The organism is Spirochaetota bacterium (genome assembly GCA_038043445.1).
Lineage (GTDB): Bacteria > Spirochaetota > Brachyspiria > Brachyspirales > JACRPF01 > JBBTBY01.
The window spans coordinates 1-57,671 of the sequence record JBBTBY010000027.1 but is presented as its reverse complement, the minus strand read 5'-3'; the positions used below and the strand labels follow the sequence as shown (position 1 = coordinate 57,671).

Genomic DNA, 57,671 nt, shown 5'->3' with positions numbered 1-57,671 from the left:
TTGCCGGTTATCGGAAGCCTCGTTTTATCGACAGCACCCGGCCATCCCGGCCCGCGATATTTCGTAAGCCCCGGCATATAGATCGCGAACACCGCCGGCGCAGCCGCTTGGCAGCAATACGATACACAGAAAAGCACGATGGCGCTTACCACATGACGTATCATGATCTGTCTCCTGACTTCCCTCAGTATACCAAAGAACTGCGGCGAACGCCATGGACTTTTTGCAAAAGCATATGGATGTTGCGCAACGGATCACGCCGTCATACGATTCACACGATGGTCGAAACCAGCGCCTTTTTCCGCAATGCAACCGTATCGATATCCAATCCGAAACCGGGTCGTGATGCTTTTATCGCCATCGTACCGCCCTGTTTTTCCGTCGCCTGAGACCGCACGCAGTCGAGGAACACTTCCGACTCGCCCTCTTTTTCCAGCGCCTCCACCCATTCGGCATCGAGACCGACGGCGACCTGCTGCCAGCTCGAAAGCGCGGGGCCGATGAGACTGTCATCGCCTATCATGAGTTTCGCGCCGAAGGACCTCACTTTCTTCGCAAGCGCGACCGCGGCGATAACCGACCCCATGCAGCCGGGATGGATATTGTATATCCTTCCCATGCCGGGGATCACCGTGTGTATCGCTTTCACCGCCGGACGCATGATGTGATCGGGAATGAGATCGAGCGCGCCGACTTTCTTCTGCAGCGCGACCCATTGCTCATGATCCATATCCGCGGGGTCTTCACAGGCGTTAAGACCGACCGCGTGCAATGCCATGAGCGACGGGGCGATATCGTCGACAGGATCAGTCGATTTTTTCATTCGATACCCGCAGTTCACATCGCCGACGATATAGGTATCGCGTCCCATCTCTTTTCTGACGGCCGTTATCACCGCTTTATCAAGCTCGGGCTTCCCGAAAAGTTTCACCTTTATATGTGAGCTGTATCCCATCGCCTTCACGGCGGCTGCCGCCGCGCCGGCCTTCGCCGCATCGTCCTCAAGAACACAGTAGAGACCGGGAACCGGTTTCTCACCGGGCATATCGAGAAGTTCGGCCGCCGAAACACCGAGCTTTTTCCCCGCAAGATCGATGAGCGCCATCTCCGCCATCTCAACGCGCAGATTGCCCCACGGGGAAAGTTTTTCGGCAACGAGCGAGAGCGCAGCGGAGAGCGGCATGCCCTTCAACTCGGCGAAACACTCGCCCCACTTTTTCACATCGACGTTCTTATCGTTGGAGGTTATCCTGTTCTCACCCCACCCGGAGACCGATCCGGACGCGATGCGAATGAATCCTATCTGGCGGCTGTACCAATTGCCCCAGCTGTAATGGCGAACCACATCCACGTCGAAGCGCATGAGCTCTATCTCATCGATGACGATGGAATCTAATTTTGACCTGTACTTCTCAAGCATAGGAACTCCTCATCGAATGATAGCATGAAATAAAGATTACCGCACGCATAACCCCAGCCCAACAGATCACGTAAGAAAATAAAACCACCGAGGTCACGGAGAAAAGTCAGAGAATACAAAATCAGATTTTCTCTGTGCTCTCCGTGCCCTGCGTGGTTTCTCTTTGTCCTTATGCGAGGGTTTGGGCCAGCTCAGGCAGCGCGTTGTTTCCCGTAGGTGAAGAGCACGCCGGTGAACTCGTCCTTCCTGTTGAGAAGTCCGTCGTACACAGCGGGAGCATCGTCTATCGTCAAGCGGTGCGTAATGAGCGGGCCGGTCTTCAGCAGTCCGTTCGCAAGCAGCGTGATAAGATACGGCTCGACAGCACGCTTCTCATCGGGCGTAAGCGATCCCTCATGCGCGCCGACAAGTTTCATTCCCTTGCAGTGTACATCGTCATAGAGATCGACTTCCATCGGTGTGCGGGGGCTGCCGAGGAGCACTGCTGCGCCGTTCTTATTTACGGTCTTTAAGCATTCGCGTATCACCGGGTTCGCGCCTATCGCTTCGACGGCGATATCCACACCGGCGACACCGATGGATGACAGCGCTTCGACGAATGACCGCCCTGCGGGATTGACCGTCTCATGGAGGCCGCATGCATTCGCCTGCGACAGACGGCGGTCGACAATATCAACGCCGTAGACATGCGACGCGCCGGAAAGAAGATAGAGCTGCGCCGCAAGATTGCCGATGACGCCCATCCCGGCTACAAGCACTGACTTGCCGAACGAAGCGGACATCTGCCACGGTGCGGTAAGCGCTATCTCGGCCATGTGATAAAAAACGAACGGTTCATAATCGACACCGGCGGGTATCTTTATGTAGCGCGATGACGCCGCATTGATAACCTGATACGTGGCGTGCTTGCCCCAGAAATATATCGTATCGCCTGCCGAGAGTCCTTTGACGGCCGCTCCCGTCTCGCGGACTATGCCCACGCTGCTGTAGCCCGGGAAGAACGGATACTTCGCCCACGCATTCGTCGGGTCGCTGAAGCGCGGATGTATCTTCGTATACATGGCGAGTTCCGTCCCGGCGCTCACGAGCGAGGCGACGGTCTCCACAAGCACGTCGGTATCGGTGCGTATCTCCGCGTCGTAGCGGTCCACATCGCACACAAGCTTGTCGCGAAAAACTATCCTTTCTGCACGCATGATGTACTCCTTGATGGGAATACTATAAGCCCGCGCCGACGTATTGTCGTTCATATGAACAACGTGTTCCAATAATGTACATATCGCTTGCCAAGTGTCGCGTATATGCTACAATCGCGCTATGAAAGCACGAACGCTCCGATCAGGATCATTGATAGCCATTCGGCGCACTGATGTGACGCTCCCGGGATTCCTTCACTGCGGCATGCATCGATATTCCTCGGCACATATTCCCATACCGGAGCATGCTCACACCGGCGCCGTCGAACTATGCTATCTTTCTTCAGGGCATCAGATAATCGATAACGGGGATGAACGCTACGAAATGCGCGGCAACGATGTGCTCATCACAAAACCGGGCGTATTGCACGGATCGTCCGAAGAGCCGGCGGAAAAATGCGCGCTCTACCACGTCGCCGTGTCCGAAAAACCGCCGCTCCTCGGGTTCGACACCGCCGATGCGAAAGCAATACTCCGTGCGCTCTCTTCCGCGACGCGCATATTTTTCCCGGGGAATGCACGGATGAAGACGCTCTTCGACGATGCATTCTGCGCGTTCCGCGACAAGACGCCTTTCTACCGGAGCATCATCGCCATTCGCATCATGGACCTTCTGCTTGAGGTCGTATCGGCGATGCCGCAGCGCGAAAAAAAAGCCGTGCCGGAAGCGGTAGCGCGCGCCATGCGATTTGCCGACGAACATATCGGCGAGCCCATTGATACGCCGCAGATGGCAAGAGCTGCGGGTGTTTCGGTCCCGCAGATGAAGCGGCTCTTTGCTTCTGAGGTCGGCATTCCCCCGAAGGAATTCATACTGCGCCGGAAGATAGACCGCGCGAAGGAAATGCTCGCCGCGAAACGCATGCCGGTGACCGATATCGGCCTTGCGCTCGGGTTCTCATCAAGCCAGCATTTCGCGACGATATTCAAACGTTATGCGGGTGTGCGCCCGGTCGATTTCCGAAAGAAGAGAACCTAGCGATACCGGTCTTTATTCGCACGTCCGGTTATGCTGCAACGGTTTGCAGAAAAGAGCAAGAGATATTGACGCGGATTGCGCGGATGATCCGGCTAATTCATCCTTATATTCTCAAGTTATCACATAATATGCGGCCCCCTTCCACCAATATGAAATAAAGTCATGTCGCGGTGAAGAGAAGAAAGCATTGTCTCACAGAGTCCACGGAGCTCACGGAGGGAATCATATTCTTCGCGAGCTTCGCGGCTTCGCGTGAGACATTTCTTCTCTTAGTTCGGACCAATGAAAATACAATTGGGAAAAGGATGTCACGCGACGGTGCGAAGAATACTCGGAAGAATAATAGGAAAAGACAGGGAGCACCACGATGAGCTGGATTAACCGGATTTCATTATCAATGTCGTCCTGTTCATCCGGTGCGTCCTGATGACTTTTCTCTTCCGGCGCTATCGGACACGAATATCTGTCTCGAGGCGAATTAATAAAAAGTCGAGGTTATCATCGATGAAAGGTATCGATACTTCTTTACCACAGTGGAGCGCCTTGCGCTGAGCTGTAAGCGAGCCGAAGGCGAACAGTCGAAGCGAGTCGAGGGATTCGGACGAGATAGGGACGAGGAATGCCCGCTCGTATGCGGCCTTCGCCGAAGTTACCTTATGCTGCTATGAATTCAATGCCTCTCTGTGCCCGTGCCCCCCCCTCTTTCCCTGCCATCCTCGTTATAACACCTTGTGCTGTGCCTTCTCGATTTACATTATGTGCTGATGCTCCTGTCTCCGGTACGGCAGCGAGCTTGCGCAGTTCGAAGCAGTGACCATCGGAAAACCGGCGTGACCTTTTTTCTCGATGAGAATTCCTGGGCGCCAGTACTGATCATCGTCGAATTATCTTCTGGAAAGTATTATCCAGATCGGATGCAGACCCCTTCATTTCATGAGTAACGTGTGATGCAAAGGCATTATAATATGTGATCTTTTCGTCAAGGAAATCATTAATAACATCAATGCGTTTCTCCAACCCCAGTTCAACACCGCTTTTCTTCCGCGATAACAGCATCTCGATCTCATTGACGAGCACGGTGTCAAGCGATACAGCTTCGACAAGCTCCTGAAACAGCATAGGTGGATACGAACCGTACTTTTCTATCCACATGCACGCAAACAGTGGACGAAGTACATAGAAATATTTTTTCACACGCACCAGCTCGCCTTGAAGATATTCCCTGAAATTTCCTTCGGCCATATGCAGGTAATGGTGAATAGCGGTTTTTGGCGAAAAGAAGCGCTCGGAACATTGTCGGATCGCATCGTAAGCTGCAGCATCCTTTTTATATATGATAGGCGATATCAGCCACTCGAATAACACCGGATTTGATTTACTCATGAGGAACAATGCTTTCTTAATGTCCCATCCGGAAAAGTCATAGTCATCGCTGATCGGCATCTCAATAACATCACGTTTCGGGAGCACGTTTACATACCAATTTTCCGGATGAGCATAAATGAAGCGGACATCAAAGTCACTGTCTGTTGATTCAAACCCCCACGCACGTGAGCCTGACTCAACCGCAAGCAGTATAGCAACTGAAAACTCTTTTTCAATGGATTGCAGACGTTTTATGATTTCATTCCTATAGTGAATCATAGAATATATTCCCTGCACAAAATTGTATTCCATTTTAGACATATATCAAGGAATAGCAACAATGTCTGCTTTACATAAACAAATTTCCCACCTTGCCATTTTCTTCTCCGCGCGCTCCGCGTCGCCGCGAGATCATTTCCCTCTCTCCTCTCCCATCCCTCTTCCTCCGTGGTTTTCCCCTCTTTCTCTGCAATCCGCGTTAAAATTCCTTCCATATTTGTCCAAAATGTATCACAAAACGCCTCATATGCCTCCTCCGCGTGATGCCGAAAATCAAAAACCAGTATTGCCGGTACTGTACGCTTTCCGAAAAACTCCTGCATACTATACGCGCACAGGAATGTGCGAACGTATTTTCCTTCGGGGGATAGGAAACAAAAGGAAGGAGGCATGTATATGCCGCTCTCAACAACGGAGAAGATCGGTTTCTGCGAGGCAGTCACAGCGTTGCCGACACCCCGCACAGCGTTGCGCAAATCGGCATCCTGCCTCGCGCCAGCTGCGCCCTCCATGGCGCACGCGTTGCGCAAATCGGCATTGTCGCTTATCGCCGTGTTCCAATACGTCCGAAGCGCTTCGCTGTTACATGCCTTGCCTTGGATCCGCCGCCGTGCGCTACTGCATCACCGGCGGATAGGCATATATCGCATCGATCTCCACCTGCGTAAGCACGCGCTCAAAAATGGACAGCTCATCGATCCTTCCCTCATATTTCCTTCCGATCGTAAGTCCCGTCGCTGCAGGTACATACCCCGTCACATCGCCGCCTGCCGCCGGTCTCCCGTCGATGTATATACGCGCATGAACCCCGTCGAACGTTGCACATACGAACGCCCACCGGCGCGCGGGAACCTCGCAGCGTGCGGCGATAGCGGTCGGTCCGTTCCCCGCGCGGAAAACGATCTCGCCGTTCTCGCAGAAAAGCGAATACCCCGCGCTGCCGTCGCGCTGTTCGGCGATCACCCCCTTGGGCGTCGTATCGGGGCTTATCCATGCGGCAATGCTCAATGCACGAAGCGCCTTGTCCATCGAGGTTACGATCGCATTGGAAGTGTTCATCGGAACGAAACAAACGCCGTTATTCTCGCGGCCCGTCACCGGACGTATATCGGAAAAGTTATTCTTCTTCCCGTGAAAATTATTCCCCGAGCAATCATAGAGATACGGCCCCCATGTCTCATTACAGCGAAGGTTGATAAGCGGCTTCTTTGGAAAAGCGTCGCCCTCTGCGAGATTTCGCTCGCGCGTGCTCGACCCGGCGAAGTAATGCGGCGTTTCATACACGATGGTGTCGCTCACCGTCCATTTGCTTCTCGTATGCACGAACGTTCTCCCGCCGCGCTCTATTTTGAATTCGGACGTACCCTCAGCGAGCGGTGCAAGGAATGATGTCACCCCGGCGGGGGCATTGGTCGTGAACCGCTTGCCATCGATCTCGATCGCAAGCGTCGCCGGCGCGGTAAGCATGGCGAGCATCTCGATATTCTCCGACGGCGCATTCGATCCATGGAATTTGAATTTGCCTATCGTCTGGAGCGCTGCATCGTATTGCGCGCTGTTCCGATGAAGTCGATGCGTGTAATAGAAGGCATCGTTCGTAATCCGCGGCATACTCCCCGTCTTAAACCAGGCGCCGTAGAACGCACCGAGATCATACCATGCGTACTGCGTTCCGGTACACGGCCGCGTATGGCTTTCCTGCTGATCGTTCCAGCAGAATATCTGCACCCAGTCATTCGGACCGCCCTCTTTGATGGCAATATCCCATGTCTCTCGATAGAGCGCGCTGTTGTTCGCTTCCCAAGTGACAGCGGCATGCGCCCGCGGATCCTGTGCGCGGACGGTCTGTACCCATACAGGAATGTTCGCGTCATGGACCTGCTTCGGCACTTCGCGGTTACCGAGCGACTGTGTGAGGCTGCAGCATACCGCCGAATCCATGAGCCCTTCGCACAGATGCTTTACCGCATCGAGATACGTGCCGTCGCCGGTGAACGCCGCGTACTTCGAATCGCCCCAGAACCCGTGCGTACACGGCATGAACGATACCGGTGTGCCAGCGGCATCAAGCGCTTTGAGCACATCAGCCCAATACTCCGGCGTAAGCCGCTGCGCACCCCACGGCGCGAGCACTATCTTCCCGTTATGGCGCATCACATTCGGATGGTCCCTGAACGCACCGACCACTTTTACCATGGTCGCGATATCCTTGTTCTTGAACTCGCAGGCGCAGTCGGGCATGATGACGATCTTGAAATCGGGACTTACGTTCTTCGCCGCTTCGAATACCGCAAGGAGCATGTCCCAATAATTGCCCGATGTGCTCACGATATTGTAGATGAACCCATCGATACCGGCGGCCATGGCAAGCCGTATCTCATCCTCGTAATCGCTCACTTTCCAACTGCCTTCCTTCGGCAGGCGATAGTACGGCTTCTCGCGGAGATATCCGCCGTACGCGGCATGCGATTTCGGTCCTTCCTTCGCGAACGGATCGGCCCACGGCCGCACATAGTATTCGTGTTCCTCCGGTTTGTTATTTATCGAGACCGGGAACGGCGAATGGTACCCGGCAAATAATTTCCGCTTCGAAGCACGAAGCGTCTCTTTCGACGGCATGATGAACGGCCAGTACTTCGCCTGTGACGGATCATAATAATTCGGCATCCACTCCCTGACCGGTGCGGGCAGCGCACGTATTTCCGCAGGGGCCGCTTCGATAAGTACGGCGGAATCGTTTTTCTGCATACTGACGGTCACCTGTACCGTGTCAAATACGGATCCCGCGTCATTGTTCGTCTGAAAGAACGGTTCGTTATTCTTAAAGAACGCGATCGTATTCGATGTTCGCCGCAATTTCAACATAACGCCGGCATCGAATTTGAACGTACCGGTGAGATTCCTGAACGCGGGCGTCCATGACGAGATAAAGCCGAGATTCGGAGCGAGATTGAACCCTATGGACTGCTTTTTCGCGTTCACAAGAACAACGGTTATGCTCACCCATCCGGTCGCCTTCGCCTCGATGCGTCGTATCGGCAGGATGAATTCCTCGCCCTCTGCAAGTTTTCCTGCGGAGCAGACGACACCGCGATAACTTTCGCCCGGACCTGCCGCAACGGCGAAAGCGCCGTCATCGCCGAGAACGACACGCGGCGTATCGAACGCTTCGCTCGGGAGCGCAAGCGACGCAGTGTCTATCTTCTCGAACGCGATCGGCGCCCCTTTTTTATCGGCACTCTCCCATCGTACCGGACCGGGAGCGGCAAAAACCACACTCGCTGTGATGGCGGAACAGAAAAAAAACGTTCGTATGTTCATGGCAACCTCACTTCTCCACATGCACAACGGCATTTCCCGCCGCTATCGCTGCGATAGATCTTTCCGGCAATGCTCGGTCGAACAGCATGAACTCATCGATGCCGCCGTAATATCCTTTCGCGATCGTCATGCTCCCGCCGGTCCGCACTGCGACCGCGCCGCCCTTCGCCGAAGCTGTTTTGGCGCCGTTGATATAAATCGCTGCTGATGCTGCATCACACACCGCGGCGATATGCATCCACGCATTCGTATCAACGGCGACCTCTGCAGCAGCCGATAACGCCCCTGCGGTGAATCCGATCTTCCCGGGCGCGCTGAAACCGAACGCAAAACCCGCACTCCCATCACGGGCATCGATGATATAGCCGTTCGCTTCGTTTGCGGGTTTGACCCATGCGCAGACGGTCATCTGTGCCGGCGATAATACCGCGACCATCGGAATCGACAAGTGCTTTTCGCGGCGTCCCGGCGTGCCCGGTGCGAAAAAAAAGACCGCGTTCGCATCCTTGCCGTACGCATGCGGAAGCGTTGTGATCTCATTCTCATTCGTCGTCTCATACGCCGTCGCATGATGTCCGTATCCCGATGAATCGTACACCAGAGGGCCCCACACTTCATTGCAGGAAAGCTCGAGCACACATCCGTCCAATATGAACGCCGGATCCGCTGCATAATTACGCTCGCGCAGGCTCGATCCGCCGAAATACATGAAGTCACTGAAGACCATGGCGTCGCTCATCGTAAAACGCCCTCGAGTACGTACTATCTCTTTCCCCGCGCGGGTGATGAAAAACTCCGGACGCCCTTCAGTGAATGGCACGGTGAATACGCTCATCCCGGCCGGAGCATCACGGGTCTTGGAAACACCGGCGCATGATATCCCGATCGCTGCCGGAGCGGCAAGAAAGCCGACCACTTCGATCTCATCGACAGGCTGGCTTCCGCGGAATTTTATCGGCAGCCCCTTTGTCTGACGTGCTGTATCGGCCAGAGCCTTCGATGAATGCTGCCGATAACAGTAAAAAAGCGCGTCTCGGGAGACCGGCGGCGGTGTCCCGTTCCGGAAGTACGATGCGAAGTACGCGGAAAGATCGGCGAAGAGGTACTGCGCCCCCATGGTCGGCCGTATCGCCGACGATTCGTAATGATCGCTCCAGGTGACAATCTGTACCCAATCGGTGCCGTTCTCGATAGCGCGCATCCACGATTCGCGTAGCAGCGTCGTATTCCCCGCTTCGTTCACCGTGCCGCCGTGCGGACGGAAATCCTGCGGACGTACCGGCTGCATCCATATAGAAAAGCCCGCATCATGTACAAGTTTCGCGGCGCCTCCCGCCGCTTCCTTTGTGGCATTACCGATGGTATCGCAGATCGCTGACCATTCAGAAAATCCCGGCGCGACCGAAGCGTATGCTGCCGCGAGGCGAAAGTATCCCTGCACGCAGGGCACAAGGAATACCGGTGTCCCGTTCGCTTCAAGCGCGGCCAGAATATCCTTCCACTTCTCCGGCGTAAATCGTTCGCCAAAGTACGGCGCAAGGACTATCTTCCCGTCGTGTCGGAACACGTTCGCATCATCCCTGAACCGATCGACAAGATCGACGAACAGATTCACATCGCCGGACTTGAATCCTATGTTGCAATCCGGCATGAGCATGAGCTTGAAATCAGGCCCGATACGCCGTGCCGCATTCCACACGTGGCTATACGTTCCTTTCCACCAATTATCGTTCGTCGAAGAAGATGTAAAATTGATGATAAAGCCGTCGAGCCCCGCATTGATGGCGTCGCGCACGTCCGCGTCGGCGCATGCGCGTGCGAACTCCTCGTCGCTCATCGATGGGTTCGGCGGAAGCGAAAGCGGCCGGTCGCGGAGATACCCGCCCTGCGTCTTATGCTTATTATTCTCGCCGTTGCGGTCGAGCCAACCCGCCGAATAGTAATCATTCTCGATGGGGCGTGTGCTTCCTCCCATGTTCTTCGGGAAGATGTGATAGTGCGCAAATACCTTTTTCTGCGATGCTTTTATCGGTACCGGGTCGAACGGGAGATACCGTGTCACGCCGTCGGCGTAACAATTGAGCGTAAGCAGCAGCACACCTATTGGCATGAGTCGCATCATTATCTTCTCCTAGTCCTCAAAACGTATCGTAACGGGAACGTTCTGCGGTCCCTCATAGCTGTCCGCAAGCTCCGTCATCCTCGCCGAAAGACGTTCGGCGAATGCACGGGTATCGAAATAGATCTTCTTCACGGGCACGACGATAAGCCGGTCAAGCCCTCGGTTCGCATGCGCAACCATGATACGCTCTTTCATATCGATCTGCAGGGCGAATAATGCGAGCTGCGTTATCTCAGAATATATATCATTGTCGCACACAACGGCATCGAATTCGCGCCCGGCAAGGAAAGAGCGTATCTCTTCAAAACCGCTTTCATTCATCTTCGACCACGGCAGACGGATATGCCGTTCAGGGAGATACGGTACGCCGGCTTTGCTGCAGAGTGAAAGGAGTTCGGTGTCAGCTGGTAAAAATTTCCCGTCCCGGACTATCTCGGTCTCACCGCAGATGAACACCGGTGCGCGGCTTTGGCGTTCTCTGAGCAGAGCACATGCCTTGCGGTAAAGATCCTCGTAGTCGGTGTAGAAGAAATCATTGCACCCATTCACCGGGGGATAGCCGACGGAAAGCACGGGGATACGGCACTCTCGGAGCATATCGGAATACAACGCGGTCAGCGCAATGCCGCCCGTAAAAACCCCGGCATAGACTCCGCCGGCAAGGCGATTATACAGTGCGCGATTACTGTCGAGCCAGGCATCGTTCCGATACGGCACCTCGATTATCTCGATGGCATATCCTTTTTCCCTGAGAATATCTTCCGTCGAGTCAAAAAGCTGCCGATTGAAGAGCGCGCCGGGCTGCAGATGCCTCTGATACACGAGGATGAGGAATTTCCCCTTCGTCAGCCCCGAAGTGACGAAGGTGCCCCTCCCGACATCTCGGGAGAGATATCCCTCGTCCACAAGCTGCCGATATACCTTACCGACGGTATTGACATTCACACCGGTCATGCGGGCGATCTCGCGTTCCGACGGAAGGCGGTCGTTCTCTTTCAGAGCATTGGCATTCATATGCGCAAGTATCTGGCTGCGCATCTGCTGTGTCACTGAAATTCGGCTTTTTTTCGATATTTTTATAGTCATATTAAATGCACTATTGCATTTAATATAATACAGAACTACCAGCTTTGTCAAGCATCAGAATACCATCACAGATCACCCAACAGCGGGTTGCAACCCGCTGTTCTTCTATATTATTTTCGTTTCAGCGTAAGGAATACCGCGCTTTTCGGCGGCATGAGATATGACTTGAAATCGTTCACTGAGGTCTGCTTAACGGTAACAAAATTATTGGTAATAAACTCCGTATTATGTGAACGCATCGATGTCGCGGTGAACACCGTTTCCTTTACCAGATTGTATTGCCCGCTGAACGTAAGATCGATGGCACGCGACGCCGAGGGCTCGCGGTTGACGAGGAACATGCTGAGCCCGTCCTTCGTCGTCATTGCGGTGGCGACGAACCATGTCTTCTCGCCTGTCCCGGGCATGGGTATCTTGTCCCCGCTCGTTTCGGTCTTTACGACGACACTCCCGAGATTATCCCTGAACATGGAAAAGAGATCGGCTGCCGCCGTTGTGAAACGGTTCTGCGTCTCCTTGCCGATATCGATGAGCCCCCAGAGCCCGCCGCCGTGTGTGAAACAATGATACGTCGCCGCGGTGACCTCGGGGCGTTGAAGCATCCTGCTCAGGAAATGCGATACGGAGAGCATCGATGTGAGCGTATTCACGGCATACCACGTATCGTTCTTGCTGATGTCCTTCGGCCATGTCGCATGCTCGGAAATGAATATCGACACGCGTCCCGCGCCCTTACTTGCCGCAATGTCGTCGCGAAGCGTATCGAGGAATTCTTCGATATACGAGACCGGTAAGCCGCTGTAATACGGGTGGATGGAGATATACTCTATCTCATGGCCGAGTTCTTTCAATATCGCCTTATGCCAATCACGCCAATCTTCCTTGAAACGCTGCTGATATCCCCATGGCGCAGTGGCCGCGTGCATCGCTATCTTCGCCTTCGGGTCGACGCTGCGTATCGCATCGATATGCTTTTTGCCCCGCTCAATATATTCCGTTACGCTCATGCGCTTCGGGGGATTACTCCACTCGACTTCATTGCCTATCTCATAAAGCACTATCGGCACCGGCTTCGGCAGACCAAGCTCGATTCTTTTTTTTGCCCAGTTCTCGCTGTTGCGCGGCTTCTCTCCGCTGCCGGTCAGGAATTCAACGAGATCGGCGCTGTCCGGGGGATCATCCCAGGGATTGACTACCCAGGTGAACTGCGCCTTCGGATCGAAGCGCTGGCACAGATCGACCGCTTCAACAGGGCCATATGGTTTTTTTGAGCCCTTGTCCCAGCCATACCACTGCGCCACCTGCCTGTCTTCGAACGGGCCGAGACACTTTTTCCAACGCGTCGTCTCGAAATACCCGAACACCTGTATCCGGTTGAGCGGCATCGGTATGTTCTTCCCTTTCACCTGCTCCACAAATTCGCCGTGTATGGCATTATCCTTGAAGAACACACGTGTCGATGAGGGACCGTCGTGATTGTACCCGAACAGGTGCGGTGTAACGGGGCGGATGATGCTGTTCTCGTTCACAACGACAGCGGTCGAAAGCGTATTCGTGTCGACGAGCTCCGACTCCTTCGGGAGTATGATGCCGTCATATTCGGTACCGGCACCGATTCGCTTCTGTTCGATCGATACTTTCTCGGATGTCGGCTCGAGGGACAATTCACGTATCGTTATCGTTTTATCCACGTTCTCTCCCAGTCCGATGCCTATGATGATGCGTGTCGCCGTATCCTCCGCTATCGTGAATATCGCGGTAACGGTCTTTTCCTTGCCGCGGAGCGTTTCCCATATATCCCTGCCGGGAACATCGTTGGGGGAGGGAAGCGATGTACGCGCACCGATGAATATCCTCGCGCCGTCATCGCCGCCGACAATTACCGTGAATTTATACGATCCCTTCGAAAGCGGTACTTTCACCGATTGAAATCCTATTTCATTGAATTTCGCCGCTGCCTTCGTCACAGTTATCGCAATACCGCCGGCATCGCCTTTCCCGACCTTCATCATCCAGTGACCGACCGATGTCCAGTCCTGTATGGAACCGTTCTGCTCGATCATGAAAGCACCGTTGATGGCGGATGCCGCCTCAACCGAAGCGATCATCAGCATCGAAATGACCGCTGAAAGCTTTATCCGGGCATGCATATGATCACCTCGCGATCTATTTCGCCATACTACCATACTACCATACTACCATACTACCATACTACCAATACCGTTCCAATGCAATATCCCGGTAAGGGGAAAATGTATCCTGAAACGGTGATTCAGGCAGCTATTGCACCGGTATGAGCGCTCGATGTACTCATGCGGGCACGACGCCAACATCAGCGATTATGAAGTAATGATCGCTGGAGTATCTGCCGTCCCTGGAATCGGTAACGATCAAGGCACCCGAAATGTTCACCGCGCCCTTGACCAGTATCCAGTCCATCTTATCGATGTAGTCCTTGTCCGTTCTATCCCTATGCTCATACCCGCTGCCTTTGAACGCATGGAACGTATACCCGGGCATGGGGGTGCCGTGAACCGCCTCATACGTATCGACCCAGTCATTGCTGAAATATATTTTCATCGCCGCATTACTCGCATCGCAGTTCATATCGCCGGTAAGTATCTGCGGGAATTCCTGCGGGTATGCGTTCGCGTTCTCGCAAACGATGCGCGCCTGGTTCTCCCTGGCGATCTGCCCCTCATGGTCAAGATGCGTGTTCATGAATCGGAATTCGCGCCCGCTCGACCGTTCCTTTAGAAGCACCCAATTGGCGTGGCGGGGATTATATTCACTGTTATCCCATGACCTTGATGCCGGAATATGCGGCGTTTCCGATAAATAAAAAGCTGATGCGTTCAACAATTCGAATCCCGCCCGCTTGTAGAATATCACATTGAGCGGGTCTTTCCGTGCTGCACCGGGGAGCATGAATAAACCGTAATGATCGTATCCTTTCAGCTGCTTCCTCAGGAACGCGAACTGATCTTCCCATACTTCCTGGAAGCCAATGATATCGGGCCTTCTCGACAGGACGGTCTTCACCAGAAATCTCTTCCTGAACTGCCAGCCGTCATCCCCATCCTTTGCCGCGGAATACCGGATATTGCATGTCATTATTCGCATGACTGTATCATATCAACGCCGCCCGTGAAAGGCAATATCCCGGCAGTGGAAAAAGGTATCCTGAAACGGCTATTCAGCCGCGCCGCACGCTCGCGGGGCTTACGCCGAGCACCTGTTTGAAAAGCCTGCCGAACGAATGCACGCTCTCATATCCGAAACGATGCGCGATATCACCTACCGTACCGCCGCTCTGCAGCAGTTCCCGCGCTATCGCCTTCATACGCTCCTCGAGAATGTAGCGCCGCGGCGACACACGGAACGTGTTCGTGAACAATCGCGAGCAGTAATCGCGCGAAAGCGAAAGCCGCTCCGCGATATCGGTTATCGAGATGCGCTCATGGATGCGCTTCGTCACGAGACCGGCGATCGCCATACGCTGCCCTTCGGTGAATACGGCCCTGGTGCGATTGCGTTCCCCGATGAGACGCTCCATGGAGCTCAAGAGCAGGATGATGTACGCCTTAAGGCGAACACGCGATTCACCATCAGCCTTCACCCATCGATCACGCGCGGCCTGGGAGAGTATCATGAACGGCTCGCCGCCGTGTGCGAACCACGCAAAGGGCAGCTCTAAATGTACGAACTTTCCGCTCTTTGTCAGTGAAAAATCGAGTGCGCTCACCCGCGTACCGGCACGGAGCGTAATGTCATGCCGATATACCGCCGAGACCCAGAGAAAGGCACCCGCCCCCATGGTGCAGCGCTGGACATCGGTGCGTGCACTTATCTGCCCGCTGTGCACGGCATAGAGGCGATGAACCGGGAGCGCAACATCGTGTGAAACGATATCCTTTCGTACCGTGTAGTATCCATTGGCGCCTATCGTCGGTGTCGGGATGATGGCGTTCTCATGGACACCGGCACAGATGCGCTTAAGCGTATACTGCATACCACTCCTCATACAGTGTCATCGCCGCTGCGTACGCTCATCCTATCGCCGCGAGGAAAGCGGCCCATGCTGCCGGATCGATATCGATGGACAACTGCTTTTCGCGCGATGTTTCCCCGCGCACAATGACGACGGCGCGTTTGGGCACATCGAGCGTTTCCGAAAAATACTCGATGACCGCCTCATTCGCCTTGCCGTCGAGCGGCGGCCGGTTCACATAGAGCTTAAGACGCCCGCCCTCTTTCTTGATGTGCACCTTACGCGCATTGGGGACCACTTTCAGCGAAAGCGATATCATAATCCCTTTTTGCCGATGTCAGTACGATAGTGCATGCCATCGAAGCGGATATTGTTCCTGATGTAGGAATATGAGCTGTCTATGGCGCCCTTGAGCGTGGCACCGGTCGCGGTCACCGACAGTACGCGCCCGCCGTTCGTGAAATATTTCCCGTTCTCGTATTTCGTCCCGCAATGGTAGACGGCAATATCGCCGTCCGTTCTCTCGATATTCCCGTCAATGGGGATCCCTTTTTTGTAATCGCCCGGATAGCCGCCCGAAGCGATGACTATGGTCGCCGCCTGCTTCGCCGGTTTTTTCATTTTTATCTGCGAAAGCGTTCCATCGCATACGGCACATGCAAGCTCATAGAGATCGTTCTCAAGGAGCGGGAGCACCGCCTCGGTCTCCGGATCGCCCAGGCGGCAGTTGAATTCGACGACGCGCGCCTTTCTGTCCTTTATCATCAATCCCGCATAGAGCACGCCGGTATAGGTTATCCCTTCTTTTGCAAGCGCTTCGATGCTCTTCTCTATGATAGAATGTTTCACCTCATCAAGGAGCGCATCGTCAACGAGCTTTATCGGCGCATAGGCGCCCATGCCGCCCGTGTTCGGTCCCGCATCATTATCGAACACACGCTTATGGTCCTGCGACGGGGCAAGGAGAGCGATGTCTTTACCGTCGGTGAACGCGAGTATCGATGCCTCCTCGCCTTCCATGAACTCTTCGATGACTATCGTCTCGCCCGCAGCGCCGAATCGTTTCTCCTTGAAATACGTATCGAGTGCCGATATCCCATCCTCTCTGTTCATTGCGATGATAACGCCTTTCCCCGCGGCAAGACCGTCCGCCTTGAACACATACGGCGGCGTATTCGCTTTCACGAACGCGAGCGCGGACGCATGGTCGCGGAATTCGCTGTAGTATGCAGTGGGTATCGTATGCTTGATGAGCAATCGCTTGGTGAACACCTTGCTCCCTTCCACCTGCGCCGCTTTGCTGTCAGGCCCGAATATCCGAAGCTTCTGCGCGCGGAACGCATCGACGATGCCGTTGACAAGCGGGTCTTCGGGGCCGACGAACGCAAGGTCGACGGCGTTCTCCTTCGCGAAAGCGATGATCTCACGGAACGGCGCCGTTACCGGAAGTGCAATGTTCTTCGCGAGCAAGCGCGTACCGGCATTGACGGTGGCGCAGAATATCGTTCCCACCTCGGGCGACCTCGAAAGCGCGTGTACGATGGCATGCTCACGCCCGCCCGATCCGATGACCAATACATTCTTTTTAGCCATTGTCCGTCCTCGATCGCTGAATTGTTCCGATCATGAAAGCTCCGCCGTCGTCACCGTACATGAAGGATGGTGTTCTTCATCCTGTTCCCCTCATGCTCGATGAGCCTCCAGCTGCTGCTGTCATGCATCGGCACATATCGCCGCTCTTCTTTCCGATAATGCCAGTCCTTGTCCGTCTGATAGAATATCTGAACGTTCTTCCCCTCAAGTATGTTCAATATCTCATTGTCATGATAGTTCTCTTCATCGTAATCGGTATACGCGCGCTGACCCATTTCCGAATAGAGCAGATTGAGATCGATAAGTTCACGGTTGATGTCCGCATTGAGCGGCTTGACCTTCAGTCCGATCTTTTTCGCTTCTTTGATGGTTATGGGATAATTATGCGACGGATAGGCTGAATTCAAATGCCTGCTGATGCGGTCGGCACGGCGTATATCCTTCATATGGAACGAGAGTATCTCGCGTGAAAGCTGTATCGAGAGCGACTGCGAACGGTCCACCGCGCCGAAGACAAGGGGGTGTATGTACTGATAGAGCGCCTTATACGGGTTCTCGTCCTTGCTGGTACTTCGCTGCGCGTTCCAGAGCTTGAGCACGCGGATAAGCTCATCCTGAGACACGCTTATCTGCGCATTGTTCTTGTCCACCGGCGAGAGATCATGTATGAGCGACGTGTCAACCGCGGAGAGGAATGCCAGCGGCCCCATGTGTATCTCATCCGCGCCGAGCGCCATCATCGTTGCTGCGGATGCGCATTCGAGCGGCACGAGCGCGACGATGCGCTTTACATACGTGCGCAACAGCGTCATGATGCGAAGCGAAGCATGCCCGCTCCCGCCGTCAGACTTGATGAGGAGGTAGAGTGTGCCGGTCTTGCCGATACGCGTGAGTATCTCGTTGAAGGCGAACACGTCGTTCGCGCAAATAGCGCCGTTGGTTGAATTCCAGTAGCAGAGAACAGGTGCATGCACGGCACGCTCGATCTTTGCAAGTACTTTCTGCGTTTTCGCGAACAGCAGCGGCGGACGTACTATCTTGATCTTGCTCTTATCGACCATGAACGGCGCTCTCCGTGTTGATACACGGTATTATATCCTGATTTTGCGCCCCTGCAACTCAGAACCGCTTATACCCGTCATAGCACGTCGTCGCGAAGCTCTCCGTCCGATACTTCTCTTTCACATAGAGAAGCGCACGCTGCAAGGAAAGATCGAGACTGCCCGAGCTCACATGTACGGCATCGAGAGGCAGCGCCTTCGTTACAATGCCATGCGCATGCTTCGCATTGAGACAGAAGTCCTCGACATACATATGCCAGGGGAGCTTCTCATCGAATGAAAGCGAGCACCGGCGAACCAGCGACGAATGCACTATCATGCAGCAGCAATCGACGGTATCGACGACGACAGGCTTTCGTATCCTCTTGCCCACGATATGAGCGGTCTTACCCTCGCCGCTCAGTATGCGGCCGAATTTCCTTGCACGCGTGACCATGCCGGCACAGGTGCTTTCTATCCCATAGCCGCTTATCGCTGCGAAGAGCGCGAATTGCCGCGAAGGCCCCACGCCGATGGGACCGTATACACAGCCCTGGTCGAGGGCCGCAAGCCTATCCTGTATCGGCGCACGGAAGCCGAAGTCCTGATGACAGAATATCACCCAGCCATCCGTCATGTTACGGCGTATGAAACCGTTATACCGGGAAGGAATGCCGATGTTCTTTTTCGTATTATCATACACGTGCCTATCGAACGTATCCATGAACGGATTATCCGCAATGGTCCGCTTGTACATCGCTTTATCGTTCACGACAGTGACGATCTGTATCGATGCGTTACCCGCGTCCGCCGGTCGCCCTGCACGCAGTCGATGTGCTGTATCCCTTACGGCCTTCACGTATGTGCTCCTGTCATCGGTATCCTTCGCTTTCGTTTGTACCAGAAGAACATATCGTTGTACCATCCGATGGTCCGATGATAGCGGTGAAGAGAACGGTTCCTCCTCACAAGCTCTTGTTCACCGAACGCTGCCTCCGGAAAAATATTCCTGCCCGCGCAGATATTCGCGCGCCGTTTCTTTTCGATCATGCCTCCCTTGAGGTCCTCGATATGATACGCGACCACGCGCGCCCGGGGGAAATCCTTGATGCGCCTGTCCTTGTTATGGAAGAACGGGTGCAGGAGCCTCGTCATGGTGACGGGATGGAATTCATCCATGATGATATAACGGTATCCCCTGTCGATGAGATAGCAGCAGGCATACTCCTCCGCCATGAGCTTGAAATCGAACATCGCGATATTGTCCTTCAGGAAGGCATATTTGCAGACGGCAAAATCGACACCGAGCGTCGGAAGGCGGTCATTCCATTTACTGCTCGCCCATACGGCATCGGATGCGGCAAGGAGATCGATGTATTTCGTGACAAGCGCCTCATCGAGCATCCAGGTGTCGGCCTCGAGGAGGATGACATAGTCCGTACCGGGCTTTATGCGCGGAATGCTTTCCATGAGGAGCGCCGCGCTGCCGGATGTATGGCTGTCATTATTCCCGACATGGACGACATCCGAAACGCTTTTGACGATGTCGTCGCTGAGCGAGTACCCTTTCAGATGCCCGTTGAACGCCACGATGATATCATAGCGATGCGCCGTGAACCGCTTGATAAGACCGATAGAGACGGTGAGATCTTCGATGCGATTGAAACAACGGATGACCACACTTACGTTCATATCGTCAGCCGTTGTACCGCATGTGCCGGCGGGTGACCTGTCACATTATTCCGTCGGTGACGACGATGATGCCGACGGCAACGGCGCAGGCGTGGCGCTTTTCGTTTCGAACGTGAGCGCGTTCTCGGTGGCGCCCACGACGATATGATCGCCCTCTTTGATGGAACCGCGGAGTATCTCGCTCGAGATATTATCCTCAAGCTCGCGCTGGAGCGTTCTCCTGAGCGAACGCGCGCCGTACTTCTTCTCGTATCCGGCATTGATGATATGCTCTTTCGCCGCATCCGTAAGCCCTATGGTGATGCTCCTCCCCGTAAGCGCAGCGGAGATCTCGGCAAGCATGATGTCGATTATCATCTTGATGTGCTCGCGTTCAAGCGCATGGAACACGACCACTTCGTCAACACGGTTGAGGAATTCGGGATTGAACACCTGCTTCACTTCGTCCATGGCGATGTTCTTGATATCGGCAAATGAACGGACCGCATCCTCTTTGCTGAAACCGAAGCTCGCGCCCTTGACCATATCGCGCGCGCCGACATTGCTCGTCATGATGATGATGGTGTTGCTGAAGTCGACCTTATGCCCGAGGTTATCGGTAAGCTGCCCTTCTTCGAGCACCTGCAGCAATATGTTGAAGATATCCGGATGCGCCTTCTCTATCTCGTCGAAGAGCACCACCGAATACGGACGACGCCGTATCTTCTCGGTAAGGTCGCCGCCCTCGTCGTAGCCGACATAGCCCGGGGGCGCGCCGATGAGACGCGACACCGCATGCTTCTCCATGAACTCGCTCATGTCGATGCGTATGAGCGCGTCCGCATCGCCGAACATGAAATCGGCGAGCACCTTGGCGAGCGCGGTCTTGCCGACGCCGGTGGGTCCGAGGAAAATGAACGAGCCCATCGGGCGATTATGCGATTTGAGCCCCGCACGGGTACGGCGTATGGCACGCGATACAGCGGTTATCGCCTCCTCTTGGCCGATTATCTTCTTGTGAAGCTCGGCCTCCATCTGCATGAGCTTTTCCGTCTCGCTGTCCGATATCTTCCTCAACGGAATGCCCGTCATCTCCGATACGACGCGCTTAATATCCTCCACGTCCACTATCGTCTCAAGCTTTTCTCGACTTGAACGCCAATCCTCTTCCGCCTTGGTGAATTCCTCGCGGCGCTTCTTGATGTCGTCGCGCACCTGAGCGGCTTCCTCATACTTCTGCCTGGCGACGAGCTTTTCCTTCTTCTTCGCGAGCTCCTCTATCTCCTTCTCGAATGCCTTGAAGTCCTTGGGCCGCGTCGTATTGATGAGACGCGCGCGCGCCCCCGATTCGTCGATGAGGTCGATGGCCTTGTCCGGAAGATAGCGCTCGACGATATACCGCTTGGATAATATCGCCGCCTGACGTATCGCCTCGTCCGAATATTTCACCTTGTGATGCTGCTCATAACGCGATCGTATGCCTTCCAGTATCGCGATGGTATCGTCCACCGACGGCTCGGTGACGATGATGGGCTGGAAACGCCGTACGAGGGCCGTATCTTTCTCGATATATTTCTTATACTCATTGAGCGTCGTTGCGCCCACGCATTGCAGTTCGCCGCGTGCAAGCGCGGGCTTCAGCATGTTCGCCGCATCCATGGCGCCCTCGGCGCCGCCGGCACCGATAATCGTATGCAGCTCATCGATGAATATTATCACGTTCGATGAACGCCGTATCTCGGCCATCACGTTCTTAAGCCGCTCCTCGAATTCCCCGCGGTATTTCGTTCCCGCCACCACGGACGCGAGATCGAGCACGAGCACGCGTTTATTGAGGAGAATATCGGGCACATCACCCTCGACAATGCGCTGCGCGAGGCCCTCGACGATGGCGCTTTTCCCCACACCGGGCTCACCGATGAGCACGGGGTTGTTCTTCTTCCTGCGCGAAAGTATCTGCACGACGCGATTGACCTCGGTATCGCGGCCGACGACCTTGTCAAGAACGTTCTCGCGCGCAAGCTTGGTGAGATCGCGGCTGAACTGATCGAGCGCGGGAGTTCTGTCCTTCTTCCCCTCGACGCCCGCCGCGTCTTCCTCGCGCACCTTGCCGAGCCCGAGCATCTTCATTATCTCCTGGCGCAGCATGTCGATGTCCAATCCCATATTGGTGAGCACATTGAACGCCGTATTCTGCCCCTCGCGCATGAGGCCTAAGAGCAGATGTTCCGTACCGATATAATTATGCCCGAGCGCGCGAGCTTCATCCGCCGCACGGCTTATCACGCGCTGTACGCGCTGCGATGAGGGCACATTCCCGAGTATCTTCGTGTTCGTTGAAAGCGAGGTAAGATGCGACTCGAGGTCCACCCGGAGCTTTTCGGTGTCGAGTTTCAGCTTCATGAGCACACGCGCGGCAAGCCCCTCGCCCTCGCGTATGAGGCCGAGAAGGACGTGTTCCGGCGTCACCATATCGTGATTGAGCCGTTTCGCCTCTTCCTGCGCATGAAATTCAAGCACTTTCTTCGCGCGCATGGTAAGATGGAATTGGAACATGGGGCTACCTCGAGAAGCGTATCATTGCCGTAATTGTATTAAATCCCTGCGGATTGTCAACAAAGCATTTTCGCGAGTGTCAATTCTCACTAAAAATCCTTGACGGTAGGGCCTTTGCTCTTGTGGAGCACCGATGACGAGCTTTTATCGTACACGATGCGCTTATGTGTCGCGGCTATCTGCGTGTCCACGTATTCCACGACGGTGTTCCCCGCCCGCGTATAGAGCGAGACGGTCTGCCCTTTCCCCGCATTCGCGAACACGAATTTCGGGACCGCAAGCCCGGCTATCATCGTGGTCGTGCTTGCGGGCATACCGTATTTCTGCGTAAGAAGATCCCGTATCGACTGCTGTGATATCTTCTGATCGAGGAACGCGACCTCAACGCGCATGAGCGATCCATCCGCACTGAACTGACAGGTTATCTTCTCGCGATTGGCCGTCGTCGCGGTAAGTATTATCGGGTCATAGGCGCCGCTTTGCACCTGGGTACGCGTCATGCCGAATTCCTTAAGCCCGAGCGCCACCTTCTCATCGTTCTTCTCTACCGTGAGAAGATCGGAGTTGACCGGGAACACCACCGCATACTCTGCGCCGCATTTGACGAAGAACTCGCTCTTGTCGGCGATATCATGCACGTTCTTTATGAGCTCATAGCGCGATGCTATGGATGTAAGCGAATCGCCTATCTTGATATCCTTGTATCCGAAATCCGCGGCGGTATAGCTCGCCCGCGGCTCAAGTATTTTTTTCATCGCCTCTTCGGCTTCCTTCGATTTCAACGCTTGCGCGTTGAGTAGAATTACCGAACAAAGAAACACGATCATCATTGCTGTGTTTTTCATATCGCTCCTCCATTACTATGAAGGAATTATACCGGCAGAACGGTGTTTGTCAATCGCGCGTTTCTTTTTCTGTTATCTCTGGGTGAACAGGGTCATGGACCAATTTATCAAGCAATATATGTACGATATCCTGCCGTCATCCACAACGAATGAGCTGGCATCGCCGCATTAACTGGGTCTCAATCCCTTATGAACAGATACCACATCGTCGCATCGTCGGGGCGCGCAGTGAACGCTGTTCCCGATATCTGCAGTTCTTTCTGCCGGCAGCCGTTCCCATCGAGCGACCATACATGCCATCCATTCCCGGGCAGGGCAAGCGTTATGGGTACCGGCTCAGCCATGACAGGCGCTTCTCCCCACTGACAGGCGGAACGGTCCTTGGTGTACGCCATGTTCCTGTTCTCCACGCGCGAGGCGAGCGTGAGGAACATCCGTTTCGACCGTGCGATCGGCTGTCCGTCAAGTGCGGCGAGACACGCCTGTGCGAAATCGCGATGAAGCCCCGTACCGAAACTCATCGTCACATCACCGAGCGCTATCCGCTTTCCGGAAACGCTGCCGGTGGCCATGCGGACGCCGGGGGCGTTGACGGTAAGGACTTCCGCACCCTTCATTGCGCGATCGAAGACGATCTCACCGGTATCGCTGATCAGTTTCGATGCGGCGGCGGGTGCAAGCTTTTCTGAGGCGCTCTCGCGGCCGTCGCCGTCGGTCAATTGCAATGCGAGCGCGGCGCACCACGACGCGGCTTCGCTCACGCCGGCATATCCCCAGTCGGGATTATTGAAACCGTAGGTATTCGCTGCGGTCATGTTGACCGCTGCATCCCGCGGTACCGACAGCGTGACGACGCGCGATGCCTTACGGACTAGGCCCAGCCGGAACATGAGCGCCGCTGCCGGCATGAACGCCACCTGACCGCTGTGCCCTGCGGTATGCCATACCGACTTCATGTTCGTCGTCCCCGGGCCGGCGTTAAAATTGTACCAGACATAGTCGAGAATGCCGCTCCATCCCTGATAGGCTGCCGCCGTCGCGACGAGCGGGAATTCCTGACAGGCGAAATCGTTGGGCGGGTTCAAGTCGAATTCGGTGACGAGATACGGCTTGCCGGCGACACGATGATACGCGAGATCGGTCAGCCCCTGGAACGCATCACCCGTCATGGAGACATTGCGTACGCCCCATACCGTTTTCCCGGCGATCTCCGTCTTGAACGGATGCGAAGGATAGGCGTGACAGTCGATGGCGTCGCCGAGCGTCGTCTCGCGGACGATGCCTGCGCCGCCGCCGTACGTCACCTGGGTACAATAGATGATCTGTTTCGCGGAAAGTTCATTGACCAGGAGCGTACGGAAGCGTTCGATGTAATTCATTTCACGCTCGAGGAGAAATCGCACGAAGTCGCGTTTTTTTCCGGTCGCTGCCGCGGCGCCGACGAGCGGTATGGATCGTGCTTCGAGCGTTTCGTTCTCCGCAAGCGAAGCAGGTGAACCCTCGCGGCAGGTGAATGCAGCTAGATCGATGGTGCCCGTACGATTATTGCAATTGAGGTTCAAACGCACGGCCTTCTCATCGGGATTGTATACCTCAAATTCGACATAGTAGGTCTTCCAGGTATCGGTAAGATCGACGACGGTGGGGCCGGCAACGTTCTTCCAGGGAGCCGCCTGCATCATCACGCTCAATTCGAGCTGCCGGTTCCCGCCGCTTTTGGCGCGTGCGCTGAAGCTCATGGTATAGGGTTTCCCGTGCTTCATCGGCGTTGACAGCTGCTGCAGCTGATGGTTCCAGGTCGCGCTTCCCGGTTCGCTGACATCCCAGCGGAGATATCGCCCGTTCGGTGCGGACGCATCTGCGATCACCTCACAGGCGCCCTTCCCGCCGCTCATCTCGTATTTCCACTCGTCCGTGCCGGCAGAGAGATCGCCGTTGCGGATGATCTCCGGTCCGGCGGAATATCCCTCGCCCCACGCCTTTGCAAGCGCCACCGTCGTACCGTATCTCTTCGTGAGCCAGACGTTCCAGAGCGATTCCAACGGTTTGCGGAATTCATCCGCGAGGTCGGCATAGCGGTTCCATTCCCTGAGCGCGGTGTTCTCATTGTTGATCTCGATCACGGCGATGCCGGGGTCGTCCGCATAGCGCAGTTTCGTGTACGGGTTCGTATGCGATACGAGCTCACGCGCGTAGGCGAGCTCCGAGCGTATGAGCGGTTCATGGAGCATGTCGATACCCTTGCCCATCTCGTTCCAGCCGCGCGGCAGGTTCGTGAACCCGCGGGCAACATGGAGATTGAGGTCGACGTAGATGCCGTTTCGCTCGAGATTGAAAACGAGCCAGTCAAGCTGATCGAGCTTCTCGGGATTGAGCGTCTGCAGATCATCGTTCAGTATGCCGGCGGGGGCCTTCGACCAGTCGAAGTAGTGCAGCCGGACGAAGTTGACGCCGAGCTCTCGCAGCCGCCGTGCGGCGGGTTGTGCATATTCCTTCGGCATGAGCGGATGGTAATCGGTGATATTCACGCCGAAAAGACGTACCGGCGTCCCGCGGTCATCGACGATATCCTCGCCACGTGCGCGGAGAAAGCCGTGCGCACCGGCCGTCTCGCTGTTCAGGAATGAGAGATCGATCTCGGAACGATCGCTCGCTTCGGATGCGAGGTCGGGTATGGTGAAGGGGAACCACCGCGACTGGTCTGTCGTGACGAACTCCCCGGCGGGGAATGAAGCGGGAGCGATGGATATCATGACGGCCAGAAAAGCGGTCGTCACCTGTCGGGCTGATAAGCGGTTCACTCGCAGCGTTCGCATGGATATTCCTCCCGGTGCGTTTTGCTAACAGTATCAGTATATACCGTACACGGGAATCAGCCAACAATATTTCCGTGCATCAGGGACATCATATTTTCCATTATCACCGTGCGTCACGGCGGCGTATCGATGCATGACGGTCGCGATAGGACGACGGGGAACAGTGCATCGAGCGTTTGAACGCAAGCGTGAAATTCTGATAGGAATGATATCCCGCCGTGAACGCAATGTCCGTGATGGGTATGGACGCGTCCGTAAGATAGAACAGCGCTTTGCGGATGCGGTGTTCGTTCACGTATCGTGCGAAGTTGACAGCGAACATCTTCTTGAATTTTATGAGAAAATACCCGTGTCGGATATCGAAATGCCGTGCCAGTGATCGGGAGAGCGATGCCTCCGCATAATGCGTATCGATATACGATGCGGTCTCCCGCTTGAAATTCTCAATGGCGACCGCATCCGCACGGCGCACCGAACGCTTGAGCGATGACGCCCGCAGAATCACCGTCGGTGCCAGTATGACCCGCTGACCATATCCGGGGCGGACGCCGCGAATGATGGCATGGAGAAGCCATACCCCTTCTCTCCCGATGGACGAGAACTGCTGCCGTGCCGATGTGAGCCCGGCCTTGAGCGCGTTCTGCCGGGCATCGAATGACGGCGCGTGATCGTTGATGCCGACGATCGCCAGATCTTCCGGGACACGGAGACCGCGCGAGCGGGCGAATGCATAGGCATCGAGCGCGACGGTGTCGGTGCAGCAGACGACTGCCTCGGGGCGATCGGACGACGCGATGACATCGTATAATGTCCACGGGGCGTTCTTCGCGCGGCGCGGTGATGAAGCGGTCGGGGGCGGCATGATGATGTCGCGACGGACATCGTAGCCGGATATCCATGGCTGTGCTGCCGCGAGCCCGAGCGATCGGAGCGTCTTGATGAACGCACGTGCGCGTGCAAGCGCATAGGCTTCGACATTCCCGTCGCAGAGAAAGCCCATGGATCGATACCCCTCGTCATGAAGGTGCTGAACGAGCGACCGTATCGCCGCGTCATCATCGACACCGACAAAATTACCGCGGGGCAGGAGCGATTCCATCATGCAGTTCACGCACGGACGTTCCCGCTCGATGGCGTTCCATGCATACTGTTCGTCGCGCAGCCGAGTCGGCACAATGCCGATAAAGCCGTCATAGGAGCGGTAGCGCTTTTCCCGCCAGAACGATCTCAGGCTGTCATTATTATCGAAGTAACTCAGCTCCATGCCGAGCGACCTCGCTTCCGCGCTGATGGCGCTGTGGAGATCGGCGAAGAAATACATCTCTTTCGTGAAGTTATGTGCCGTGATGCACTTATTGATGAACAGTATCTGCGACCGTGGTGTGGGTTGTCGTTCCGCGTTCTTGTTCATAGGCCGATAGTATCTTGATGCTCCGATATCGGTACTATACGACGGTCGCGCTGCCGCGTCAAGACGGCGCGTCGTCGTCCGAATTCATTCAGCGCCTCATCCGTCAAGTGATCATGAGCATTCGCTCCGTCAGCCCCTTCTGCGGAATTGCGAAGGGCTGCTGCCGACGATGCTTCGGAAGCGCGATGAGAAATGGAGCGGGTCATGAAATCCGGCGGCGGCGGCGATCTCCTGTATGGATCTTTCCGTCGACAGGAGAAGTGATTTCGCCAGTTCAAAGCGTGTCTGCTCAAGGAATTTCGCCGGGGCAATGCCGACCTCGCGATAGAACAGATGCGAAAAACGCGACGGTGACAACCCGGCAACGGCCGCCATCGATAGGATGTCCCATCGCCGTGACGGTGCGCCACGCAGACGGCTGATGACCCGTTCGATGCGGCCATCGATCGCTCCGTGTCTGCCCGCGAGGTTCGAAAGACAGATGAGCGCCTGCTCGAAAGACAGCTCCGCCATGCGCGGTGCGTACGGCAGCGGCGAACGGAAATGAGCGATCGCCTCCCGGAAATGTCGAATGATAATGGCACGCGCTGCTCGCTGTCCGCTGCCGGGAACGAACGGTTTTTCACCCCCCGCCGTATCCATGCCCCATCGCAGGAGGGGACGCCATTCCGGCTTTGCGCTGAAAATGAACCAGAGTTCACGATGCGCGACGGGCGCATGAAAGTCGTACGGGGTCCTCGGCGGGGTGAGCATGAACGCAGCGCCCGAATACGAATACGCCGCACAGGCCGTCTGCTTACGAGCTTTGCCGGCAAGAAGACATCCGAGGGTATAGTGCGGGAAACCGGCGGCGCGGCGAAAGCTGTGCCCCGGCGGATATGATGCCTCATCGCATGATATTATCGCGGCAGCAGAATTATCCATGTTCACAGCAGAAAAACCGATTTCCTTTTGATCGATCGTCAGTATACTATCGTCGTCGGATAATGCAACGCAAGGAGCGAGCATGCATGCAGGAATTCTCATCGCCATCGGTACGGGACTGCTCTGGACCGTCATCGGTATCATCATGAGCTATTGTTCCCGTTCGAAGATGGATTTCCTCAGCTACTATGCGGCGAACACGCTTTTTACCGCGATCCTCACCATGGCGGTGTATGTTCACTGGAATGTGGTCGCATGCGGACAGGTGATGCAGCCGCTGCCGCTCGCAGCATTCATTCTCGGGTCCGGTATCGCCAACGCCGCGGGACTTACCGTCATGCAGTCGGCGATGAAAAGCGGTCATAACGGCATCATCTGGGCCATCGGCCAGTCGGCGCTGATAATACCGTTCCTCTGCGGCACGCTCCTGTTCGGCGAGCACGGCAGCGCGCTGACATTCGCCGGCGTGGGAATGATCATTCTCGGCATGCTGCTCCCGTCATTCCTCAGCAAGAGAGGCGATGCCGACACCGCGAAACGCACCTGGCTCACGCTCACATTCGCGGCGTTCATTCTTTTCGGCATAGGACAGACGCTGCAAAGCGTGCCGTCGTACTGGCATGGCTGGAGCGATAATGCGAACATACGCCCCACGCTTGGCACCGCAGGCGCGCTCGCCGGGGCGATCCTGTTATCTGCATTCCGCGGAAAGCTGCCGCTGCCCGACCGGAGAACGTTGCTTCTTGCATTGGGCATGGCGGTACTCAATACGGTGAGCGTGAAGCTGTTCTACGTATCACTCGACATGCTGTCCATGCACGGCATGGCGTCGATCTGTTTCCCGCTCATCGTCGGGTCCTGTATCATCGGGTTTTCCCTCTACAGTCTTTTCGTGCTTCGGGAGAAAAGCCGATGGTTCAACTGGTTCGGTCTTGCGGCGACGATCATCGGGATAATAGCCCTCTCGCGCTGACGCAGCGTTCATCTTTGATAGAAGGAGTACGCTCATGAGGATCATCAACATCGCTCCGCTCTTCACCGATCACAAGGACGCGATCGCCGCGGACCTCCGCATGCTGCACGCGGAGTGCGGCGTTACCGACGTCGCATTCATGCTGCCGCTCAGCCCCGAGGAGCGGGAACCGACAATGGCAAAGGCCGAGCACCTGCGCGATCTTTTCATCGAAATGAGAAAACCGATCGATTCCGGCCTCAGGATCGGGATACTGCTCCAAAGCCTCATCGGACACGGAACACCGACGGACGCGAGGTATCAGCGGAGCGTCAACAGCAACGGCAGGGAAACACAGTCGATGTGCCCGCTCGACGTCGATTTTCAGGGATATATACATGATGCTGTGTCAACGGTCGCTGCGGCGCATCCCGATTTCCTGCTCGTCGATGATGACTTTCGCCTTGCGAACCTTGGAGGAGCAGGGTGTTTCTGCACACTTCATCTTGATGCGATGAACAGGTACGCCAACAGTAATTTCGACAGGGAGAAGCTTCTCGCAACGATCGAGCATGATGCTGATCTGAAAAAAAAATGGGATGAGATACGCCTCTCCAGTCTCATGTCTCTGGCGGGAAAAGTGCGTGCCGGTATCGATGCGGTTGACCCCGAACTGCCGTGCGGTATTTGCATCTGCCATGCACAGGGTTCTGAGCTGCCGTTCGCACTGCCGCTGGCGAGACTTCTTGCCGGACGCAAACCGCCGTTCGTCAGGATCGGCAACGCCTGGTATCTCAGCAATGACGGCAGGGATCTGCTTAGTCGCGTATACTGGACAGCCGCCCAGATGGAGGCGTTGAAAGAAATTCCGGAGATACTCTCAGAGTCGGACACCTACCCGCAGAACCGCTACTGCACCCCGGCAAAAGCGCTCAATGCGCAGATCGTGTTCTCGCTGATGAACGGTGTGACCGGATCGAAGCTCTGGGTAACACGGCTCAGCGAATATGAACCGGACAGCGGTGCCGCATATCGGAAAACACTGAAAGAAAATATCGCGATGTACCATGAGCTCCATCACCTCTATCCATCGATCACCTGGGACGAACCGACTGTCCCCATACCGGCATCCGGGGTGCCTGCGTACGACTCCGGGGTATGGCAATCCAATTGGGCATGTCAGATCATCGGTCATATGGGAATACCCTGCCGTATCGGGGCTGCGCATTCGGCCGACACGATCATGCTTGCCGGAAAGGATATTGATTTTTTCGATGATGCAGAACTGGAGCGTTTTCTATCAAGATCCATGCTCCTTGACGGCGGCGCCGCTGAGCGGCTCTGTCGAAGGGGTTTTGGCGATCTGCTCGGGGTCCATGTCGATAGTCCTGATGGATGGAAGGTTCACTACGAACGGCTGAACGCAGATCCTTTGAACGGAACAGCGGCCGGAAAGAAGATACATGTCACATCATTGATCCGCGGCAGCGCGTTCAGAATATCTGTCAGGAAGGATAGTGTTGCGGAACTTTCCCGGCACTACCGCATTCCCTGGTATCTCAGCCCCGATGAAACCGATGTCGGTCCGGGACTGACACTTTTCACGAACAGGCTCGGGGGACGTGTTGCCGTGTATGCGGCGGCACTGGGCTTTACTCCGTTCATGAACGAACTGCGGCGCGGGCAGCTCATCACTGTGCTCGGATGGCTTGAGCGCAGGCCCCTGCCGGTCGTTGTTGTTTCCGATGTCGATATATACGCACGACACGGCATTCTCTCAGAGGAAGCAGGCGGCGGTGAATTATTGTACGTCTTCAATATGAACATGGACTCCTTGCCGGAACTCAGGCTGCGCATCGGCGGAAGACCGGTATCGAGCATCGAGCGGCTTGATGGTTCAGGGGAATGGGTGATGCTCCCCTTCAGGGACGCAATGGATGACGAGATCATCGCTGCGGTCGATGTCGAGCCGGCAGCGCCTTTGATCCTGCGGTTAAAGCGGGTGATATGACAATGAAGCACGGGGGCACCGATGAATGGACGTGATCGGTAATGATCTTACTATTTTCGGATGCCTTGACCCGACGATCTTCGTTTCCGGACCGGTTGACGGGATCGCCCCGGCGCTGGATCGGCTCATCACCCCGCGGGTGCGCGATGCACATTTCGTGCTTGTGCCTGCTGCGGATGGCATTCAAGTTGGCCTGGATCGTTTCATGGCGGTGAAGCAGTGGATGGAGATCAACGGTCGATAGCAGATGGAAATACACGCGCTGCTCGCAGTCGGGCGTGCGCCACGGTGTCTTTGTTGTCTGTGGCATTCTCTCTATTGAAGGCGGCAATATCCATACAGAATGCAAGATTTCCCGGGCAATAAATTCCTGTTCATCCTGGTAAATCTTCTTTATCCTCTTCGCGCCTTCGCGTGAAACAATCTTTCTCTTATCCATTCCCCATTGCATTCCTCACATTCTCCAAGAACGCCCGCACCTCATCCGTCATATAATCCCGATATGTCCACGGAAGCGCGCAATACCCCTCGCCCTTGCGATACGTGAGCGTCAGATCGGCGAACACCCCGCGTCCGAGATAGATGCGATGCGTGAAATTCTTCCCCGTCCCGAGGATGAAATTCTCCGGTGTCAGGAGCCCCGGGTCGATGTTCACTCGTCGTTTCCCGTCAACAGAATATTTCTTTTCGAGTTTCACCGCATATCGCTTCATATCCACGATACGCTCGCGCGCTACCGGCTTCGCGAACGCCCAGAGCGATTTCGTCAGTCCCGCGCCCATCTCGGCATCGTAATAGCTCGAATGAGAAAACGGATACGAGATCTCCGACGCTATCGCGCCGAGCCTATGCACCATCGAACGCCGGACCGCTTTCATGACAGCATCGTCCCGCCACATGAGCGCAATGACAGCGACAGCGTTCGGCGGCGCGTTCAATGAGCTCACGGGCAATAACCCCTATCCCCAACCCTTTCCGTAGCGGCTTTGGCCATCCATGGCCGCCGCCAGTTGCGCCATCCTTGGCGCACACCTTCAAAAGGGGAAAGGGAGCAGAAATTATAATGGAACGCTCCCCTTTCCCCTCCTAGAGGGGAAAGGGGCCGGGGGATAGGGGTGAGTTTCCTCACAGCGCACCTTTCTTCTTCATCTTATCGATAGTGAACAGTTCATAAAAATCCTTGTAATTGAGAAGCGATTTATGCTTTGAGAATATCTTCACCATATGCGCTATGTCGTCGTAGAACTGCACGAGAAAATCGGTGAGCGCCGTGAACGTCTCGGAACCGGTGGCGAGGAGCTTGTCATAATCCTCGACGCACTTATCGAGATAGTAGCGCCAGAGCGATGTACGGCGCTTGATGCCGTCAAGGCGCATGAACGCCTCTTCCAGTATGCGCACCGTCTGCTGCATGATATCGATGTAGATGAAATATGCCTTCCTGTCCTTGAGCGATGATATCTTCACCTTCGTCGGCATCGATTCGAAGCGTATGATGTTGTTCACGAATGACATCGTCGTGTAATATTCCACGCTCTCTTCAGCGCCGTCCTTGAGATACTCGAGAATCACCGCGAGGTCGGCGAGCTTCTCGTCGCGCACCTTCGACTTCCGTTTGCTCGTGGAAAGACCGTCCACGTATTTCTTCATCGCGAGCTTAAGCCCCTTCAATATGCGGTCAAGCTCGCTCGATATGACTATCGCCTCCGCGGGTATGCTGTCGCGGCTGTCCAGTATCACATCGTAGGCGATATTGACGGAACGGATATCATCGTTCTCGCTCCCGATGATATCGGGATGGAATCTGCGGACGAGCTCCTTATAACGGAGCTTTATCGCTTCGATGGTATCGGCGGGGGAAAGACCGAAAACGCGATATGCCTCGGAAATATCCATAGAACGATTTTACGGTGCTTTCCTGAAAAACGCCAGGAGCGCCTTGCCGTACCGCCTGAGATCGTACGCCTCGCTCTCTATGACACTGGCTGCCCGGCGGTTCATCTCAATGACGAGAATGCCGTCGTCGGTGAGAAGACCATTGCCGCGCACGCGCGAGAGTATCTCGGGGAGATCCTCCGTATCGTACGGCGGATCGGCGTAAATGATATCGTACGGCCCCGAGGGGGACGCGAGGAATCGGAGCGAATTGTTCCGTATGACATGCCCGCGATCGGTATACCCGAGCTTCACCAGGCTCTCGCTTATCGCGATGACCGCCCGTTTGTCGATATCGACGAACGTCACCTGCGCGGCCCCATGGCTCAATGCCTCAAGCCCGATCGCCCCGCTCCCGGTATAGATATCGAGCATGCGCATGCCGTCCACATCCACGATATTGAAGAGCGCCTCGCGCACTTTTCCCTGCGTCGGGCGGAATTCCATTTTCGGCACGACGATGGAATGACCCTTCTTCTCCCCGGCGAATATCCTCATCGTTCCTTCCATGCGTGCAGTATGATATCGGTCCCGATGCGTTCGATCTCCGTATGCGCGAAACGCATCGCATCGTCCACACGGGCCACCCCGCGCCCGGTACACGGCCCCGGCGCATCCTTCCCGCCTATCACCATCGGGGCGATGACGGCGAACACCTCATCGACGGCGTTCGCTTCCATGAACGAGGCGATGGTATTCCCGCCGCCCTCCACCATGACGCTCATGATGCCGCGCGAGGCGAGCATGGCGAGCAGTGCATCGATATCGAAACCGTTCTTTGCAGTACGCACGCGATCGATAGTCCCCGCGGGAAGTCTCCGCTTGAACGAAGGGGCGCTCTTCGCATCGGTAACGACGAGATACGGCCCGCCGTCGCGGAATATCCTCCCCGTAAGCGGGAGCTTCGCATCGCGCGTAAGAATGATACGCAGGGGGATACGCCCTTTCTTCGCACCGTGCCGTACATTCAGATGCGGGTCGTCGGCGAGATAAGTCCCGCTCCCGACAAGAACCGCGTCGGCATAGGCACGCACTTCATGAGCGAAAGCACGGGATGCGGGCGAGCTTATCCACTGCGAATTGCCGGTGCGGGTGGCTATTTTCCCGTCCATGCTCATCGCGTATTTCACTATCACATACGGCCGTGAGCGCGTAATGAAGCGATGATAATCGCGATAGAAATGGTCCGTCTCTTCACCGAGCACGCCGGTCATGACACGCGCACCGTTCGCTCGGAGTTTCTTCACGCCGTCGCCGTTGACATACCGGTTCCTATCGATGCTCCCGATACATACGGAGCGGATGCCGGATGCGATCATCGCGTCCGTGCAGGGCGGATTACGCTTCCCCGGATACATCCGAACGCACGGCTCAAGCGTGACATACATCGATGCGCCGCGGATGTCGCTCTTCCGCCGGACATTCGCAAGCGCGACCATTTCCGCATGGCGGCCGGCGTTCTCGGTGGCGCCGCGCCCGATGATGCGCCCGTTCTTCACGATGACCGCCCCGACCGCGGGGTTGGGCGATGTGGAACCCTTCGCCCGGTACGCGAGCGAGAACGCTTCACGCATGAACGTATCGTGCGCTATGCTCATGCCTCGCCTGCCGCACCGCCGAGCTGTATCGATACAAGCCGGGCGTAATCGCCGTTCTTCGCGACGAGGTCCTTGTGCGTTCCGCTCTCGACGATCTTCCCGTCCCTGAACACGAGTATCACATCCGCGTTCATCACCGTCGAGAGGCGATGTGCGATGATTATCGTCGTCTGATTGCCGAGCATCTGATCGATCGCCGCTTTTATCTCCTCTTCGGATTCCGCGTCGAGCGCGCTCGTCGCCTCATCGAGTATCAGTATCGAGGGGTCGCGCAGTATCGCACGCGCGATCGCGATGCGCTGCCGCTGTCCACCGGAAAGGGTCGACCCGCGTTCACCAATGACGGTCTTATACCGTTCGGGGAGCTGCATGATGAACTCATGCGCCTTCGCTTTTTTCGCCGCTTCTATCATCTCATACGTGGTGTGCACCTTGAGCGCATGCGATATGTTCTCCTCGACCGTGCCGGTAAAAAGGATGGGCTCCTGCGTGACCACGCCCATGTACTGGCGAACGCTCCGCATATCCACATCGTCGATGGACGCATCATCGATGCGTATGACGCCCTTGTCCGGGCGATACAGCCCGAGCACCATATTGGCGAACGTTGTCTTCCCCGCGCCGGATGCACCGACGAGCGCCACGGTCTTTCCCGACTCTATGCGGACCGAGATGTCCTTGAGGAGCGGAACGCCTTCCTCGAATCCGAACCAGACATGATCGAAAACGATCTCGCCCTTCACGGACGAGATGCGCCGCTTGCCCTCGTTCATCTCGGTATCCGGCGCCGAGAGTATCTCGTTGATCGAGTTCATCGCCTCGGAGAATTCCAGGAAGGCCGTGTACTGATTGACCACCTGGCTCACATGGCCGATGATCTGATTGGCGAAATTGAGGAAGAGGAACATCTCCCCGATAAGCACTTCCTTCCGTATGACGGCCACCGCAAGCATGATGACGAGCGCGAACTGAAAAAGCTGCGTGGTCATGGAGTTTGATGCGCCGAACGCGGCGACCTTAAAGGCGATATCGCGGTACTTGGTGACCACCGTACGGCTCTTCGTATCGATGTTCGCCTGCTGATATTTCTCCTCGCCGTGTACGCGCACGAGCATGGATGTCTGCAGGAACGTGCTCACTGCGGCCGAAAGGTCCTCGTTCGTCGTACGGCCGATGTACTGCAGTTTTGAGAGCGTGTTCTTGAAGAGCTTCTGCACGACCGCGAGCAGCGGGATGAGTATGAAGAGGACAAGCATGATGCGTACATTGACGATGGCGAGAATGATGACGCTGTAAGTGAACCCGACGAGTATGGGGAGCACCATGTGGAACATCATCTCGCCGAACATCTCCACTTTCCCCACGTCGACCATTATCTTCGAGTACATCCGCCCGGTCTCCGCGAGGGAATGGTACTTGAGCGACAGTATCTGCAGCTTATGTATGATGGTGTTGCGCACCTCGCGCGAGATGCTCTTCACTACATCGATGCGCACCGCCTCGAACGCCGCGTGATAGATGATGTTAAGGACGCCGAACACGGCTATAATCCAGAGCGATCCGATTATCTTGTCGATCTCGCCGAGGGGAATATAGCTGTCGACGACGAGCTTCACGATGACAGGATATGATGCGAACGGGAGATATTTTATGATGTAGAGCACCACCGCCCACGCGGCCTTGGCGCGGAACGCCTTGAAGTACGACAGATACGAGAGCGCGTTCGCCCAGAGACCCCGGTCGACATAGTACTTGCTTTTCGCCATGGGCGATCAGTCCTGCGCGAATATGGAATACGGTATGGGCACGCGGTCGCGGACTATCTCGCACTGCACGCTCGAATTGACGCGGAGATAATCCTCGCCGTCGAGCACGTTGATGGTCACCTTGAAGAATATCTCCTTCGTCTGCTCATTGATCGTGCCGTAGTCGGAGACATAGCTCACGACACCGTGGAATATCGAGTACTTGAGATAATTGTACAGGTTCGATTTGATGTATACCTTCTGGTCCTTCTTGATGAGTATGTACTGCCGCTCGGGTATGTAGCAGTCGATGACGAACACGTCCTTGCCGATTATCTGGTACATGTTCTTCCCGATAGTGATATTCTCCTGCTCCTTGACGAATATGTTCACGATCTGTCCGTCATACGGCGCTCGGAACGAATAGAGCCCGAGCGTACTTTCGCAATGCTCTATCTTGACGAGCGTCTGCTGCCGATTGTTCTCAAGACGCTCCAGTTCCGCCCGCGTCGTACCCCCGTAGCGGAGTATCTCCTGCTTGCGTTTGATATCGTTCTCGATATTGTTGAGCTCGATGCGCGCCACCGACAGCTGTTCCGAAAGATCGGTGTGGTCGTACGCGGCAACGATGATGTCCCCTTTGCGGACGAAATCCCCTTCCTTCGCGAACACCTTGCGCACCGTCGTGTCCTTGATGGGGCTCGTGATGATATCCTGTTTCTGCGAGCCGATGATGCCGTTGGCGACTATCTTCCTCTCCACTTTATAGAACGAGAGGGCGAAGAACACGACGGGGATGATAAGGACGGCAACGGCCTTCGCAATCTTGATATACCAGTCGATCATAGGGGCATTACCTCAATGTACATAAGGAGGCTTTACAGCCGTTATCGTCATGGGTGACAGTATATTCCCGTCGATCGATACCGTCAATCCCCCATGTCGTTCAACGCCGCATCACGCCGCGCCCCGTTTTTATTGACATTCCGATGTGATGATGTACAATCGCCGTAATTCTGCGGAGATGATCGAATGACCGATTGTGATATCCTTGCACCGTACATACCGCTCATCCTTCTCGCCGGCTTCATCATAGCGGGCATATTCGGGCGTGTGTTGAATCGCCGCATCGCGGTGATCGCTGTCGCAACGGCAGCAGCAGCGTTCGCGCTTTCCCTCTATATCTTCATACGATATCTGTCGCTCGGGGCGGACGCACCGGTGCTTCGCGTCGAACTCTTCCAATGGATAGCGGTCAAGGGCTTCACCGCCCCCATCGCTTTCCGTATCGATGCCCTCTCGCTCCTCATGATGCTCATCATCACCGGCATCGGCGGCGTCATCCATGTCTTCTCGCTCGGCTATATGGAAAAGGAAGCAGGCTATTCGCGGTTCTTCGCCTATCTCAATCTCTTCACCGCGGCGATGCTCATCCTTGTCATGGCGGACAATATACTGCTCATGTTCCTCGGCTGGGAAGGCGTGGGGCTGTGCTCGTATCTCCTCATCGGCCACTATTACGACCGCGACTATGCGGCGCGCGCGGCGAACAAGGCGTTCATCGTCAATCGCGTGGGCGATGCGGGGTTCCTCATCGGCATATTCCTCATCTTCACGCAGTTCAATTCGCTCGAATTCTCGGCGATACAGAGCGCGTCAGCGGCGAATCCCTTCATGATAACCGTCATCGCGTTCTGTCTCTTCCTCGGCGCTGCCGGCAAAAGCGCCCAGCTCCCGCTCCATGTATGGCTTCCGGACGCCATGGCCGGCCCCACGCCGGTGTCCGCGCTCATCCATGCCGCCACCATGGTCACGGCGGGGATCTATCTCATCGCGCGTCTTAATTTCATTTTCGTACTTGCACCGATAGCCATGACCGCGATCGCGATCATCGGCGCGCTTACCGCGCTCTTCGCCGCCACGATTGCCGCGAACCAGACGGACATAAAGAAAGTACTCGCCTATTCCACGATAAGCCAGCTCGGTTTCATGATGGCCGCCATGGGCGTAGGCGCGTTCAGCGCGGGCCTCGGTCATCTCATGACGCACGCGTTCTTCAAAGCGCTCCTCTTCCTCGCCGCAGGCTCGGTGATAACCATGCTCCATCATCAGCAGGACATACGCGCGATGGGGGGACTCAAGCGATATCTCCCCATCACCTTCGGCACCTTCCTCATCGGCACGCTCGCGATATCGGGCATACCGGGGTTCTCCGGTTTCTTCAGCAAGGACGAGATCGTGTACACCGCGCTCGCTTCATCGATGGGCAATCCCTTCGTATACGTGCTTCTGCTCATCACGAGCGGGCTCACCGCGTTCTACATGTTCCGGCTCCTCTTCGTCACGTTCTTCGGCGAACCGCGCGAATACGCCGCTCACGGCCCGGTGAAGGAAACGCCTGCCGTCATGTGGGTGCCGCTCACGATACTCGCGTTCGGCGCCGTCGTCGCCGGCTATTTCACGCTCCCGCGGATATTCGGCCCCAATACGCTCGAGGAATTCCTTCACGGCGTCGTCGTGAACGTTCCGATAAGCGCACATTTCGAGGAAAGCGAATCGATAACCGGTCTCGCGGGGCTTATCATGATCGTAACGCTCGCCGCAGCCGCCGCTGGTTTCTTCGCCGCATACTATCGTTATATCGTGCGCCGCGTGCTGCCGATGGGTGAAAAACGCGTGCGCGGCATCATTCGCATCGCCGCCGCGAAATATTATGTCGACGAACTCTATGCCGCCGTCATCGTACGGCCGCTCTCAGCCATCGGCTCGTTCTTCCATGTGATAATTGACAACGTGCTCTTTACCGGTACTGTCACCGGCATCGCCCATCTCTGGCGGACCATCGGCAGACGCCTGCGTCATTCGAACAAGGGCATACTCACCGATTATCTCATCTCGTTCGCAGCAAGTACTGTCATCATCGCCGCGGTGTTCGTGTTCGTGGTCCTCCGCACAACGCGATAGTCGTCACTGGGCCGACATTCCCGAACGCTCACGATAATCGCGCGGACGCATGCCGAACGCCTTCGTGAACTGGTTCGAAAAATGATGATAATTATTATACCCGGCATTGCGCGCTATCTCGGCGAGGGTCGCCGATGAGAACACGAGCATGGCGCGTGCATGCTCCATGCGCCGATGGATGGCGTACTCGGACGGCGACTTGCCGGTATTGCGCCTGAACAATCGTATGAAATAACTTTCATTGAGCGATGCCGCCTCGGCGAGCGCACGGACGCTTATCGGCCTTTCCGGATGCGCATCGATGGCTGCGAGTACGCGCCGTATACGTGCATCGACAGCGGTCGTTTCCGTTTCCCGTGAAAGCGATTCGAGCATGGCGAAAAGATATCGCAATAGGCCCCCCATCGCCCGTTCGACGGGGCCGCCGCCCTCGGAAGCGCGCACCATGAGATCGCAGGCGCTTTCCACTTCACCGCGGCGCGCGGTACAGTCGACGATCATGGGCACCGCCGCCTCGCCGATAATATCGTCCGTGACGCGGCATTTCATCTGGAAGATATCGCAGAGCATCTCGTCCTTCTTCGGAAAATCGAATGCATGCTCGGTACCGGGTTTGATTATCGCTAATTGCCGGGCACGTACCGTGAATTTCGTGCCGTCACAGCCCATACTGCAGCGGCCGCGGAAGATGTAAAGGAATTGATGGAAATCATGCGTGTGCGGTACGGCCGAGAGGGACACGGTGTTCGTAACGCGTGCGGCATAGAGCGGGCGTATCGGGTCCATTGCTGTATGGTATGCATGGAAAGGGAAATGTCAACCCGCCGCTGATCCGGCGTCGCTATTCTTGCGCCGCCGTCACATCGGCCGCGCTTCTGAATACGGCGAAAGCGCGCGCAGGCGTTCAATGATCGGCGCTATCGTCTTCGTGATGAGGTCGACGTCCGCCATGGTATTGTAGCGGCTGAAGCTGAAGCGTATCGATCCGTGCGCGAATTCGAACGGCACGCCCATGGCGCGGAGCACATGCGACGGTTCGAGCGATCCTGACGTACAGGCGGAGCCGCTCGATGCGCAGATGCCGTGCTCGTCGAGCATGAGGAGTATCGCCTCGCCTTCGATGAACTTGAAACTTATGTTCGCCGTGTTCGGCAGACGCTTCGTCTCGCCGCCGTTGATCTTTGTAAGCGGTATCCGTGCGGTAACTTTTTGCTCAAGCGAATCGCGCAGCGCCGATAGATCGCGTATCTCATCGGAAAGATGCGTTCGCGCGAGCTCGGCCGCTTTGCCGAGGCCGACTATGGATGCGACATTTTCCGTACCGCCGCGGCGCCCGCGTTCCTGATGGCCGCCGGTAATGAACGGGCGTATGCGCGTACCTTTGCGTATGAAGAGCGCGCCGATGCCCTTGGGGGCATGGAGCTTATGCCCGGAAAGCGAAAGCAGATCGACCGTGCTTTTGCGCATATCGAGCGGCACTTTTCCGACCGCCTGCACCGCATCGGTGTGGAACATCACGCCGTGTTCCTTCGCGATGGCGCCGATCTCTTCGATAGGGAATATCACGCCGGTCTCATTGTTCGCGTACATCATGGTGATGAGCACGGTGGTCGGCTTGACCGCCCGCGCAAGTTCGGCGAGATCCATCTGTCCGTTCTTGTCAACACCGAGATAGGTCACTTCATATCCCGTACGTTCGAGCGCACGGAGCGTATTCAAGATCGCCGGGTGTTCCACCTTGCTCGTGATGATGTGATTTTTGTCCGGGTTCGCCTCGAGTATACCCCATATCGCGGCATTATCGCTTTCGGTACCGCAGGAAGTAAAAAGTATCTCATAGGGCTCGGCGCCGATGAGCGCGGCAAGTTCTTCACGAGCGCGTTCGATGTCCCGCGCGACAAGACCGCCGAAGGTATGAATGCTCGACGGATTACCATAGCGTTCGGTGAGAAAGGGTATCATTGACTGATACACCTCGGGCGCTACCGCAGTCGTGGCATTATTGTCGACGTAAATTATTTTTGCGCTCATTGTTTCGCCTCTTCGACGGTGAGTTCAGGCGATACGAATTCGCGGAGTTTCGGCTCTATGAACGATTTTATTGTCACGCTTGAAACATGACAGCCGGAGCACATCCCGCGCAGCTGAATGACAACGCGGTTGCCGTCGATATCGATGAGCTCCACGCCGCCGCCGTCCTTTTCAAGTTCGGGGCGTATCTCGCTTTGAAGCGTCTCCTCGATGAGCTTCATCTTCTGCACCATGGTGAGCACGCGCGGGGCTTCCTTCTTCACTTCCTTCCCCATTGCACGGCGCACATCCTCGATGATGTCCTCTATCTGCGGCTTGCACGCGCCGCACATACCGCCCGCCTTGGTGTAATTGGTCACCTGTTCCACGGTGGTGAGATTATTCTCGCGTATCGCGCGCTCTATCTTCTTGTTCGTCACGCCGAAGCATTTGCAGACGATATAGCCTTCATCGTCATCATTATGCGCACCTTCGGGTGCCGCTTTGCCGAGATATTTATTGAGCGCCTGTTCGAGCGCCTCTTTTCCCATGACGGAGCAATGCATTTTCTCTTCGGGAAGCCCGTCCAGTTCCTTCGCGATATCGGCATTGGATATCGCGAGCGCCGCATCCACGGTCTTTCCCTTCACCATTTCGGTGAGAATGCTCGATGAGGCGATGGCCGACGCGCAGCCGAAGGTCTTGAACCTGGCATCGGTGATGATATTCTTCGCCTTGTCGATGCGAAGCGTGAGTTTGAGCGCATCCCCGCAGCTTATATTGCCGATGAGCGCATCCGCTTCGGGATTCTCTATCTCCCCGACATTGCGCGGATTGACGAAATGGTCCTTAACTTTTTTTGAATAGTCCCACATAATGGCTCCGTGGTCATTAGTATAACAAAAACGAATTATATGGCAATGAATCCCGACCGAAAAGGATGCACCCGAATATCCTGTTTCGACCGCGGGCCGAGGACTATTTGCCTTCTTTCGAGACCGTAAGCCGGTCCTCATCGTCGAGTCGGAACACTATCGTGAATTGTTCTTTATCGACCTTGCCGCCGAACGACAGCTCAGAGATCCCCTGATGCTTTTTCAGAAGGAGCAGAAGCTCGCGTATCCGTTCGGAGTTCTTGTTCTTGCTGTAGATATTCGAGAAAAGCGCGGCCGTCAAGTCCTTATTCGCTCCGAGAACCTGGGCAAGTTTCTCGCGCACACCGTACGTATCGGGAATGGACCGTGAGGCTGCTTCGGTATAGATGAGCGAACGCACGTGCGTTATCGGCAAAGCATTCTTGTCGTAATCGGAGATGCCCTTCGTCGAACGGAAGGCGTGATACCGTATCAGGAGATCAAGCACCTTTTCATTGAGCGGCACCCCCTGCACCAGATATACCGACGCGAGATTGCGCATGAGTATGAGTGATGCATTCCCCGCGGACATCCGGTCATGCATCGCCTCAGCGCTCGCCGGGGCCGTACCCTTCTCGAATTGAGCTATTTCGGCAAGGCCGCTCGATGCGATATCGGAAAGCGTCTGGCTCACACGCACGGTCTCCCCGAGGCATCCGGTGACCAGCCGGCGTTCTTCGGGGGACAATTGCCCCGAAAGGTACGCGGTGGCAAGCAGTTTACACGCCTCGCGATCCCCCAGCCTGGCACCGTCGACAAGAATACTGACGGGAAACACTGCGGTGATCCGGCGCTCCCTGTCAGGGACAAGCATACTCATCGCCGTAACGAATTGATCGGCGGACATCTTTTTCCCGAGCATGGCACGCAATCGATCGATGGCAAGAGTATCCCTGGCGAACGCCGCTTTCACCGCATCAACGAACGCCTCGTTCATGATGTTCATCGTGCGTACGTATCCTTCAAGAAGCACCCCGCGCGTCACATGATTGTTCTCCGGGAGCACGGAGTAGTAATGTATGATGGCGCTGTTGATCATCCCTGCATTGGCGGCAGTGACCGCATCAAGCACCATCCGCGCCTCATAATGATAGAGCTCTCGTGAACGATTGGTCATGATGCCGAGGACATCATCAAGGTCCTTCGCGGGCGGGAACAGACTTGTCCCGGTACCGAACAGGGATATCCGATATGCCTTATATTCCTCGAGCCCCTTTTCGCGCTCTGCGGTCATCCGTGCGCATGCTGCGGCCTCCGTCTTCATCTCGTTGTACAGCAGCGGGTCTATCCTGCGGCGCTCAACACTGCGTTTGCCGATCTCCGGCACCTGCTGAAGGTCCTTTCCCAGTGCGGCAAGGGCTTTCGCCGAATGGTCGCACATGAGCATGCGGTCAAGATATGACGGCCAGAGGGGATGCGATGAGAACGGCGTATCGGTACTGCCGTTCACCATATCGACGACCGCCTGCCGAAAGGATGAGAGCACGAACGACGGGTCCATGCGCATCACGAGCATGCCGCCCACTATCGGCCGCCCGGTCGCGCTGTACATGCACGATGTGACCGCGGCAAAAAGGGAACGATACCGGACGGGGTCGCGCCGGATGAGCCGGTCGAATTCATCAGCGAGAAAATCGCATCGGGGGTCCACCGTTCCGTACGCATCAAGCAGTTCGTCAAGATTCACGACCAGGTCGACGTCATTGAGGCAGCAGAGCATCGCACAGAACGCTTTCCCCTTGACCTCGGGCGTAATATCCTTGTGCGCAAGCAAAGCGCGTACGATAGCCATATCCCGCGGCTGCAGAGCGGTGATCTTCGCCTTTGCGGCATAGCGTTTCTGAATCGCCTCCGCATCAAGCTCCAGCGCGAGCGCATATATCGTATCGAACTGCACATTGTTCGCCGGCGCTGTGTTCGTCGTGCCGGGCAGTACTGCACCGAATACCGATGCACACCATACACAGCACGCAACGGTCGCTCTGGACAGCTGTTGTACGGAAAAGAGCCCGCGTACTGTGCTGCTAGTCATCGACATCGACGTTCTGTTCTTTCGGTATGACATCATGCGCCCCTCCCTCGACAATGCTCGTCGATGAAACGAGCGTAAGCCGTGCCGTCTTCTGGAGTTCCGCGATGGATGTTGCGCCGCAATTGCACATCGTTGAACGCACTTTCGACAGTGTGATATCGACATTGTCCTTGAGCTTGCCGGCATAGGGCACATAGGAATCAACGCCCTCTTCGAAAGCGAGGCGGTTCTTGCCGCCCATATCGTATCGCTGCCAGTTGCGCGCGCGGTTGGATCCTTCGCCCCAGTATTCCTTCACGTAGGTGCCGTTCACCTGCAGCTTTCTCGTCGGGCTTTCATCGAATCGCGCGAAGTAGCGCCCCATCATGACGAAATCGGCGCCCATGGCCAATGCAAGGACGATGTGATAGTCGTATACCAGACCGCCATCGGAACAGATGGGCACATACACGCCGCTCTTCGCGAAATGCTCATCGCGCGCCTTTGCCACTTCCATTATCGATGTGGCCTGCCCGCGCCCAATGCCTTTCTGCTCGCGCGTGATGCATATCGAGCCGCCGCCGATGCCCACTTTCACGAAATCCGCACCGTTCTCAACGAGATAGAGGAAGCCTTCGCGGTCGACGACATTGCCCGCGCCGATCTTCACCGCATCGCCGTATTTCTTCCTGACGAAGTCGATGGTGTCCTTCTGCCATTCCGAGTAGCCGTCGGAGGAATCCAGGCAGAACACGTCCGCTCCCGCCTCGACAAGGGCGGGGATGCGCTCGGAAAAATCGCGTGTATTGATGCCGGCACCGACCACAAGCCGCTTTTGGGGATCGAGGAGCTCGTTGGGGTTCTCCTCGTGCGCATTGTAATCCTTCCGGAACACGATGTAGATGAGCTTCTGCCCCTTGTCTATGATAGGCAGTGCGTTCAGCTTATGGTCCCAAATAAGATCGTTCGCTTCAGAAAGGGATATCCCCTCCTTGCCGTACACGAGATCGGTGAACGGCGTCATGAACGACGATACCGGTGTCGACGGCTTCATCCTGTCGGCGCGGTAATCCTTGCTCCCGACTATGCCGATGAGCTTCCCGTTCGGCGTTCCGTCATCGGTTACGGCAACCGTGGAATGACCGGTCACCTCTTTGAGGGAAAGCACATCGGCAAGCGTGGCATCCGCACGCACGTTCGAATCGCTGACGACAAAACCCGCCTTGTATTTCTTCACTCGCCCGACCATGGCAACTTCTTCTTCTATCGACTGTGAACAGTAGATGAAGGAAAGCCCGCCGGCACGCGCAAGGGCTATGGCCATGGCATCATTGGAAACCGACTGCATTATGGAAGAAACAAAGGGGATATTCAGGTGAAGCGAGCTCTCAGTCCCTTTTTTAAATTTCACCAGGGGGGCAGTGAGCCGTACGTTGGCCGGCACGCATGATTTCGCAGTAAGATTAGGAATGAGAAGGAATTCGTTGAAGGTCCGTGAAGGCTCGTTATAGAATACGGCCATAGGATGCTCCTTGGCACTTTTCAGGATTCTACCGTAACGGAAAAAAAAGTCAATGATTCCCGGTTTTTTTGGGACCGGTATCGTATTGACTAATGCCGCCGGCGGGGTATAATCACCCTATCCGCATATGGCCCTGCGCATGCGGTGAACACCCATAGGAGTGCACGATGAAACGCCTTCTTCTCGCCGTTGCAACCGTTTTCATGGCCGTAGCCGCCTTCGTAACCCCCGCCGAGAAGCCGCCGCGCGGCGACACGACGATCCGTGTCATATTCCCGCCCGAGGCAGCGTTCATATCGCTCAAACGCCAGTTGAGGGATGTCGACTGGAAAAAGCTCATCTATACCAATGAGCTCAAACCGAAGAAGGACGTCGTCGGATATCAGATCGGCGTGCTCTTCGCGAATTGGAGCGTTGCTGCCGCAACACGCGAAGAACAGTACGTGAACATCATCTCAACGAACATCATACGCCTCACGCGGGATATCGACATCGATGACGATTCGGTACTGGTGAGCATAAAGAAACGCGTCCAGAAGTTCGGCGATTATTTCAAGGACGATAAGCCGGAAAGCTACCGTAAGATAGAGTCGGAGATACGCTATATCAAGGACGAGCTCAAGCGCTACTACGGGCGCACCGGGAACAAGACCATCGTCGACCAGATCGGCTTCGGCGCATGGCTCGAATTCAACTACATCGGTGCCAATGGGCTCTTGCTGAAATACAATCCCGCATCGACCATAGTCTTCAATCGCGCCATCGAGATCGATGACTTCCTCGCGAAGGCGAACGCCGACAAGCGCATGGCGAACATCATCGATTTCCTGCGCGCCGTAAAACCGAAGATGACGATCAAGGAAGGCAAGACGCTGTCAAAAGCCGAACTCACCGCATTGCGCGACCAGATCGGCGCGTTCAGAACGAAACTTGCCGTTATCACGAAGTGATCGGAGGAAGCAGATGAAAACGATACGCGTCTCCCTCTTCGCCGTCCTCGCTCTTGCATTCCTCATGTCCGCATCCGAGGATGTCGCACGCAAGAACATGACGAAGTACATGAACGACATGTCGAAGAAATTCCCCACCTACGTGTTCGATTCGGAGACCACCGACATCGGCTATACGTATCAGGGGTATGCCCTTGTCATCCAGACGACGCTCTACTCCGAGAACAAGTACATCTTCCTCGCCGCCGGCGATGAAAGCGTCGCCGATGTCAGCATCGAGGTCTACGATTACGGCGGAAAGACGCGCTGGTGCTGCAACACCGAATCCGGCGGCGCGAAAGGCGTCTTCGTGCAGTTCGAACCGAATTATACCGGTGAATACCTCATCAAGATAAAACTCAACAAAGCGTCCACCGAGGGCTCATGGGTCGGCTATGCGTTCGGCTATGCCCCGCTCGAGGAAGAGGGCAAGACGAAGCAGAAGGGTAAAAAGTAGCCGCTGCCGTCTGCTTACTGCCGGTCACGCTCGAGCTTCACCGCTGTCGCCGCGAAAAGTATGGTGAATATCGCCACAAGCGCGGCCAGATCGTATTGGTACGCACCGAGCACGAACGGATACACTATCTTCTTGTAATACGGGAAATGGTTCACATTCCCGGAATATGCAAGCTTCAGGTAGTCAATGAACGATAATTTCCCGTCCTCAAGCGCGCGCACCGCATCGGTGAATCTCTCGAAACGATCGAGCGATGCCTCTTCCTCGGCTTCGCGTACCGATTCGGTCTTCGCACTGCTCAGATTGTACTTCCGGAACACATCCATGACCTCGCGATTATTGAACTTCCCGAACCGCTCGGTAAAGGCCTCGGTCTGGAACGTCACCACTTTATCCGGATTATCATAGCGGAACACATTGAGATAGCCCTCGTACATCCAGCGGGAATGAATGGCATTGCAGAGCACGGGCACGGGTCGGTTCTTGGCGAACAGATTGAGCATCTTAAGCTCATTGAAATTGAGGAACATGCCGCCGAAGATTATCTGCGGTATTATCATGAGCGGCACTGCGAGAAAGGCCGCCTTCTCGGAGGTGAGGAAGCAGGAAACGAAAAGGCCGAGGGCGGTCGCCGAAAGCGATGCCGTAATGCTCAGTAAGGAGAACTTGAGGAACAGCGATACGAACGTGATACCGTCGTACGCAATGAAGATCGGCACGCCGAGTATGAGGAACGATATGACCGTATAGATGAGGACCTGATATACGCAGACGAGGGTGAGCGGCGCGATCTTCGCTATCAGATAGGACACCGACGAGTAGCCGATGAGCTTCTCCTTATCGAGCACAAGACGGTCCTTCAATACCTCGCTGATGGAATTCGATACGGCGAGGAATATGAATATAATGCTGCTCAGGAAGAGATATTTCGGTATATTGATATTGTCCGCGAGCGTATACGGGCTCGTGCCCTCCTGATACCGGAGCACGGCGGAAAGGAACACCGCGAGCACCGCAGGTATGAACAGCGACAGCGCCGTGGACGCACGGTCACGGAACTTGTTGATGAAATTCCTCGCGAGGAGATGAATGAACTGCGCAAGCCGGTGGCGGACCGTGAGCACGGCGGCTTCCGGAAGGATGTTCTCCTCCGCGCTCGCTGTCTCATCAGCGGTCGACGGCGTATCGAATTCGCGATAGCGGCGCGTATAGTATTCGTCGCTCCACTGCTTGGGCGTCTTCACCCGCATGGGTATCTTATTGTTGCGGCTGTCATACTCGTATATCGTCTCACCGTCCGGCGTAAGCTTCACCGCCTCGAGCACTTCCAGTATATCGTCGGGTGTTCGGACGGAGCGGCTCTTCACATGGTATTTGCTGAAATAGCTGAACGCCGTCCTCGTCGCCCCGAAATACGCCAGATGACCGCCGCGATCAAGGAGTATGAGATGGGTGAATTTCATGAACACATCGAGGCTCGGCTGATGGATGACGACGTACAGTATCTTCCCCTGCATGGCGATGGCGCCGAGGAGATCGATGATCTTTATCGTGTCGAAGCTCGAAAGGCCGGATGTCGGCTCATCGAGCACGAGCACGCTCACGTCGCTCATGAGCTCAAGACCGATGTTCAGCCGCTTACGCTCGCCGCCGGAGAGCACCCGCGCGTCCGGCGCACCGACCACCTGGTCGCGCTTGTCGGCAATGCCGAGCTCGGTGAGCACATTGATTATCTTACGGTCGAGCTCGGCCGGGTCAAGTTCAGGCGCCTTGATGCGGCCATAGAAGAACATGTTCTCGTACACGGTCAGGTTCTCAAAAAGGAGATCTTCCTGCGACACATAGCCGATGTGCTTCTTGAAGGAATCGAAATGCTCGTAGAGGGGATAATTGTTGAACTGCAGCGATGCGGCGACCTCCGGCGGGCGGTACCCGGTCAAAAGCTTCACCAGGGTCGACTTGCCGCTCCCGGAGGGACCCATGATGCAGCAGAAATCCTTATTGGTGTTCTGGAACAGAAGCCGCGTGATGCCGTTCGTCCCGTCGCGGAAGCGGAAGGTGAGCTCGTTCGCCTTGACCGAATGGATCTTCGTCTTAAGGAGGCTCACGTTATTATTGTCCGGATCGAATATGATGTAGTTGCGCGCGATCTCGATGACATCGCCCGAGCGCGCGACCGCTCGCCGTTTGCGGACGGGCACATTATTGATGCTCACCGGAAGATGCGCCTCGATGGTATCGAGCACCCATTTCCGGTTCTTCACATACTTCAATGTGAGCCGCGCCACACGGTTCCTGGGGAGCGTAAGCGGTACGAACACATCGCACAGCTTGTCATTGCCGATGGTCACCTCTTTGCTCTTGATTATCTTCGAGGTGATGGAATTCGAGAAGACGATGGACGACAGATCGCTTGACAGGTCGAAAAGGAAGTGATTGTCGATGAGAATGCGGTCATCGATGGAACCGTTGTATACCTCACGCCCGACGGAGTGGCTCCCGACCGTGATATCGACGGTCTGATTGTTCTTCATGACCGATATATGCGAGCGCTTGACGGTGATGATGCCTATCACCTCACCCGCGGACGGCTCGACGTCGTAGGGGATTATCGAGAACGTGGTGCCCGACTTCATCGCCTTCTTGACGATGAAGAACGCGATGTGCGCATCGTTGTTCTTGAGCTCGAAACGCAGCATGATGTCGGCGAAGCTCACGCCTTCATTGTTCACCGAAAATCGGTCATTGATGTCGAACCGGTAGAGTATGTGATCGAACGCGGCATTATTGTTCATCCGGAGAAGCCCGCGGGTGACGCCGGTCAGCAGGTAGTAATTGTCATTGCGCCGGATGATGTACGCGGAAAGCTCATCACGCGTCTTCACGATATCGCACAGGTGCGGGTCGTTGCCGATGTACAGTATGTCCGGATTATCGTAATCCCTGACCGTGAATACGCTGTTGATGATCGCCATCGCCCGTGCGTCCTTAATGACCGCTTCGGCGATCGAGGTCAGTATCTCCGCCTCGATGATATTGATGCCGTCCACCGCGCAGAGCGCGTACGCCTGGAGGATGTAGTAAAACGATACGTCGGACGTAAGCGCGGAAAGCTGGGCGATGACGTCGTCAAGCGTCTCGGCCTTCGAGGACAGTATGTTCTGGAACGCGATATCATCTTCGCGGTACTGCGAGAATATGCGGAGGAAATTCGACAGCGTTTCCTTCTCCGCTTCGGGTATGGTGCCGTCGGAGACATACTCGTCCGCATTGAATATGAGGATGAGCAATTTATAGAATACGGCGATGTTCTCCTTCTTGAACGCTGCGTCCGTATCCACAATTTCACTCGACAAGGTACCGCCCCGTCATCACATCGCTCGTGCGCCAGTCTATCTTATACCGGAGGGCCGCGATGAAATTGAAGAATATATTGAAATACGGATACGCCTCGACCACCTGCGCGGTGAGCCGTGTCCTGAAATAGTACCGCGCGGCCGGTATGAGCGAGCGGCGCGGTGCAAGCAAGACATCATCGATACGGCTCAGATACGCTATTGCTTCATCGCGGCGCGGCGTCGTATAAAGGCGCACCCCGCCCGCCTGCTCGATGATGTACTGCTTGTCCCAGAAATCGCGATAGATGATGCGATTGATGCGGACAAGGCGTATCGTATCGTCAAGAAAGAGGTTCACGCGCCGGAATTCGATATGGTAGTTCACGGAGAATACCGCACCCGCGTCTATCTGCACCGCGAACGCCTCCGGGAGCGGCGTCGTGCTCACATCAACGCGCACGGCATCGCCCGCAACGGTTATGCCGCCGACGACAAGCCGTATCTCATACGATGCTGCGCTCAGTGTATACGGGGCCGTCACCATAGCGATAATTCCCAGGATTTTGCACATCCGCTCGATCATTGTGCGTAGTATATAAGAGCGGGTACAAAATGTAAACCGTCCGATCCCCGGCATCCCAATTCCTCGCATTGGGAAAAGGCAACCGTAGAGATGAGAAAAGGCAGAGAATACAGATTAAAACAGGGGGAACCATGTGCACCGGATTGTTGCATTGCATGATATTTTTTCTCTGTGCTCTCACTCGCATTTCTCTGTGGTTTATCAATTTTTATCTGAGTATGAGGGGGTATACGGGGCATTGCTTTTTTTTCGGACACCGCACCATCCTTGAAAACAGTCCGCGGAGGATGCAATGAAGACCGTACTATCGATTCTCGTAATGCTCGGAACGGTTGTATCCCTGAGCGCACAATGTCCGAATGCGGCAGGAAAGTGCGCCCCGAACACGACCGATGTAAAGTCGGATACGAAAGAACTGCGATTGACCATTAAGGAATTGGCCGCCTTTAACGGCAAGAACGGCAAAAGCGCCTATGTCGCCGTCGACGGCATCATCTATGATGTAAGCGGCGTCGAAGCGTGGAAGGACGGCGCGCACAAGGAAGGAAAAGCGGGCACCGATATCAGCGCCCTTATCAGGAACGCCCCGCACAAGATCACGGTGCTCGGCAAGCGTACGGTCGTCGGCAGCATCATCGCCGAACCGGTAAAGAAGAACACGAAATAGCGCTTACGCCTCTCAGAGCATCTTGTTCATTCTGTCGATGCGGTTCGCCAGCAGCCGTGCGAGTATCAGCCCGTAATAGGGATATCGTTTTATCGCGTCGGTGAACTCTTTCTTTGATATCTTGATGAGCGTGCCCTGCGAATGAGCGCGCACGGTGGCCGTACGCCGGTCATTGAGCAGGAATGACATCTCGCCGATGAAAATATCGCTTGAATTCAGCGTCGCAATGAGCTTGTTACGGTTCCCATACACGCCGTACGCACCGCTGTGTATGTAGTAGAGGAAATTCGATTCCTCCCCCATCGTGAACACGGTCTGCCCCGGATTGAACGATATCTCATCCTTCTTGTCGAAGATTATCGGCACGAGATTATTGCGCGACTCCTGATGGTCGACATCGAAACTGACCTCATTCCCTTTTTCGTTGTACTTCAACCCGCCCGCAGAACTTTCGGCCACCGCAATACCGCGGCCGTGATCGAGCATCTCCCGATTCACCTCGGCGGGTTTTTTTACCATGCGCCAGTTGAACCCCTTCCCCTCGTCGCGGACGATAAGATGCGTGCGCTCCGGCGCAATGCGGTAGGAGAAATTCACGCGCCGCGCCGCGATGCGCCTGTCCTTGAGCTTTTCATCGATAAGGTCGAAGATGCTCCCGCCCTCGAGGGAAAAACGCGTCTTCTCCTCGAAGGTTATCTCGCAGTTCCCGTGCTCGACGGCATTGAGCAGGAGTTCCACGAGCGCCACCTTGACATTGTCGCGTTTCTCGATATCGACGTAATTGCTGTAGAAAAGATAATTCGATATGATGCTCGCATACACGTTCACTTCATAGGGGTCATTATCGACGATGAACATACCCGAGACGGTCGTACGTATCGAGCGCTGAAGGTCACGCTGGAAAAGAAGATGCTTATTGTCCATCACGATCTTCACGATGCTGGGCAGCCGCCGCTGCATATCCTTCGCTCGGAGCACGGCGATGATGTTCGCATACCGCATCGCCGAAAGGAATTCGCTCTCGCTCCCTTTCGATCGAAGCGCGATTATCCAGCCGTAGTGGAGCCACGGATCCTCGCGCATTTTCTCCAGGAGCGGCTCGAGCGGCAGGGAGGCATCGTCAAAATCGAGGATGAGAAGCTCGGGGAGCTCATAGCTCAGGATCTCTATCGCATAACTGATATCATCGCAGAACGAGAAATTCGCCGGTACCGAGTGATCACGGACTATGCCGGCTATCTCATCCGCAACCTTCTTGGTCGATGAAACAAAGAGGATCTTTCCCATGCACCTTTTCCTGGCGATTTCGCTCTGCATATTATAGGGCGTATGGATAAAAAAGCAATGACAGCGGACAGAGGCCGCGTCAAGGAATGATCACCGTGGCAGAAACAACGCTTCCAATGTGATCAGCAGGAGGGCCGTTCCACTAATCGCCGACAGCCCGCATCGCTCTATCCCAGGTCGAGAGGTTATCCCTGCGCGTAATGGGATAGGCGCCCTGCAGGAGGTGCGTTCTGATGTACGGGAGCGAAAGCGCGTCCGAATCCTTATCGCCTATCATGAGCGCGCCTGTCGCATCGATCGCATGGTCATCACAGGCGAGAAGCAGCATGCCGGGGCTGGGCTTTCTCTGCAGGCTCTCACGGCGATACGATGCCACTGATGCTGAAGGATGTGTCGGGCAATAATACCATCCATCGATGCACGCGCCGCGCTTTTGGAATCCATCGCCGATATATCGGTTGAGCGCAGTCACATCCGCCTCGGAGAATTTTCCCTTTGCAACACCGGCCTGATTCGTGAGCACGATGACCTTCCTGCCGCGCTCATTGGCACGGCGCACCAGCAGTACCGCCTCATCGATGATGCGCACATCCCGCGTTGATGCAAGATAACCGGTGTCCTCAACAAGGATGCCGTCGCGATCGAGAAAAATCGCGGACGACTTCTTCGCCGAAAAATATGCCGACGGGTCCGCCGCAAGGCGTTCATATCCGCTGTCGGCATCGATGAAGCGGTCGCCGAACGGTATGCCGCACACGGCCGGGGAGAGATCCCCGTCAGCGTGCGGGGCTTGCGATGGACGCACAAGCGATGCAAAACGACCAGCGTACACACCGCCGTAGTGATACCCCTCAACGAAGATATCGTGCGATCTGTCGGGCCGTACGATACGAAAACCGTCATCGAGCGCGATAGGCCCGAGGGGAATGTCCGGCAGATATTTGACCGCAGCAGAGCACTCGCCGCGCTCGTACGCGAAACGCATGAACCACGTGAGATCGATATTGAAAAAACTTTTCCCGCTGAGAAGCAGATATGCCTCGCAGGGGTAAAGTGCCGCCGCCGAAAAGAACGATCCGGCAAACGACAGCCCGTTCGAAGGGGCATATCGCAATCGCATACCGATATTCCCGCCGTCGCCGAAATGCTCACGGATCACATCGATATTCCCCGCGACAACGACATCGGTGACCGAATGGCGGCAGAGCCATTCCAATTGCCATGCGAGGAACGGCCTGCCTGCAACATCGGCCATCGGCGCAAAAAAACCGCCCGCATCGCCGGCGATGATATATGCGGTGAACGCCCTCATTGTTCCACCGTGAGTATATCGAAGGGAGACAGCGGTATCACCGTCTCGATATACGCCTCGTCAACGCCGCGTACACGCTCCGCGTCATGTATGCCGCTGTCATCGCGGACCATGAGCTTGTACTCAGGATATTCCCGCGTGCAGTAGTCGCGCCCTATGGCAACAAGCGTCATCGCAGGCGATATCGTATTGTACACCGTAATACGCGCACGCGCACCATCGACGGAAGTGACCATCGCCATAAGCCGGCGACCGGGAATATACGATGCCTCGGAAGGATGCGCTCCTTCCGCCGCCGGCCCGCCGAAAAAGAACCCCGTACCGTACATGCGATGCGTGACCTTCTCAAGCTCATCGATATAGGCGGAAAGGTCGCCGGATGCTGTCACCGCATCGAATGATGTCGCGCCCGAAAGCGCATCGATAAGTTTCCGGTATACGCGCGTGACATTCGCCACATAGTAAACGCTCTTCATGCGGCCCTCTATCTTCACCGCATCCACGCCCGCATCGGATACGGCCTTCAGATGACGCGCCATGGCCAGGTCCTTCGAGCTCAGTATCATCGCATAGCCGTCGCCGTCGATGACGGGGAGATATTCGCCCGCGCGCGTACGCTCCTCGAGCAAACGATACTGCCATCGGCAGACATGGGAACAGTCGCCGCTATTGGCGTTGCGCGAGGTGAGATAATTGGAAACGAGACAGCGCCCCGCATAGGCGATGCACATGGCGCCGTGAACGAACACCTCGAGTTCGGCGTCCGTACCGTCGCGGACGGCGCGAATCTCATCGAGCGTAAGCTCACGCGCGAGCACGATACGCGAGGCACCGAGCGACCGCCAGCGTTCGGCGGCAAGGGCATTGGTAACGTTCGCCTGCGTGCTCACATGAATGCGCGCAGAAGGTATCGTCCGCTCGAGCGCCGTAAGCGTTCCAAGATCGGAAACGATATAGCCATCGAACGGGATATCCCGTATCTCCGAAAGAAAATCGATGAGCGCTGCGCTTTGCGCCTCGTGCAGATACGCGTTGAGCGTAAGATACACCTTACCGTGATAATGCTCATGCGCGTCGCGTACCGTTCCCGCAAGCACCTCCGCCGAAGCGCCGGCGGCCATAGCCCGAAGATTGAAGTTCGTACCGCCGATATACACCGCATCCGCGCCGTAATGGAAGGCGACCGCGCATTTCTCCGCATTCCCGGCCGGGGATACCAATTCCATCGTTCTCGGGGGGCTCTTCATGCGTTCGGCTTCCGGCAGGACCGCTTTCCGTTCCGACGGGGTCACCGCGTATCCAAGGTCGGGAAAGCGATATCGGCATTAATGGTCGATTGTATCAGATCCTCGGAATAGCGCTGGACATAGAAGAACTGGTTCCTGTTCCAGATGACATCCGACGATCTCACGATGCGGTCAAAATCGATCTGCGCGGCGCGGGAGCGCGACATCACGATAGGTCCGTTCTGATTGGTGAACTGCGCCATGGAGAATTCGGCGAGGAGCGCCGGATCGAAATACATGATGACGAATTTCGTCCTGCCGCCGTCGACATACGGCTTCATGCCCACCATGTATCGATGCCGCGTCCGCGTATCGTCGACCGAACCGAAACGCCACCCCGCGAGATTCGTATTGACCGGACGGACGATCTGGTCGAGCACATAGGTGGTGAGCGAGGTAAGCACCTTGACATCCATGACCTGCACTCTGTTCCTGCCGGTCTGATCAAGGCGCTGCTGCGCAAGCTCCTTTCTGCCTATCGTCCCTTCAAAATATTGGAAGCGCGAGCGCGCAAAGAACTCGGAAAACCCGACGGCTTCCTTGATGCCCATGACCGAAAGACGCCGACGCATATCGGCAGCATCCTCGGCCTGAAGGAGCTCGGCGATCTTCTGATCGATGAACTGCCGCATAACGACCTTGCTCCTCGTGACGAGCTCATCAAAGATATGTTCGGAATCGATGAGCGGCTGCTGCTCGAGCCAGTACAGGAATACGGGATCGGCCCCCTCCATTGACCGGAACGGGACGTTCTCGACATCAGGAAGCGCCGTGAGCCCGTTCATGAGCGCGAGACGGAATTCGATTATCTTTTTCGATATGTCATACTGCGTGCGGAACGAATCCTCCATGCGGTACCGGACATCGTCCGGGATATGGTTCATTTTCGAGAACGCATCCATGATGTTCGAATAATTCTCCGTGTAGTAGAAGTGGGAAAAACGGTAATTGATACCGGCACCCGCGGCCTTCCGGCATATGCCGAACCCTGCCAGATAATCGAAGAGCCTGGCGACAGCCTCGGCATTGTCCGCTTTCGCGAGCGCGGGGCTGAACGACAGCGTCAGATCGCTCCATTCGGCAAGGCGTTTCCTGTCCGTCATGCCGATGTTCGTTCCGGATGCATTGTTCGAAAAGCTGCCGACACCGAAGGACAAGGCCTCCTTCGCCGCATCGGGCACGGGCGTATAGGAGAACTGCATGACCGGCTTCTCGATGATGCGTACAAGCACGGGGTTGTCAGGGTCACCGTCTATCATGCTCTTCACTTCATCAAGGGAATACTCCTCTTTCTCGACACGATAATATCGGTAGTCAGGGAAGCGCCAGGCGTACTTGACGAACTTCGACGTATCATACTTCGGCTGCACCGGGGCGGGGATGAACATGTTCGCGAGCGAATTCGAGACCTCGCGCCGCGCGGCGCGTACCGCGTTCGTTGCGGGAGCATTCGTCACGGCCAAACCCGATGCGTT

At 55.8% G+C, this 57,671-nt stretch carries 46 protein-coding genes (1 of these 46 running past the window's edge); 8 read left to right on the top strand and 38 right to left on the bottom strand.

Features of this window, described 5'->3' with window-relative positions:
* The 3 genes from AABZ39_04045 to AABZ39_04035 all read right to left on the bottom strand — a co-directional run.
* Nucleotides 1-164: the 5' portion of a LamG-like jellyroll fold domain-containing protein gene (locus tag AABZ39_04045; GenBank protein ID MEK6793922.1), read on the bottom strand. The gene continues 2,548 nt to the left of window position 1, outside the view; only the first 164 of its 2,712 coding nucleotides appear in the window; its start codon is at nucleotides 162-164; its stop codon lies off the left edge, out of view.
* Between the two features lie 107 nt (nucleotides 165-271).
* On the bottom strand, nucleotides 272-1,420 hold the full coding sequence (locus AABZ39_04040; protein MEK6793921.1) for an enolase C-terminal domain-like protein: 1,149 nt from the start codon (nucleotides 1,418-1,420) through the stop codon (nucleotides 272-274).
* A gap of 191 nt (nucleotides 1,421-1,611) precedes the next feature.
* Nucleotides 1,612-2,616: a zinc-binding dehydrogenase gene (locus AABZ39_04035; protein MEK6793920.1), complete on the bottom strand. Its 1,005-nt coding sequence runs from the start codon at nucleotides 2,614-2,616 to the stop codon at nucleotides 1,612-1,614.
* Nucleotides 2,617-2,737: 121 nt separating this feature from the next.
* Here AABZ39_04035 and AABZ39_04030 point away from each other — a divergent pair, with 121 nt between their 5' ends.
* Nucleotides 2,738-3,595, top strand: a complete 858-nt coding sequence (locus tag AABZ39_04030; protein MEK6793919.1) for an AraC family transcriptional regulator — start codon at nucleotides 2,738-2,740, stop codon at nucleotides 3,593-3,595.
* 873 nt (nucleotides 3,596-4,468) lie between these two features.
* Here the strand turns inward: AABZ39_04030 and AABZ39_04025 are convergent.
* The 18 genes from AABZ39_04025 to AABZ39_03940 all read right to left on the bottom strand — a co-directional run bounded on the left by AABZ39_04025 (nucleotide 4,469) and on the right by AABZ39_03940 (nucleotide 28,615).
* Nucleotides 4,469-5,239 (bottom strand): nucleotidyltransferase domain-containing protein, encoded by a 771-nt coding sequence (locus AABZ39_04025; GenBank protein MEK6793918.1) that lies wholly within the window; start codon nucleotides 5,237-5,239, stop codon nucleotides 4,469-4,471.
* Entirely contained in the window at nucleotides 5,236-5,751 is a 516-nt protein-coding gene (locus AABZ39_04020; protein MEK6793917.1) for a hypothetical protein, read from the bottom strand. The genes AABZ39_04025 and AABZ39_04020 overlap by 4 nt, the downstream gene beginning before the upstream one ends.
* Nucleotides 5,752-5,854: 103 nt before the next feature.
* Nucleotides 5,855-8,560, bottom strand: coding sequence for an endo-1,3-alpha-glucanase family glycosylhydrolase (locus AABZ39_04015; GenBank protein ID MEK6793916.1), 2,706 nt, complete (start codon nucleotides 8,558-8,560; stop codon nucleotides 5,855-5,857).
* A gap of 7 nt (nucleotides 8,561-8,567) precedes the next feature.
* Complete coding sequence (locus AABZ39_04010; protein MEK6793915.1) at nucleotides 8,568-10,682, bottom strand: endo-1,3-alpha-glucanase family glycosylhydrolase; 2,115 nt, start codon at nucleotides 10,680-10,682, stop codon at nucleotides 8,568-8,570.
* A gap of 9 nt (nucleotides 10,683-10,691) precedes the next feature.
* Nucleotides 10,692-11,720 carry a GntR family transcriptional regulator gene (locus AABZ39_04005; protein ID MEK6793914.1) on the bottom strand — a complete coding sequence of 343 codons (1,029 nt, stop codon included), beginning with the start codon at nucleotides 11,718-11,720 and terminating at the stop codon, nucleotides 10,692-10,694.
* A 158-nt stretch (nucleotides 11,721-11,878) separates the two neighbouring features.
* Nucleotides 11,879-13,918: a hypothetical protein gene (locus AABZ39_04000; GenBank protein ID MEK6793913.1), complete on the bottom strand. Its 2,040-nt coding sequence runs from the start codon at nucleotides 13,916-13,918 to the stop codon at nucleotides 11,879-11,881.
* A 160-nt stretch (nucleotides 13,919-14,078) separates the two neighbouring features.
* Nucleotides 14,079-14,891 carry an endonuclease/exonuclease/phosphatase family protein gene (locus AABZ39_03995; GenBank protein MEK6793912.1) on the bottom strand — a complete coding sequence of 271 codons (813 nt, stop codon included), beginning with the start codon at nucleotides 14,889-14,891 and terminating at the stop codon, nucleotides 14,079-14,081.
* A 73-nt stretch (nucleotides 14,892-14,964) separates the two neighbouring features.
* Complete coding sequence (locus tag AABZ39_03990) at nucleotides 14,965-15,780, bottom strand: helix-turn-helix transcriptional regulator (GenBank protein MEK6793911.1); 816 nt, start codon at nucleotides 15,778-15,780, stop codon at nucleotides 14,965-14,967.
* Between the two features lie 37 nt (nucleotides 15,781-15,817).
* Entirely contained in the window at nucleotides 15,818-16,078 is a 261-nt protein-coding gene (locus AABZ39_03985) for a DUF167 domain-containing protein (GenBank protein ID MEK6793910.1), read from the bottom strand.
* Nucleotides 16,075-17,352 (bottom strand): phosphoribosylamine--glycine ligase, encoded by a 1,278-nt coding sequence (gene purD, locus AABZ39_03980; GenBank protein ID MEK6793909.1) that lies wholly within the window; start codon nucleotides 17,350-17,352, stop codon nucleotides 16,075-16,077. Before purD ends, AABZ39_03985 begins: the two co-directional genes overlap by 4 nt.
* 50 nt (nucleotides 17,353-17,402) lie before the next feature.
* Nucleotides 17,403-18,413, bottom strand: a complete 1,011-nt coding sequence (locus tag AABZ39_03975; protein MEK6793908.1) for a hypothetical protein — start codon at nucleotides 18,411-18,413, stop codon at nucleotides 17,403-17,405.
* Nucleotides 18,414-18,471: 58 nt separating this feature from the next.
* On the bottom strand, nucleotides 18,472-19,251 hold the full coding sequence (locus AABZ39_03970; protein ID MEK6793907.1) for a hypothetical protein: 780 nt from the start codon (nucleotides 19,249-19,251) through the stop codon (nucleotides 18,472-18,474).
* A complete protein-coding gene (locus tag AABZ39_03965; GenBank protein MEK6793906.1) occupies nucleotides 19,248-20,084 on the bottom strand; it encodes a glycosyltransferase in 837 nt (278 codons plus the stop codon). Before AABZ39_03965 ends, AABZ39_03970 begins: the two co-directional genes overlap by 4 nt.
* A 45-nt stretch (nucleotides 20,085-20,129) precedes the next feature.
* Nucleotides 20,130-22,619: an ATP-dependent Clp protease ATP-binding subunit gene (locus AABZ39_03960; protein MEK6793905.1), complete on the bottom strand. Its 2,490-nt coding sequence runs from the start codon at nucleotides 22,617-22,619 to the stop codon at nucleotides 20,130-20,132.
* Nucleotides 22,620-22,708: 89 nt separating this feature from the next.
* Nucleotides 22,709-23,464 carry a hypothetical protein gene (locus tag AABZ39_03955; protein MEK6793904.1) on the bottom strand — a complete coding sequence of 252 codons (756 nt, stop codon included), beginning with the start codon at nucleotides 23,462-23,464 and terminating at the stop codon, nucleotides 22,709-22,711.
* Nucleotides 23,465-23,643: 179 nt separating this feature from the next.
* Nucleotides 23,644-26,280, bottom strand: a complete 2,637-nt coding sequence (locus AABZ39_03950) for a carbohydrate binding domain-containing protein (protein ID MEK6793903.1) — start codon at nucleotides 26,278-26,280, stop codon at nucleotides 23,644-23,646.
* 103 nt (nucleotides 26,281-26,383) lie between these two features.
* The gene (locus tag AABZ39_03945) at nucleotides 26,384-27,691 is read right to left on the bottom strand and encodes a substrate-binding domain-containing protein (protein ID MEK6793902.1); all 1,308 of its coding nucleotides are present in this window, start codon (nucleotides 27,689-27,691) and stop codon (nucleotides 26,384-26,386) included.
* Nucleotides 27,692-27,820: 129 nt separating this feature from the next.
* Nucleotides 27,821-28,615 carry an AraC family transcriptional regulator gene (locus tag AABZ39_03940; protein MEK6793901.1) on the bottom strand — a complete coding sequence of 265 codons (795 nt, stop codon included), beginning with the start codon at nucleotides 28,613-28,615 and terminating at the stop codon, nucleotides 27,821-27,823.
* Between the two features lie 82 nt (nucleotides 28,616-28,697).
* Between AABZ39_03940 and AABZ39_03935 the strand changes: the two genes are divergently transcribed.
* Genes AABZ39_03935 through AABZ39_03925 form a run of 3 tightly spaced genes read left to right on the top strand, consistent with a single transcriptional unit; the run spans nucleotide 28,698 to nucleotide 31,822 of the window.
* Nucleotides 28,698-29,588, top strand: a complete 891-nt coding sequence (locus tag AABZ39_03935; GenBank protein ID MEK6793900.1) for a hypothetical protein — start codon at nucleotides 28,698-28,700, stop codon at nucleotides 29,586-29,588.
* A 34-nt stretch (nucleotides 29,589-29,622) separates the two neighbouring features.
* Complete coding sequence (locus AABZ39_03930) at nucleotides 29,623-31,578, top strand: hypothetical protein (protein MEK6793899.1); 1,956 nt, start codon at nucleotides 29,623-29,625, stop codon at nucleotides 31,576-31,578.
* A 25-nt stretch (nucleotides 31,579-31,603) separates the two neighbouring features.
* Nucleotides 31,604-31,822 (top strand): hypothetical protein, encoded by a 219-nt coding sequence (locus AABZ39_03925; GenBank protein MEK6793898.1) that lies wholly within the window; start codon nucleotides 31,604-31,606, stop codon nucleotides 31,820-31,822.
* A 187-nt stretch (nucleotides 31,823-32,009) separates the two neighbouring features.
* Here AABZ39_03925 and AABZ39_03920 read toward each other — a convergent pair whose 3' ends face one another.
* The 6 genes from AABZ39_03920 to AABZ39_03895 form a co-directional block, all read right to left on the bottom strand.
* On the bottom strand, nucleotides 32,010-32,525 hold the full coding sequence (locus AABZ39_03920; GenBank protein MEK6793897.1) for a DUF4416 family protein: 516 nt from the start codon (nucleotides 32,523-32,525) through the stop codon (nucleotides 32,010-32,012).
* Between the two features lie 178 nt (nucleotides 32,526-32,703).
* Nucleotides 32,704-33,474, bottom strand: a complete 771-nt coding sequence (locus AABZ39_03915; GenBank protein ID MEK6793896.1) for a hypothetical protein — start codon at nucleotides 33,472-33,474, stop codon at nucleotides 32,704-32,706.
* Nucleotides 33,475-33,483: 9 nt separating this feature from the next.
* Nucleotides 33,484-34,011, bottom strand: coding sequence for a 16S rRNA (guanine(966)-N(2))-methyltransferase RsmD (gene rsmD, locus AABZ39_03910; protein MEK6793895.1), 528 nt, complete (start codon nucleotides 34,009-34,011; stop codon nucleotides 33,484-33,486).
* Entirely contained in the window at nucleotides 34,008-35,111 is a 1,104-nt protein-coding gene (ribD, locus tag AABZ39_03905; GenBank protein ID MEK6793894.1) for a bifunctional diaminohydroxyphosphoribosylaminopyrimidine deaminase/5-amino-6-(5-phosphoribosylamino)uracil reductase RibD, read from the bottom strand. Before ribD ends, rsmD begins: the two co-directional genes overlap by 4 nt.
* Complete coding sequence (locus AABZ39_03900; GenBank protein ID MEK6793893.1) at nucleotides 35,108-36,877, bottom strand: ABC transporter ATP-binding protein; 1,770 nt, start codon at nucleotides 36,875-36,877, stop codon at nucleotides 35,108-35,110. The genes ribD and AABZ39_03900 overlap by 4 nt, the downstream gene beginning before the upstream one ends.
* Before the next feature lie 6 nt (nucleotides 36,878-36,883).
* Nucleotides 36,884-37,702: an HlyD family efflux transporter periplasmic adaptor subunit gene (locus AABZ39_03895; GenBank protein MEK6793892.1), complete on the bottom strand. Its 819-nt coding sequence runs from the start codon at nucleotides 37,700-37,702 to the stop codon at nucleotides 36,884-36,886.
* 186 nt (nucleotides 37,703-37,888) lie between these two features.
* Between AABZ39_03895 and nuoL the strand changes: the two genes are divergently transcribed.
* Nucleotides 37,889-39,820, top strand: a complete 1,932-nt coding sequence (nuoL, locus tag AABZ39_03890; protein ID MEK6793891.1) for an NADH-quinone oxidoreductase subunit L — start codon at nucleotides 37,889-37,891, stop codon at nucleotides 39,818-39,820.
* Between the two features lie 3 nt (nucleotides 39,821-39,823).
* Here the strand turns inward: nuoL and AABZ39_03885 are convergent, their stop codons facing one another.
* The 5 genes from AABZ39_03885 to AABZ39_03865 form a co-directional block, all read right to left on the bottom strand.
* The gene (locus AABZ39_03885) at nucleotides 39,824-40,606 is read right to left on the bottom strand and encodes an AraC family transcriptional regulator (GenBank protein MEK6793890.1); all 783 of its coding nucleotides are present in this window, start codon (nucleotides 40,604-40,606) and stop codon (nucleotides 39,824-39,826) included.
* A 72-nt stretch (nucleotides 40,607-40,678) separates the two neighbouring features.
* The gene (gene nifS, locus AABZ39_03880; GenBank protein MEK6793889.1) at nucleotides 40,679-41,851 is read right to left on the bottom strand and encodes a cysteine desulfurase NifS; all 1,173 of its coding nucleotides are present in this window, start codon (nucleotides 41,849-41,851) and stop codon (nucleotides 40,679-40,681) included.
* Nucleotides 41,848-42,705, bottom strand: a complete 858-nt coding sequence (gene nifU, locus AABZ39_03875) for a Fe-S cluster assembly protein NifU (GenBank protein MEK6793888.1) — start codon at nucleotides 42,703-42,705, stop codon at nucleotides 41,848-41,850. Before nifU ends, nifS begins: the two co-directional genes overlap by 4 nt.
* Nucleotides 42,706-42,808: 103 nt before the next feature.
* Entirely contained in the window at nucleotides 42,809-44,812 is a 2,004-nt protein-coding gene (locus AABZ39_03870; GenBank protein ID MEK6793887.1) for a hypothetical protein, read from the bottom strand.
* A complete protein-coding gene (locus AABZ39_03865; protein ID MEK6793886.1) occupies nucleotides 44,769-46,277 on the bottom strand; it encodes an IMP dehydrogenase in 1,509 nt (502 codons plus the stop codon). The genes AABZ39_03870 and AABZ39_03865 overlap by 44 nt, the downstream gene beginning before the upstream one ends.
* Before the next feature lie 167 nt (nucleotides 46,278-46,444).
* Between AABZ39_03865 and AABZ39_03860 the strand changes: the two genes are divergently transcribed.
* Entirely contained in the window at nucleotides 46,445-47,227 is a 783-nt protein-coding gene (locus AABZ39_03860; GenBank protein MEK6793885.1) for a hypothetical protein, read from the top strand.
* A 13-nt stretch (nucleotides 47,228-47,240) separates the two neighbouring features.
* Entirely contained in the window at nucleotides 47,241-47,723 is a 483-nt protein-coding gene (locus AABZ39_03855; protein ID MEK6793884.1) for a hypothetical protein, read from the top strand.
* Between the two features lie 14 nt (nucleotides 47,724-47,737).
* On the opposite strand, the gene AABZ39_03850 is transcribed toward AABZ39_03855, so the two are convergent.
* Both AABZ39_03850 and AABZ39_03845 read right to left on the bottom strand, forming a co-directional pair.
* Entirely contained in the window at nucleotides 47,738-51,064 is a 3,327-nt protein-coding gene (locus tag AABZ39_03850) for an ATP-binding cassette domain-containing protein (protein ID MEK6793883.1), read from the bottom strand.
* A gap of 4 nt (nucleotides 51,065-51,068) precedes the next feature.
* Complete coding sequence (locus AABZ39_03845; GenBank protein ID MEK6793882.1) at nucleotides 51,069-51,632, bottom strand: DUF4390 domain-containing protein; 564 nt, start codon at nucleotides 51,630-51,632, stop codon at nucleotides 51,069-51,071.
* 304 nt (nucleotides 51,633-51,936) lie between these two features.
* On the opposite strand from AABZ39_03845, the gene AABZ39_03840 reads away from it, so the two are divergent.
* Complete coding sequence (locus tag AABZ39_03840) at nucleotides 51,937-52,311, top strand: hypothetical protein (GenBank protein MEK6793881.1); 375 nt, start codon at nucleotides 51,937-51,939, stop codon at nucleotides 52,309-52,311.
* Between the two features lie 12 nt (nucleotides 52,312-52,323).
* On the opposite strand, the gene AABZ39_03835 is transcribed toward AABZ39_03840, so the two are convergent.
* From AABZ39_03835 to AABZ39_03820, 4 genes are all read right to left on the bottom strand, one after another.
* On the bottom strand, nucleotides 52,324-53,598 hold the full coding sequence (locus AABZ39_03835; protein ID MEK6793880.1) for a cyclic nucleotide-binding domain-containing protein: 1,275 nt from the start codon (nucleotides 53,596-53,598) through the stop codon (nucleotides 52,324-52,326).
* A gap of 142 nt (nucleotides 53,599-53,740) precedes the next feature.
* Nucleotides 53,741-54,910 (bottom strand): HAD-IIIA family hydrolase, encoded by a 1,170-nt coding sequence (locus tag AABZ39_03830; protein MEK6793879.1) that lies wholly within the window; start codon nucleotides 54,908-54,910, stop codon nucleotides 53,741-53,743.
* On the bottom strand, nucleotides 54,907-56,202 hold the full coding sequence (locus tag AABZ39_03825) for a peptidase U32 family protein (GenBank protein MEK6793878.1): 1,296 nt from the start codon (nucleotides 56,200-56,202) through the stop codon (nucleotides 54,907-54,909). Before AABZ39_03825 ends, AABZ39_03830 begins: the two co-directional genes overlap by 4 nt.
* Nucleotides 56,199-57,671 (bottom strand): hypothetical protein (locus AABZ39_03820; protein ID MEK6793877.1); only part of this gene is annotated, 1,473 nt, incomplete at its 5' end. The genes AABZ39_03825 and AABZ39_03820, both read right to left, overlap by 4 nt.

What these genes read in the sequence shown, in the direction of transcription:
- AABZ39_03955 (MEK6793904.1), bottom strand. Translation starts at nt 23,464, where the DNA reads ATGAAAAACACAGCAATGATGATCGTGTTTCTTTGTTCGGTAATTCTA.
- nifS (MEK6793889.1), bottom strand. Translation starts at nt 41,851, where the DNA reads ATGAGCGCAAAAATAATTTACGTCGACAATAATGCCACGACTGCGGTA.
- AABZ39_04015 (MEK6793916.1), bottom strand. Translation starts at nt 8,560, where the DNA reads ATGAACATACGAACGTTTTTTTTCTGTTCCGCCATCACAGCGAGTGTG.
- AABZ39_04040 (MEK6793921.1), bottom strand. Translation starts at nt 1,420, where the DNA reads ATGCTTGAGAAGTACAGGTCAAAATTAGATTCCATCGTCATCGATGAG.
- AABZ39_03865 (MEK6793886.1), bottom strand. Translation starts at nt 46,277, where the DNA reads ATGGCCGTATTCTATAACGAGCCTTCACGGACCTTCAACGAATTCCTT.
- AABZ39_03985 (MEK6793910.1), bottom strand. Translation starts at nt 16,078, where the DNA reads ATGATATCGCTTTCGCTGAAAGTGGTCCCCAATGCGCGTAAGGTGCAC.
- purD (MEK6793909.1), bottom strand. Translation starts at nt 17,352, where the DNA reads ATGGCTAAAAAGAATGTATTGGTCATCGGATCGGGCGGGCGTGAGCAT.
- AABZ39_03840 (MEK6793881.1), top strand. Translation starts at nt 51,937, where the DNA reads ATGAAGACCGTACTATCGATTCTCGTAATGCTCGGAACGGTTGTATCC.
- AABZ39_03845 (MEK6793882.1), bottom strand. Translation starts at nt 51,632, where the DNA reads ATGTGCAAAATCCTGGGAATTATCGCTATGGTGACGGCCCCGTATACA.
- AABZ39_03830 (MEK6793879.1), bottom strand. Translation starts at nt 54,910, where the DNA reads ATGAGGGCGTTCACCGCATATATCATCGCCGGCGATGCGGGCGGTTTT.
- AABZ39_04020 (MEK6793917.1), bottom strand. Translation starts at nt 5,751, where the DNA reads ATGGAGGGCGCAGCTGGCGCGAGGCAGGATGCCGATTTGCGCAACGCT.
- AABZ39_03965 (MEK6793906.1), bottom strand. Translation starts at nt 20,084, where the DNA reads ATGAACGTAAGTGTGGTCATCCGTTGTTTCAATCGCATCGAAGATCTC.
- AABZ39_03975 (MEK6793908.1), bottom strand. Translation starts at nt 18,413, where the DNA reads ATGGTCGATAAGAGCAAGATCAAGATAGTACGTCCGCCGCTGCTGTTC.
- AABZ39_03940 (MEK6793901.1), bottom strand. Translation starts at nt 28,615, where the DNA reads ATGGATAATTCTGCTGCCGCGATAATATCATGCGATGAGGCATCATAT.
- AABZ39_03995 (MEK6793912.1), bottom strand. Translation starts at nt 14,891, where the DNA reads ATGCGAATAATGACATGCAATATCCGGTATTCCGCGGCAAAGGATGGG.
- nuoL (MEK6793891.1), top strand. Translation starts at nt 37,889, where the DNA reads ATGACCGATTGTGATATCCTTGCACCGTACATACCGCTCATCCTTCTC.
- nifU (MEK6793888.1), bottom strand. Translation starts at nt 42,705, where the DNA reads ATGTGGGACTATTCAAAAAAAGTTAAGGACCATTTCGTCAATCCGCGC.
- AABZ39_03860 (MEK6793885.1), top strand. Translation starts at nt 46,445, where the DNA reads ATGAAACGCCTTCTTCTCGCCGTTGCAACCGTTTTCATGGCCGTAGCC.
- AABZ39_04005 (MEK6793914.1), bottom strand. Translation starts at nt 11,720, where the DNA reads ATGCGCAGCCAGATACTTGCGCATATGAATGCCAATGCTCTGAAAGAG.
- AABZ39_03885 (MEK6793890.1), bottom strand. Translation starts at nt 40,606, where the DNA reads ATGGACCCGATACGCCCGCTCTATGCCGCACGCGTTACGAACACCGTG.
- AABZ39_03925 (MEK6793898.1), top strand. Translation starts at nt 31,604, where the DNA reads ATGGACGTGATCGGTAATGATCTTACTATTTTCGGATGCCTTGACCCG.
- AABZ39_03895 (MEK6793892.1), bottom strand. Translation starts at nt 37,702, where the DNA reads ATGATCGACTGGTATATCAAGATTGCGAAGGCCGTTGCCGTCCTTATC.
- ribD (MEK6793894.1), bottom strand. Translation starts at nt 35,111, where the DNA reads ATGAGCATAGCGCACGATACGTTCATGCGTGAAGCGTTCTCGCTCGCG.
- rsmD (MEK6793895.1), bottom strand. Translation starts at nt 34,011, where the DNA reads ATGAGGATATTCGCCGGGGAGAAGAAGGGTCATTCCATCGTCGTGCCG.
- AABZ39_03960 (MEK6793905.1), bottom strand. Translation starts at nt 22,619, where the DNA reads ATGTTCCAATTCCATCTTACCATGCGCGCGAAGAAAGTGCTTGAATTT.
- AABZ39_03900 (MEK6793893.1), bottom strand. Translation starts at nt 36,877, where the DNA reads ATGGCGAAAAGCAAGTACTATGTCGACCGGGGTCTCTGGGCGAACGCG.
- AABZ39_03990 (MEK6793911.1), bottom strand. Translation starts at nt 15,780, where the DNA reads ATGCAGTATACGCTTAAGCGCATCTGTGCCGGTGTCCATGAGAACGCC.
- AABZ39_04030 (MEK6793919.1), top strand. Translation starts at nt 2,738, where the DNA reads ATGAAAGCACGAACGCTCCGATCAGGATCATTGATAGCCATTCGGCGC.
- AABZ39_03870 (MEK6793887.1), bottom strand. Translation starts at nt 44,812, where the DNA reads ATGATGTCATACCGAAAGAACAGAACGTCGATGTCGATGACTAGCAGC.
- AABZ39_03945 (MEK6793902.1), bottom strand. Translation starts at nt 27,691, where the DNA reads ATGAACAAGAACGCGGAACGACAACCCACACCACGGTCGCAGATACTG.
- AABZ39_03835 (MEK6793880.1), bottom strand. Translation starts at nt 53,598, where the DNA reads ATGGGAAAGATCCTCTTTGTTTCATCGACCAAGAAGGTTGCGGATGAG.
- AABZ39_04010 (MEK6793915.1), bottom strand. Translation starts at nt 10,682, where the DNA reads ATGATGCGACTCATGCCAATAGGTGTGCTGCTGCTTACGCTCAATTGT.
- AABZ39_04025 (MEK6793918.1), bottom strand. Translation starts at nt 5,239, where the DNA reads ATGATTCACTATAGGAATGAAATCATAAAACGTCTGCAATCCATTGAA.
- AABZ39_03935 (MEK6793900.1), top strand. Translation starts at nt 28,698, where the DNA reads ATGCATGCAGGAATTCTCATCGCCATCGGTACGGGACTGCTCTGGACC.
- AABZ39_04035 (MEK6793920.1), bottom strand. Translation starts at nt 2,616, where the DNA reads ATGCGTGCAGAAAGGATAGTTTTTCGCGACAAGCTTGTGTGCGATGTG.
- AABZ39_03950 (MEK6793903.1), bottom strand. Translation starts at nt 26,280, where the DNA reads ATGCGAACGCTGCGAGTGAACCGCTTATCAGCCCGACAGGTGACGACC.
- AABZ39_03855 (MEK6793884.1), top strand. Translation starts at nt 47,241, where the DNA reads ATGAAAACGATACGCGTCTCCCTCTTCGCCGTCCTCGCTCTTGCATTC.
- AABZ39_03930 (MEK6793899.1), top strand. Translation starts at nt 29,623, where the DNA reads ATGAGGATCATCAACATCGCTCCGCTCTTCACCGATCACAAGGACGCG.
- AABZ39_03915 (MEK6793896.1), bottom strand. Translation starts at nt 33,474, where the DNA reads ATGGATATTTCCGAGGCATATCGCGTTTTCGGTCTTTCCCCCGCCGAT.
- AABZ39_04000 (MEK6793913.1), bottom strand. Translation starts at nt 13,918, where the DNA reads ATGCATGCCCGGATAAAGCTTTCAGCGGTCATTTCGATGCTGATGATC.